This window comes from Arthrobacter sp. C9C5, from assembly GCF_013359735.1.
GTDB lineage: Bacteria > Actinomycetota > Actinomycetes > Actinomycetales > Micrococcaceae > Arthrobacter.
On record NZ_JABFMX010000005.1, the window covers coordinates 173,015 to 216,318 of the forward strand.

General features: G+C 68.2%; 45 protein-coding genes, 1 other RNA gene and 1 riboswitch (1 of these 47 cut by a window edge). Of the genes, 25 read left to right on the forward strand and 21 right to left on the reverse strand.

The annotated features are described in order from the left end of the window. From HNO80_RS05765 to ssrA, 13 genes are all read left to right on the forward strand, one after another. Window positions 1–1,092, forward strand: partial view of a TadA family conjugal transfer-associated ATPase gene (locus tag HNO80_RS05765; protein WP_175321872.1) — the 3' portion only. Its footprint begins 132 nt before the window's first position; 1,092 of the gene's 1,224 nt are visible here — the last part of the coding sequence; the start codon falls outside the window, past its left edge; the stop codon is at window positions 1,090–1,092. Beyond that, the gene (locus HNO80_RS05770) at window positions 1,092–1,946 is read left to right on the forward strand and encodes a type II secretion system F family protein (protein ID WP_175321873.1); all 855 of its coding nucleotides are present in this window, start codon (window positions 1,092–1,094) and stop codon (window positions 1,944–1,946) included. The genes HNO80_RS05765 and HNO80_RS05770 overlap by 1 nt, the downstream gene beginning before the upstream one ends. Window positions 1,947–1,951: 5 nt before the next feature. Continuing rightward, window positions 1,952–2,884, forward strand: coding sequence for a type II secretion system F family protein (locus HNO80_RS05775; protein ID WP_175321874.1), 933 nt, complete (start codon window positions 1,952–1,954; stop codon window positions 2,882–2,884). Between the two features lie 41 nt (window positions 2,885–2,925). After that, window positions 2,926–3,312 (forward strand): hypothetical protein, encoded by a 387-nt coding sequence (locus HNO80_RS05780; protein WP_502707825.1) that lies wholly within the window; start codon window positions 2,926–2,928, stop codon window positions 3,310–3,312. A gap of 3 nt (window positions 3,313–3,315) precedes the next feature. Then, window positions 3,316–3,774, forward strand: a complete 459-nt coding sequence (locus HNO80_RS05785) for a TadE family protein (protein ID WP_175321875.1) — start codon at window positions 3,316–3,318, stop codon at window positions 3,772–3,774. After that, window positions 3,755–4,195: a hypothetical protein gene (locus tag HNO80_RS05790; RefSeq protein WP_175321876.1), complete on the forward strand. Its 441-nt coding sequence runs from the start codon at window positions 3,755–3,757 to the stop codon at window positions 4,193–4,195. The genes HNO80_RS05785 and HNO80_RS05790 overlap by 20 nt, the downstream gene beginning before the upstream one ends. Before the next feature lie 56 nt (window positions 4,196–4,251). Beyond that, window positions 4,252–4,662 carry a pilus assembly protein TadG-related protein gene (locus tag HNO80_RS05795; protein WP_249777188.1) on the forward strand — a complete coding sequence of 137 codons (411 nt, stop codon included), beginning with the start codon at window positions 4,252–4,254 and terminating at the stop codon, window positions 4,660–4,662. A gap of 80 nt (window positions 4,663–4,742) precedes the next feature. Beyond that, window positions 4,743–5,858, forward strand: coding sequence for a peptide chain release factor 2 (prfB, locus tag HNO80_RS05800; protein WP_175321877.1), 1,116 nt, complete (start codon window positions 4,743–4,745; stop codon window positions 5,856–5,858). 196 nt (window positions 5,859–6,054) lie between these two features. Then, the gene (gene ftsE / locus HNO80_RS05805) at window positions 6,055–6,849 is read left to right on the forward strand and encodes a cell division ATP-binding protein FtsE (protein ID WP_175321878.1); all 795 of its coding nucleotides are present in this window, start codon (window positions 6,055–6,057) and stop codon (window positions 6,847–6,849) included. Further along, on the forward strand, window positions 6,846–7,760 hold the full coding sequence (ftsX, locus tag HNO80_RS05810; RefSeq protein WP_175321879.1) for a permease-like cell division protein FtsX: 915 nt from the start codon (window positions 6,846–6,848) through the stop codon (window positions 7,758–7,760). Before ftsE ends, ftsX begins: the two co-directional genes overlap by 4 nt. Before the next feature lie 25 nt (window positions 7,761–7,785). After that, window positions 7,786–9,192 (forward strand): M23 family metallopeptidase, encoded by a 1,407-nt coding sequence (locus HNO80_RS05815; protein ID WP_175321880.1) that lies wholly within the window; start codon window positions 7,786–7,788, stop codon window positions 9,190–9,192. A gap of 39 nt (window positions 9,193–9,231) precedes the next feature. After that, window positions 9,232–9,702 (forward strand): SsrA-binding protein SmpB, encoded by a 471-nt coding sequence (smpB, locus tag HNO80_RS05820; RefSeq protein WP_175321881.1) that lies wholly within the window; start codon window positions 9,232–9,234, stop codon window positions 9,700–9,702. Window positions 9,703–9,833: 131 nt separating this feature from the next. Beyond that, window positions 9,834–10,202: a transfer-messenger RNA gene (gene ssrA, locus HNO80_RS05825) on the forward strand. 100 nt (window positions 10,203–10,302) lie between these two features. Here the strand turns inward: ssrA and HNO80_RS18060 are convergent. Both HNO80_RS18060 and HNO80_RS05830 read right to left on the reverse strand, forming a co-directional pair. Beyond that, window positions 10,303–10,437 carry a hypothetical protein gene (locus HNO80_RS18060; protein WP_261375082.1) on the reverse strand — a complete coding sequence of 45 codons (135 nt, stop codon included), beginning with the start codon at window positions 10,435–10,437 and terminating at the stop codon, window positions 10,303–10,305. Between the two features lie 50 nt (window positions 10,438–10,487). Further along, a complete protein-coding gene (locus HNO80_RS05830; protein ID WP_175321882.1) occupies window positions 10,488–10,859 on the reverse strand; it encodes a hypothetical protein in 372 nt (123 codons plus the stop codon). Window positions 10,860–11,049: 190 nt separating this feature from the next. Here HNO80_RS05830 and HNO80_RS05835 point away from each other — a divergent pair, with 190 nt between their 5' ends. After that, window positions 11,050–12,453, forward strand: a complete 1,404-nt coding sequence (locus HNO80_RS05835; RefSeq protein WP_175321883.1) for an MFS transporter — start codon at window positions 11,050–11,052, stop codon at window positions 12,451–12,453. Here HNO80_RS05835 and HNO80_RS05840 read toward each other — a convergent pair. From HNO80_RS05840 to HNO80_RS05885, 10 genes are all read right to left on the reverse strand, one after another. Beyond that, complete coding sequence (locus tag HNO80_RS05840; RefSeq protein WP_175321884.1) at window positions 12,450–12,821, reverse strand: fluoride efflux transporter FluC; 372 nt, start codon at window positions 12,819–12,821, stop codon at window positions 12,450–12,452. The genes HNO80_RS05835 and HNO80_RS05840 overlap by 4 nt on opposite strands. After that, window positions 12,818–13,267, reverse strand: a complete 450-nt coding sequence (locus HNO80_RS05845; protein ID WP_249777174.1) for a fluoride efflux transporter FluC — start codon at window positions 13,265–13,267, stop codon at window positions 12,818–12,820. Before HNO80_RS05845 ends, HNO80_RS05840 begins: the two co-directional genes overlap by 4 nt. Beyond that, the gene (locus HNO80_RS05850) at window positions 13,268–13,981 is read right to left on the reverse strand and encodes a metal-dependent transcriptional regulator (protein WP_175321885.1); all 714 of its coding nucleotides are present in this window, start codon (window positions 13,979–13,981) and stop codon (window positions 13,268–13,270) included. 10 nt (window positions 13,982–13,991) lie between these two features. After that, window positions 13,992–15,287, reverse strand: coding sequence for an Nramp family divalent metal transporter (locus tag HNO80_RS05855; RefSeq protein ID WP_502707821.1), 1,296 nt, complete (start codon window positions 15,285–15,287; stop codon window positions 13,992–13,994). 96 nt (window positions 15,288–15,383) lie between these two features. Beyond that, window positions 15,384–16,175, reverse strand: coding sequence for a class I SAM-dependent methyltransferase (locus HNO80_RS05860; RefSeq protein ID WP_349627238.1), 792 nt, complete (start codon window positions 16,173–16,175; stop codon window positions 15,384–15,386). A 72-nt stretch (window positions 16,176–16,247) separates the two neighbouring features. Next, window positions 16,248–17,675: an aminotransferase class V-fold PLP-dependent enzyme gene (locus HNO80_RS05865; protein WP_175321886.1), complete on the reverse strand. Its 1,428-nt coding sequence runs from the start codon at window positions 17,673–17,675 to the stop codon at window positions 16,248–16,250. Between the two features lie 34 nt (window positions 17,676–17,709). Further along, a riboswitch (SAM riboswitch) is annotated at window positions 17,710–17,823 on the reverse strand. A gap of 88 nt (window positions 17,824–17,911) precedes the next feature. After that, the gene (hisN, locus tag HNO80_RS05870) at window positions 17,912–18,724 is read right to left on the reverse strand and encodes a histidinol-phosphatase (RefSeq protein WP_175321887.1); all 813 of its coding nucleotides are present in this window, start codon (window positions 18,722–18,724) and stop codon (window positions 17,912–17,914) included. Between the two features lie 69 nt (window positions 18,725–18,793). Next, on the reverse strand, window positions 18,794–19,909 hold the full coding sequence (gene rsgA / locus HNO80_RS05875; protein WP_175321888.1) for a ribosome small subunit-dependent GTPase A: 1,116 nt from the start codon (window positions 19,907–19,909) through the stop codon (window positions 18,794–18,796). After that, the gene (gene aroA / locus HNO80_RS05880) at window positions 19,893–21,281 is read right to left on the reverse strand and encodes a 3-phosphoshikimate 1-carboxyvinyltransferase (protein WP_175321889.1); all 1,389 of its coding nucleotides are present in this window, start codon (window positions 21,279–21,281) and stop codon (window positions 19,893–19,895) included. Before aroA ends, rsgA begins: the two co-directional genes overlap by 17 nt. A gap of 7 nt (window positions 21,282–21,288) precedes the next feature. Next, window positions 21,289–21,837: a DoxX family protein gene (locus HNO80_RS05885; RefSeq protein ID WP_175321890.1), complete on the reverse strand. Its 549-nt coding sequence runs from the start codon at window positions 21,835–21,837 to the stop codon at window positions 21,289–21,291. A gap of 190 nt (window positions 21,838–22,027) precedes the next feature. On the opposite strand from HNO80_RS05885, the gene HNO80_RS05890 reads away from it, so the two are divergent. Then, window positions 22,028–22,945 carry a sigma-70 family RNA polymerase sigma factor gene (locus HNO80_RS05890; RefSeq protein ID WP_502707822.1) on the forward strand — a complete coding sequence of 306 codons (918 nt, stop codon included), beginning with the start codon at window positions 22,028–22,030 and terminating at the stop codon, window positions 22,943–22,945. Then, complete coding sequence (rsrA, locus tag HNO80_RS05895; protein WP_175321891.1) at window positions 22,942–23,214, forward strand: mycothiol system anti-sigma-R factor; 273 nt, start codon at window positions 22,942–22,944, stop codon at window positions 23,212–23,214. Before HNO80_RS05890 ends, rsrA begins: the two co-directional genes overlap by 4 nt. Window positions 23,215–23,346: 132 nt before the next feature. On the opposite strand, the gene HNO80_RS18195 is transcribed toward rsrA, so the two are convergent. The 5 genes from HNO80_RS18195 to HNO80_RS05915 all read right to left on the reverse strand — a co-directional run bounded on the left by HNO80_RS18195 (window position 23,347) and on the right by HNO80_RS05915 (window position 29,625). After that, entirely contained in the window at window positions 23,347–23,421 is a 75-nt protein-coding gene (locus tag HNO80_RS18195) for a 50S ribosomal protein bL37 (protein WP_369299106.1), read from the reverse strand. Between the two features lie 95 nt (window positions 23,422–23,516). Beyond that, a complete protein-coding gene (locus HNO80_RS05900) occupies window positions 23,517–24,128 on the reverse strand; it encodes a PadR family transcriptional regulator (RefSeq protein WP_175321892.1) in 612 nt (203 codons plus the stop codon). Next, window positions 24,128–24,955, reverse strand: coding sequence for a DUF4097 family beta strand repeat-containing protein (locus HNO80_RS05905; protein WP_175321893.1), 828 nt, complete (start codon window positions 24,953–24,955; stop codon window positions 24,128–24,130). Before HNO80_RS05905 ends, HNO80_RS05900 begins: the two co-directional genes overlap by 1 nt. A gap of 163 nt (window positions 24,956–25,118) precedes the next feature. Further along, window positions 25,119–25,718, reverse strand: a complete 600-nt coding sequence (locus tag HNO80_RS05910; protein WP_175321894.1) for a GDSL-type esterase/lipase family protein — start codon at window positions 25,716–25,718, stop codon at window positions 25,119–25,121. Between the two features lie 94 nt (window positions 25,719–25,812). Continuing rightward, entirely contained in the window at window positions 25,813–29,625 is a 3,813-nt protein-coding gene (locus tag HNO80_RS05915; RefSeq protein ID WP_175321895.1) for a multifunctional oxoglutarate decarboxylase/oxoglutarate dehydrogenase thiamine pyrophosphate-binding subunit/dihydrolipoyllysine-residue succinyltransferase subunit, read from the reverse strand. 268 nt (window positions 29,626–29,893) lie between these two features. Here HNO80_RS05915 and HNO80_RS05920 point away from each other — a divergent pair, with 268 nt between their 5' ends. The 7 genes from HNO80_RS05920 to HNO80_RS05950 all read left to right on the forward strand — a co-directional run bounded on the left by HNO80_RS05920 (window position 29,894) and on the right by HNO80_RS05950 (window position 37,919). After that, the gene (locus HNO80_RS05920; protein WP_175321896.1) at window positions 29,894–31,366 is read left to right on the forward strand and encodes a GuaB1 family IMP dehydrogenase-related protein; all 1,473 of its coding nucleotides are present in this window, start codon (window positions 29,894–29,896) and stop codon (window positions 31,364–31,366) included. Between the two features lie 320 nt (window positions 31,367–31,686). Continuing rightward, window positions 31,687–33,048 carry a hemolysin family protein gene (locus HNO80_RS05925; protein WP_175321897.1) on the forward strand — a complete coding sequence of 454 codons (1,362 nt, stop codon included), beginning with the start codon at window positions 31,687–31,689 and terminating at the stop codon, window positions 33,046–33,048. Beyond that, window positions 33,045–34,106: a hemolysin family protein gene (locus tag HNO80_RS05930; protein ID WP_175321898.1), complete on the forward strand. Its 1,062-nt coding sequence runs from the start codon at window positions 33,045–33,047 to the stop codon at window positions 34,104–34,106. Before HNO80_RS05925 ends, HNO80_RS05930 begins: the two co-directional genes overlap by 4 nt. Before the next feature lie 105 nt (window positions 34,107–34,211). Further along, the gene (locus tag HNO80_RS05935; RefSeq protein WP_175321899.1) at window positions 34,212–35,129 is read left to right on the forward strand and encodes a metal ABC transporter solute-binding protein, Zn/Mn family; all 918 of its coding nucleotides are present in this window, start codon (window positions 34,212–34,214) and stop codon (window positions 35,127–35,129) included. A 64-nt stretch (window positions 35,130–35,193) separates the two neighbouring features. Next, complete coding sequence (locus tag HNO80_RS05940) at window positions 35,194–36,009, forward strand: metal ABC transporter ATP-binding protein (RefSeq protein WP_175321900.1); 816 nt, start codon at window positions 35,194–35,196, stop codon at window positions 36,007–36,009. Beyond that, the gene (locus HNO80_RS05945; RefSeq protein WP_175321901.1) at window positions 36,010–36,897 is read left to right on the forward strand and encodes a metal ABC transporter permease; all 888 of its coding nucleotides are present in this window, start codon (window positions 36,010–36,012) and stop codon (window positions 36,895–36,897) included. It abuts the gene before it with no gap. An 80-nt stretch (window positions 36,898–36,977) separates the two neighbouring features. Next, on the forward strand, window positions 36,978–37,919 hold the full coding sequence (locus tag HNO80_RS05950; RefSeq protein WP_175321902.1) for a hypothetical protein: 942 nt from the start codon (window positions 36,978–36,980) through the stop codon (window positions 37,917–37,919). A gap of 70 nt (window positions 37,920–37,989) precedes the next feature. Here HNO80_RS05950 and HNO80_RS05955 read toward each other — a convergent pair whose 3' ends face one another. Beyond that, window positions 37,990–38,865: a hypothetical protein gene (locus tag HNO80_RS05955; protein ID WP_175321903.1), complete on the reverse strand. Its 876-nt coding sequence runs from the start codon at window positions 38,863–38,865 to the stop codon at window positions 37,990–37,992. A gap of 78 nt (window positions 38,866–38,943) precedes the next feature. Further along, entirely contained in the window at window positions 38,944–39,438 is a 495-nt protein-coding gene (locus tag HNO80_RS05960) for a Fur family transcriptional regulator (protein ID WP_175321904.1), read from the reverse strand. Window positions 39,439–39,545: 107 nt separating this feature from the next. On the opposite strand from HNO80_RS05960, the gene HNO80_RS05965 reads away from it, so the two are divergent. After that, window positions 39,546–40,202 (forward strand): MBL fold metallo-hydrolase, encoded by a 657-nt coding sequence (locus HNO80_RS05965; RefSeq protein WP_175321905.1) that lies wholly within the window; start codon window positions 39,546–39,548, stop codon window positions 40,200–40,202. A gap of 13 nt (window positions 40,203–40,215) precedes the next feature. Here the strand turns inward: HNO80_RS05965 and cds1 are convergent, their stop codons facing one another. Further along, window positions 40,216–41,310, reverse strand: coding sequence for an L-cysteine desulfhydrase Cds1 (gene cds1, locus HNO80_RS05970; protein WP_175321906.1), 1,095 nt, complete (start codon window positions 41,308–41,310; stop codon window positions 40,216–40,218). Between the two features lie 48 nt (window positions 41,311–41,358). On the opposite strand from cds1, the gene HNO80_RS05975 reads away from it, so the two are divergent. After that, a complete protein-coding gene (locus HNO80_RS05975) occupies window positions 41,359–42,246 on the forward strand; it encodes a sulfurtransferase (RefSeq protein ID WP_175321907.1) in 888 nt (295 codons plus the stop codon). Window positions 42,247–42,251: 5 nt separating this feature from the next. On the opposite strand, the gene HNO80_RS05980 is transcribed toward HNO80_RS05975, so the two are convergent. Next, a partial coding sequence (locus HNO80_RS05980) for an HNH endonuclease (RefSeq protein WP_175321908.1) occupies window positions 42,252–43,304 on the reverse strand: 1,053 nt, incomplete at its 5' end.

Consider the following 43,304-nt stretch of genomic DNA (forward strand, 5'->3'; position numbering starts at 1 on the left):
CTGCTCGCACCGCTTCCGCCCATCGGCCCACTGGAGCAGGCCCGGAGGTTTGTCTTTGACGCCGTGGCGGGGTTCGGGGCGCTGCAGCCGTTGCTGGACGATCCGGCGATCGAGGAGATCTGGCTCAATGCGCCGGATGAAATTTTTGTCGCCCGGAACGGTGAATCCGAGCTGACCTCCATCGCCCTGACGGACCAGCAGGTGCGCAACCTGGTGGAGCGGATGCTGAAGAGCTCCGGGCGGCGGCTGGATATTTCCTCCCCGTTTGTGGACGCGGCCCTGCCGGACGGCTCGCGGCTGCACGTCGTCATCCCCGACGTGACGCGGCGGCACTGGGCGGTCAACATCCGCAAATTCGTGGTCAAGGCCAGCCGGCTCGAACACCTCGTGGAACTGGGCACCCTCACGCCGCAGGCGGCCCGCTTCCTCGGCGCCGCCGTGGCGAGTGGGCTCAACATCCTGGTCTCCGGTGCCACCCAGGCCGGAAAAACCACCATGCTCAATTGCCTGGCCGCGAGCATCGGCACGCGCGAGCGAGTGGTCACGGTGGAGGAAATCTTTGAACTCCAGTTCCCGCTGCGCGACGTCGTCGGACTGCAGTGCCGGCAGGCCAACCTTGAGGGCGAAGGCGAGATCCCCATGCGCCGGCTCGTCAAGGAGGCCCTGCGGATGAGGCCGGACCGGCTCGTGGTCGGCGAGGTCCGCGAGGCCGAAAGCCTCGACATGCTCATTGCCTTGAATTCGGGCATGCCGGGGATGTGCACGATCCACGCAAATTCGGCCCATGATGCGGTGACCAAGATCTGCACGCTGCCGTTGTTGGCCGGGGACAATATCTCGAGCGCCTTCGTCGTCCCGACCGTGGCGTCCTGCATCGACCTGGTGGTCCACTGCAGCCGGCAACCGGGTGGCCGGCGGCAAGTCACGGAAATCCTTTCGCTGGGGCGCAGGGTGGAGAACGGCATCATCGAGTCGTCCATGGTGTTCGCCATGCTCGACGGGAAGCTGCAACCGCAGGCCAATTCCATGCCGGCTGCCGAGAAGTTCGCGCGGTCCGGGTTCGACGTCGCGGCGCTGCTGGAGCCGCGCTGATGGCGCCGCTGCTGGGGGTGCTCGGGGGAGCCGGACTGCTGCTGGTCTGGTGGTCAGCCTGGGAACAACCCCACGCAGCCAGGCGCCGGCCCCGGGTCAGCCGGCTGGAGGACCTCCTGCGGTCCGCCGGCATCGAAAAGGTCAGCCGGCTGGGCCTGCTCGCGACGTGTTTCGGCGTCGGTGCTTTCGTGACCCTCGTGTTCTTTGCAGGCACCAGGTCATGGCCGATTTCCGGCTGCTTCGGGCTGTTCGGGGGCTGGCTCCCGCTGGGCACCGTCAAATGGCGCGCCCGCAAACGCACGGCCGTACTCCGCGAGCTGTGGCCCGACGTCGTCGACCACCTGCGCTCGGCCATCCGGGCGGGCTTGTCGTTGCCGGAGGCGCTTATCCAGCTGGGCGAGAAGGGGCCGTCCGAGCTGCGGCAGTTGTTCCGAGACTTCGGCGCGGACTACCGGTCCGGCGGCCAGTTCGACCCTGCCCTGGACCGGCTGAAGCAAAGACTCGCTGATCCCGTTGCTGACCGGATTGTTGAGGCACTGCGGTTGACGCGGGAGGTAGGCGGATCGGACCTCGGCCGCCTGCTGGGCACGCTCGCCGAATTCCTGCGGGAAAACGCCCGGACCCGCAGCGAGCTGGAGGCCCGGCAATCCTGGACGGTGAACGCCGCCCGCCTCGCCGTGGCCGCTCCATGGATTGTCCTGGTGCTGATGGCGAGCCGGCCCGAGGCCGTCGCGGCCTACAACTCGCCCGTCGGTACTGCGGTGCTGGTCGGCGGCCTGCTGGTCTCGCTGTTCTCCTACACCGTTATGCTGCGGATCGGTGCCCTCCCGCAGGACGAGCGGGTACTCCGGTGAACGGGATGATGGCAAGCGCGGTGGTCTGCGGCGCAGTCCTGGGTGGAGGCCTCTGGCTGTTCCTTGTGCGGCTTCCGTTCATGCGGCCCATGACCTTCGCGGAGCGCATCGGGCCGCAGCTGAGATCCCACAACCTGGAATCCCGGTTGCTGCACACGGCTCCCGGCAATGTCACGCCGTTTGGCCCGCTCGAGCGGATCCTGCGCCCGGTGATCCGGGACGGGGTCCGGGCGCTGGGCAGGCTGAACCCGGGCTCATCGGCGCTCAACCGCAGGCTCGCCCGCGCCGGCAGCAGCAAATCGTCGGTGGATTTCCGCGCGGAGCAGTTGCTGTGGGCCGCCGGCGGCTTCGTGGGGGCGGGGGGAATTGTGCTACTGGGAGGAGCCCTGGGCGGCTTCAATCCGCTGTTCGCCGTGCTGATCGTCCTGGGCGCCGGCCTGGCCGGGTTCCTTTTCCGCGACTATGTGCTGGGGGCGCAGGTCAAGAAGCGCGAGGCCCGGATGATGGCGGAGTTCCCCAGCGTGGCAGAACTTATGGCTCTGGCGGTCAGTGCCGGCGAGAGCGCCACCGGCGCCCTGGACCGGGTAGGCCGCCGAACGCAGGGCGAGCTGTCGAAGGAGTTCTCCCGGGTCCTGGCCGATACCCGGGCCGGGAAGCCGTTGGCCGATGCCCTGCAGGAGTTCTCGTCACGTACCGAGCTGGGCCCGCTGGTCCGGTTCGTGGACGGCCTGATCGTTGCGGTGGAACGCGGGACACCGCTGGCGGAAGTCTTGCGCGCCCAGGCCCAGGACGTGCGCGACACCGCCAAGCGCGAACTGATGGAGTCCGCCGGCCGGAAGGAGACCGGCATGATGGTTCCGCTCGTCTTCGGCGTGTTGCCGCTGACCGTGGTGTTTGCCGTCTTCCCGGGGCTGGCGGCCATCAGCCTGGGACTCTGACCAAGACATTGAGCACGTCGTACGCAGTAAGCAGAACACAGTTGGGCAGTAACAGCATCAGAACAGGGGCAGGCAGCGCAGCAATCGACTGCAATATTCAAAAACATAAAGGGGAAACGGTGAAGAGTATTGGTATCCGCACGTTGTTAGTGGCCCACATGGCGGCCATGCTGTTGTGGCTTTCCGCCGCCGCAGGCAAACAGCCAGGCAAACAGCCAGGAATCCAGCCAGGCCAGCAGTCAGGCAAACACCCCGGCTGGCAGGGCGGCCGGGCGCCCGGTAGTCCGGATCTCCGGGAGCGCGGGGATGTCCCGGGCTGGGTAATGATCACCCTGATGTCGGCCGTGCTGGTCGCCGCACTGCTGGCGCTCGCAGGCCCGGCGCTGGAGGGGCTCTTTAACCAGGCCATGCAAAAAGTCGGGCAGTAGGCGGTGTATGCAGCCGGCAGCCGCGGTCCCGCCAACCAGTGTGCCGGTCCAGCCGGCAGCCGCGGTCCCGCCAACCAATGTGCCGTTCCCGCCGGCCGGGAACGCGGCTCCGCCGTAGTCGACTTCGTCCTGGTCGGGGGACTGCTCGCGCTGTTCTTTTTGGGGATCATCCAGCTAGCCCTCGTCCTGCACGTCCGGAATACCCTGATCGACGCCGCGGCTTCGGGCGCCCGGTACGGCACCCTGGCGGACCGTGGCGCCGCCGACGCCGAGGATCGCACCACGCAGCTGATCGGGGTGGCGCTCACGCCGGAGTTCGCCCGTGACGTCAGTACCGCGGAGACCACGTACGCAGGCATCCGCACACTGGAGGTCACCGTCCGCGCACCGCTGCCGGTCATCGGCTTGATCGGACCCCGCGAACTGCTGGAGGTGAAGGGCCATGCCGCCATCCAGCCCTAGCGGCGACGATGCCGAGCGGGGGAGCGCCGTCGTCGAATTCACCTTCCTGTCCCTCCTGTTGATGGTGCCGGTGGTGTACTTCATCATCACGATCGGCCAGCTCCAGGGCGGCTCCTTTGCGGTGGTCGGCGCAGCGGACCAGGCAGCCAAGGTCTACGTGGCCCAGCCCGACGCCGCGAGCGGCCGGGCCGCCGCGGAACAAGCCGTGCAATTGGCGCTCGCCGACTACGGCCAGCCGGCGGGAAACGCGAGCCTGGAAACCAGCTGCGTCCCCGCCGACTGCACGGCTGCCGGATCCGCCGTCACCGTCACCGTGCGCCTCACGGTGCCGTTGCCGTTCGTGCCGTTCAGCGACGCACTAAGGCTCGACGCCGGCCGGCTCAGTGCCTCCGCCACGCAGATCGTTGGGCGGTTCCGGTGACCACCCGCCCGGCTGTCCGGCCGGCGGGACGCCAAGACGGTGAGGGCGGCCAGCTGATGGTGCTGATCATCGGCTATGTGCTGCTTGCCCTGCTGGTCACCACTGTGGTCGCGGCTGCGTCCAGCGTCTACATCGAACACAAGAAACTGCTGTCGCTGGCGGACGGGGCCTCCGTGGCGGCCGCGGACAGCTTCACCCTGGGGGAGCTGCACAGCTCCTCCGGAAGCCCCACCGCCGCCCTCAGCGCCGGCCGGGTGCGCAGCACCGCCGCCGACTACCTGAACCGCAACGGCGCCTTCGCCCGGTTCAGCGGCCTGGCAGTCGGCCCCGCGACGGGCAGTCCCGACGGGTCCACCGCCGTCGTGGTCCTCAGCGCCGCCGTCCACCCGCCAATCGTCAACTTCCTGGTCCCGGACGGCATCCGGATCGAGGCGACGTCGACGGCGCGGTCCCGGCTGACGCGGTGACCGGAACCCTCCCCGGGGGTCACCCGGGCGGGACCACCGGGCCGGGGCGCCCGCGGCGGATAGCGTAGGCTTGAAAAACCATGGCAAACATTGATTTTCCCGCAGAAATCCGCGCGTTGCGCGCCACCTACGCCTCGATCGAGAACGTTTCGAATGTCGATGCGCTGAAGGAAGACATCGCCGAACTGAGCGAGCGCGCCGGCGAGCCGAACCTTTGGGACGACCCCGCGGCCGCGCAGGTCATCACCTCCAAGCTCTCGCACAAGCAGTCCGAACTGGAGCGGCTGAACAAGCTGGCCGCCCGGATCGACGACCTGGAAGTCCTCGTGGAACTGGGTCAGGATGAGGACGACGCCGCCTCGATGGGGGAGGCCGCCGCGGAACTCGAATCGATCCGCAAGGCCCTCAAGGACCTTGAGGTGGTCACGCTGCTCTCCGGCGAGTTCGACGAACGCGAAGCCGTGGTCACCATCCGCGCCGGTGCCGGCGGCGTGGACGCCGCGGACTTTGCCGAGATGCTGCTGCGGATGTACCTGCGCTGGGCCGAGCGCCACGGCTACCCGACCACCATTATGGACACCTCTTACGCCGAGGAAGCCGGGCTGAAGTCCGCCACCTTCGAGGTCAAGGCGCCCTACGCCTACGGCACGCTGAGCGTCGAGGCGGGCACCCACCGGCTGGTCCGGATCAGCCCCTTCGACAACCAGGGCCGGCGCCAGACGTCCTTTGCCGCCGTCGAAGTCATCCCGCTGATCGAGCAGACGGACTCCATCGACATCCCGGACAACGAGATCCGCGTCGACGTCTTCCGCTCCTCCGGCCCGGGCGGCCAGTCGGTCAACACCACGGACTCGGCCGTCCGCCTGACCCACATCCCCACCGGCACCGTGGTGTCCATGCAGAACGAGAAGTCACAGCTGCAGAACCGCGCTGCTGCGCTGCGCGTGCTGCAGTCCCGCCTGCTGCTGCTCAAGAAGGAGCAGGAAGACGCCGAGAAGAAGGCGTTCGCCGGCGATGTGAAGGCCTCCTGGGGCGACCAGATGCGCTCCTACGTGCTCAACCCGTACCAGATGGTCAAGGACCTCCGCACCGAACACGAGGTGGGCAACACCTCGGCGGTGTTCGACGGCGAGATCGACGACTTCATCGACGCCGGCATCCGCTGGCGGACCGACAACCGCAACGCCGAGAACTAGCAAGGGGCCCGGCGGCCCCTTCCATAACCGGCCCGCCGGGTCCAAATCCCGCGACACGCCCCCGTGCTCCGGCCGCCGCGCTGTTACCCGTGCGTATAGTCGAGGGGCCGGTGCCCTACTTCCCCCAAAAGAAAGCCCGCGCCCCGGCAGCAGAACTGGTCTGAAAGATGCCCGGCTCCTGCAGGGTATTAGGGCCATGATCCGTTTCGAAAATGTCACCAAGGTCTACGACCAGAACGCGCGACCGGCGCTGGATTCGATCAACCTTGAGATCGACCGTGGCGAGTTCGCCTTCCTCGTGGGGGCCTCCGGCTCCGGCAAATCGACCTTCCTGCGCCTGGTGCTGAAAGAGGACCGCGCCTCCTCGGGGGCCGTCTACGTCGCCGGCCAGAACGTGGCGAAGATTTCCAGCTGGCGGGTGCCGCGGCTGCGCCGGGGGATCGGCGTCGTCTTCCAGGACTTCCGCCTGCTGCCGCAGAAAACCGTGTTCGCCAATGTCGCCTTCGCCATGCAGGTCATTGGCCGGAGCCGCAGCGTCATCCGCGAAACCGTACCCGAAGTCCTCAAGACCGTCGGCCTCGAAGGCAAGGAAAACCGGCTGCCGCACGAACTGTCCGGCGGTGAGCAGCAGCGCGTGGCGATCGCCCGCGCCGTCGTCAACCGTCCGGGCATCCTGCTGGCCGACGAGCCCACCGGTAACCTCGACCCGACGACCTCCATGGGCATCATGGGCGTCCTCGACAAGATTAACCAGAACGGCACCACCGTGGTGATGGCCACCCACGACGACGACATCGTCAACGAGATGCGCAAACGCGTGGTGGAACTTCGCAACGGGGTCGTGATCCGTGATGAGGCCCGGGCCCTGTACACCTCGATGATCCCTGTGGTGGGGCAATCCCGCCGGCTGCGGGACGCGAGCGGCCGCGAGCCGTCCGACTTCGGCGCCGCCAACGGCGAGGCCCAGCACGCAGGGGAGGGCAAGCTGTGAGGCTCGCCTTTGTCCTCGCCGAGATCGGCAGCGGCCTGCGCCGGAATCTGTCCATGGTGGTCTCCGTCATCCTGGTGACCTTCGTGTCCCTGACCTTCGTGGGTGCCGCCGGCATGCTGCAGCTGCAGATCAACCAGATGAAGGGCTACTGGTACGACAAGGTCCAGGTCGCCGTCTTCCTCTGCAGCGACGGTTCGACGGCGCCAGGCTGCGCCTCCGGCCCGGCGACGCCGGAGCAGCAGGCCAACCTGCGCAAGCTGCTGCAGTCCCCGGCCGTGGCCCAGTACGTCAACGATTTCCAGTTCGAATCGAAGGACGAGGCCTACAAGCACTTCAAGGAGCAGTTCTCCAACTCGCCGATCGTTGACTCGGTCACCCCGGACCAACTGCCGGCCTCCTTCCGGATCAACCTGAAGGATCCGGAAAAGTATGAGGTCATCAGCGAGAACTTCTCCTCGCAGGCCGGCGTGGAGTCCGTCATCGACCAGCGGCAGCTGCTGGAACGGCTCTTCTCCGCGATGAACGCCGCCTCCCTGGTGGCGGTCAGCGTGGCCGGTGTGATGATTGTCTGCGCCATCCTGCTGATTGCCACCACCATCCGGCTCTCCGCCTTCAGCCGCCGCCGGGAAACCGGGATCATGCGCCTCGTGGGCGCGTCAAAGATGGTGATCCAGCTGCCCTTCATCCTGGAGGGCGTGATCGCGGCCGTGATTGGCGCGGCCCTCGCCTCCGGCACGCTGTGGGCCGTCGCCCACTTCTTCCTGGGCGGGGTCCTGTCCAAGCAGTACCCGGACACGGCCTTTATTTCCCCGGCCCAGACGCTGCTCCTGGCGCCAGCACTGATCGGCCTAGGTGTGCTGCTGGCCGGCACCTCATCTCTCCTGACCCTCCGTCGCTACCTGAGGGTCTAGCTTTGCGCAACGAAGAGGAATGCTCATGAAACCGATGGTCCGACGCACCGATCCGGCCCGCCGTACCCTCCGCCGCGGCCGCCTGATCAGCGCCGCCGTGGTGCTCGTCCTCGCGGCCAACCTGGGCGCTTCGACGCCGGTGGCGTTCGCCGACACCCTTGAGGACCAGCAGGCTGCCCTCAGGGCTGAGGCCGAGCGGGTCCAGCATTCGTTGGAGTTCGTGGACGCACGCATCGCCAAGGCGGCAGGCGACCTGGTGCTCTACCAGGGCCAGCTGCCCGGCGCCCAGCAGGCGTTGCTTGACGCCCAGGGCCGTGTGGCCGGTGCCGTCAAGGAGGTTGAAGCCCTCGCTGCCCGCGTGGACCTGGCCCAGCAGAACAAGGCCAAAATCACCCAGCAGCTGGCGAATGACCAGAAGAAGATCACCGACACCCGCAAGCTGATCGGGCAGATTGCCACCCAGGCTTACAAGTCCGGCGGCGTGCCCTCCAACCTCTCGCTCTTCTTCGGCTCGAACAACGGCAGCCTGACCGACACCATCGACCTGGCGGACCAGGCGCTGCGCAGCCAGAACTCCGCGATGGACAAGTTGACCCAGCAGAACGCCACGAACGTCAACTCCCAGGCGCGCCTGCAGGCGGTGGAGGCCGAAATCGCGGACCTCAAGGCCAAGGCTGACGCCGCGTTGGTCCGGGAGCAGGCAGCCCGCGACGAGGCGGCGGCCAAAAAGGCCACGGTGGACAAGCTGATCGCCGACACCACCCGGCTCAACAGCCAGCTGCAGGCAGCCAAGCCCGCCATCCAAGGCCAGCTCGCGCAGGTCAAAGCCCGGCAGGACGCCGTCGCAGCCGAAATCGTCGAACGCGACCGGAAGCTGCGCGAGGCCTGGGAAGCTGAGCAGCGCCGGATCGCGGCGGCCCGCGCCGCTGCGGCCGCCGCGGCGGCCCGGGCCCAGGGCCAGGTTGCGCCCCGGCCGGCGCCTTACGTCCCGGCCCCGCCGGGCCCGGTGTCTGCCTTCGGCCTGCGCAGCCCGTTCAACGGCGTCCCGATCACCTCGGGCTTCGGCTGGCGTGCGACGCCGCCGGGCACCATCGATTTCTACGGCCAGGGCGGCTACATGCACACCGGCATCGACTTCGGCGCCGCTTGCGGCACCCCGGTCTACGCCCCGGCGGCCGGCACGGTCTTCTCGGCGGGGTGGGGGAACGACGGCGGCGGCAACCACGTAAAGATCTCGCACGGCGTTGTGCAGGGCAACTCGCTGACCACGATCTTCTACCACAACACCTCCGTGGTGGTCTCTGCCGGCCAGCAGGTCAGCCAGGGGCAGCTGATCGCCTACTCCGGGACCACCGGCAACTCCACCGGCTGCCACTCGCACTTCGAGACCTGGGTCAACGGCCAGGCAGTCGACCCGATGGGCCTGCTCTAAACTGGAACTGACCCGATCTATCGACTAAGGAGTATTACCGTGCCTAAAGAAAGTGGCCGGAAGGTAGTGGCCACCAACCGCAAGGCCCGGCACGACTACCACATCATGGATACCTATGAGGCGGGCATCGCACTCATGGGCACTGAAGTGAAGTCCCTCCGCGAGGGCCATGCTTCCATGGTTGACGGCTTCTGCACCTTCTACAACGACGAGTTGTGGATGGAGGGCATCCACATCCCCGAGTACCACCAGGGGAGCTGGACCAATCACGCCGCGCGCCGGCGTCGCAAGCTGCTGCTGCACCGCGAGGAGCTGACCAAGATCTCGCACAAGATCCGCGAATCGGGCTTCACGATCGTGCCGCTGCAGCTGTACTTCGTGGACGGCCGCGCGAAGGTGGAGATCGGCGTCGCACGCGGCAAGAAGGAATACGACAAGCGCCAGACGCTGCGCGAGCAGCAGGACAAGCGCGAGGCCCTGCGCGTGATGCGCGAGCGGAACCGGCGCTAGGCAGGGGTGCACCGGAACCCGCGGGAATGAATCCTGTGGGCCTTGCGTTATGATTGGTAGTCCGGGAAGGATCCGGCCGAACCCGCGAAAGCGGATCGGCGGGGAACCTGATCGGTTTGATAAAAAAATACGGGGATGATCGGTTTCGACGATGTTAGTCGCGACAGGTGAAGCGGGCCGAGGATGCAGAATTATCTCGTAAACGCTGTCTGCAAACCAATAAGTGCCGAATCAAAACGCACTGACTTCGCTCTCGCTGCCTAAGCAGTAAGACAGTCCGTCAGCCCGAGGTTGCTATTGCCCCGGATCCTGGCGTCATTTAGATAGCCACTGCTGTTTACCTCCGTCATCGGGGTGAACGGGACTCTTTGATGACTGGGCCCGGATCAGCCACCTGTTTGCAGGATGGCTGGGGCCGAGAAAATCCGACGCAAACTGCGCCCGGAGAAGCCCTGACAACACGACATCGGACGGGGGTTCAATTCCCCCCATCTCCACATAGGGAGCGCCGGCAACGGAGCTCCACCCCGTAGCAAAAGGCCGGAAGCATCAGCTTCCGGCCTTTTTGTTGTGCTGGACTTGGTTGTGCTGGACGGCGGATTAGCGCTTCTTGATGTGCGCCACTGGATCGGTGTGCTCGTCCACGATGTGCTTGGCCTTCTTCTCGGCCCGTTTTTCCTTGATGGTTTTGACCGGCTTCTTGGTGAGGTGCCGGTGCGGCGACTTGTCAGGCATTTGCGCGCTCCCTAAAGGTGGGGGCCCGGGATGAGCCCGTGCTTTTAAGGTTACGCCTCGGGTACCGCGACGTCCACGATGCCGATGAAGCGGCTGCCGACGCCCTCGTATTCGCTGCGGACCAGCCCGGCCTCGAGGGCGGGCAGTTCGTGCGGGGCGTGGTGGGCGCAGCAGACGAGGCTGAACTCCGGCCACCACTTCTTGGGCCGGGCGGTTTCGGAGAACCCGCACACGGCGCAGGTCAGCTGGACCCAGACCGGGCGTTTGCCTGTCCGGTTGGCCCTCGACTGGAGGAGCCAGGCCGGCGGGCTGTCCAGCAGCGCGCCGAGTTCGGCGTCGGACAGGCGGGACGGAATGCCGTGACGGTGCGCCATTTCCAGCGGAATATCAAGGATCTGGGCAGCTTCACGTCTCGTAACCATCCTTCAACTTTACGGGATCCGGGCACGCCGGCAGTCACCCGGCAGTCACCCGGCAGTGGCCCCGGAAGTCGCCGGGCGGTGGCCCAGGAGGCGGGGGAGAGGCGCCCCCTCTGAGCCGCAGGCCGCCGGTGCTAGGCTCATCCCAAACCCGGTACCCGCCGTCCGGCAGGCAGTGAGGAAGGCAGCAGCCATGTCCGGCACCCCCGCCGCAGCCCTGTCCAGCCTTGAGAGGCGCGTGCTGTACGTGGCGATCGTCGCGTCCTTCATCGCCTTCCTGGACGGCTCGGTGGTCAACCTTGCCCTCCCGGCGATCAGCCGTGAACTCGGCGGCGGCCTGTTGGTCCAGCAATGGGTGGTGGATGCCTACCTGCTCACGCTGGGGGCGCTGATCCTGGTCGCCGGCTCCCTCTCGGACCAGTTCGGCCGGGTCCGGGTGCTGCAATGGGGCCTCGCCGGCTTCACCGCCACCTCCGTGCTTTGCGGCCTCGCGTGGAGCGGGGAGTCGCTGATTGTGGCCCGCGGCCTGCAGGGCGTCGCCGGAGCACTGCTGGTGCCCAGCTCGCTGGCCCTGATCGTGACGGTGTTCAGCGGCCCGGCCCAGTCCGCCGCGATCGGCAAGTGGTCCGCGTGGACCTCCGGGGCCATCGTGGCGGCCCCGGTGCTTGGCGGCATCTCCGTGGATGTGTTCACCTGGCGGGTCATTTTCTTCCTCAACATCGTCCCGGCGGTTGCCGTGTGGCCGGCCCTGCGCAGGCTGCGCGAACTGGACCTGGGGCGCGCGCCCGGCAGCACGATTGACGTCACGGGCACCTTTCTGGCGATCATCGGCCTGGGCGGCGTCGTGTACGCCTTTATCGAACGCGGGAGCCTCGGCTGGGGCGCCCCGCAGGTCTGGCTGCCGCTGGCCGTCGGCATTGCCGGGCTGGCCGGGTTCCTGCTCCACGAGCGGCGGACCCCGGCGCCGATGATGCCGCTGCGGCTTTTCGCCATCCGCAACTTCGGCTGGGGCAACATCGCCACCACGGTGATCTACGGGGCGTTAAACCTCGGCTTCTTCGTCCTGGGGCTTTTCCTGCAGCAGGTCGCCGGCCTGGGGGCCACCGCAGCCGGCGTCGCCCTGCTGCCCTCCACCCTGATCCTGCTCCTGCTCTCCGCCAAGATCGGGGCGCTCTCCGGCCGCTTCGGTCCGCGCTGGTTCATGACGGCCGGGCCGCTGCTGTGCGCAGCGGGCTTCCTGATGATGCTGGGCATCGGCCTGCCGCTGGATTACTTCGGACAGGTCTTTCCCGGGCTGGTGGTCTTCGGACTCGGCTTGGCCGTGACCGTGGCGCCGCTGACCTCCGCGATCCTGGGAGCCGTAGATCCTGAAGAAGCAGGGATCGGCTCGGCCGTGAACAACGCCGTCGCCCGCATCGCAGGCCTGGTGACCATCGCCTTTGCCGGGCTCATCACCGGACCGGTGATCACGACGTCGGGCCTGCACGGCACGGCGGCGGTCACTGCCGCGCTCTTCATCGCGGGCGCTGCGGCGTCCGCCGTCGGGATCAGGAACCCGCCGCGTGAGGCCGCGGAAAGTGGGGAAGCGGACGCCTAGCCGGCCAGTGCGACGCCGGCGGCGGCCGCTGCCAGTCCCGCTGCCAGGTTGGTGGCCACGTTGAGAGCGGCGGCCCGGTAGCGCGCTTCGCTGACCAGCCGGATGGTGGCCGTGGTCCAGGAACTGAAGGTGGTCAGGCCGCCGGCCAGGCCGCTGGCGACCGCCGTCTGCCACTCGGGGCCGAGCCCAAGGTGCGGCGTCACCCCGAGGGACAGCCCGATGATGAAGGATCCGGCCACGTTGACGGCCAGGGTGGCCCAGGGCCAGTGCGGGTGGGGTCCCGGCCGGTGGGCGAACCAGGAGTCGACGGCGAACCTGGCCAGGGCGCCGGCCACTCCGAAGACCCCCACCAGCAACGCGGCGGTCACTGGGCCCTGCCGCTCAGATCGGCCAGCGCTTTGCCCGATTTCCAGCCGGCCGCCGCCGCGCCGAGCCCCAGGACCAGCGACAAGCCAAGGTAGGCGAGCCACACGGCGTGGAAGCCGCCGCGAATCTGCTGGTCGACGGCGAGGGCCAGCGCCGAAAAGGTGGTGAAGGAACCGAGCAGCCCCGGGCCGAGGCCCGCCCGGAGCCAGAAAGCGGTCCGCGGCCGGGCAATCCAGATGGTGGTCAGGGCGGCCAGGACGAAGCTCCCTAGGACGTTGATCGCCAGCGTGGTCCACGGCACGGCGCCTGCCGCCTCGGGGAAGACCAGCCCCGCGCCGTAGCGCAGCTCGGTTCCGATCAGGCCGCCGACGGCGACTGCCGCCCACGCCCGCCAGCCGGGAACCGCCGCGACCGCTGCCGGGCGGCGCTCCGCATCCAGCGCTTCCAATCAGCGCCCCTCGACGCTGCAGCCGGAATGGGCCGCGTCGCTGTGCACCCAGAGCGCGGAGGCCACCTCGTCGGCGAGGTCGATTTCGCGCAGCTCGCCGCGGGCGCCGATGCGGACCACGAGCGGGCCGCCGAACGGCTTCCGGCCCAGGACCTCGACGTCGGAGTCCAGGTCGATCTGCTCGGCGGCGAGGTAGCGCAGCAGCTCGGGGTTTTCGTCGCTGATCCGGGTGATCCGGCCGGTGTGGCCGTCGTCGAGCTCGCTCATCCGGTAGGCCGGCGGCATCAGCACCGAGCCGTCCGCGGCCGGAATAGGGTCGCCGTGCGGATCGCGGACCGGGTTGCCCAGCTTGGCGGACATCCGCTCGATGAAGGTGTCCGAGACGGCGTGTTCAAGCAGCTCGGCCTCGTCGTGGACCTCGTCCCAGCGGTAGCCGAGCTCCTGGACCAGGAAGGTCTCAATCAGCCGGTGCCGCCGGACCATGGAGAGGGCCAGCCGCACGCCGTCCTCGGTCAGGGTGACGGCACTGTACGGCTTGTGGTCCACCAGGCCCTGGTCCTTGAGCTTGCGGACCATTTCGGAGACCGAGGAGTTCGCGACGCCCAGGCGCTGAGCCAGCTGCGTGGAGGTGATGGGCTTGTCCTGCCACTCCGTGAAGGAGTAGATGACCTTGACGTAGTCCTCAATTGAGGAGGAGGGCGGACTGGTCTTCACAGCCCCAAGCCTACCGTCCGGCGGCACCGGTGAAAGTGAGCCACAGCAGGACCAGGTTCAGCGCCACCACCAGGACCACGCTGACGACGGCTGCCACCCGCAGGGTCATACCGTCCGCAAACCGGCCCATCAGGGGCTTGCTGCTGGTCAGCACCACGAGCGGGACCAGCACGAACGGAATCCCGAAGCTGAGCACAACCTGGCTGAGCACCAGCCCCCAGGTGGGGTCGAAGCCGACGGCCAGCAGGACGACGGCGGGGATCAGGGTCAGCACCCGTCGCGTCATCAGCGGAATCCGGATCTTGAGCAGGCCCTGCATGATGGTGCCGCCGGCATAGCAGCCCACCGAGGTGGAGGCCAGACCGGAGGCAAGCAGACCGACGGCGAAGACCACACCGACCACCGGGCCGAGATTGGCCGTGATGGCGGCGTGGGCGCCCTCGATGGTGTCCGTGCCGCCTTCACCGCCCAGCGTGGACGCGGCCAGCAGCAGCATTCCGATGTTGACGATGCCGGCGACGGCCAGCGCCGCGACGACGTCCCAGCGCGTGGCCTTGATCAGCCGGGCAACGGCGTGCGGCGGGACATGCAGGTGCGGATCCGGGCGGTGCCGGTCCCGGGAGAGCGCCGAGTGGACGTAGATGGCGTGCGGCATCACGGTGGCGCCGAGCATGCTTGCGGCCAGCAGCACCGTGTCCGGGCCCTGGAAGCCGGGCACCAGCCCGGCCACGACTCCGCCCGGGTCGGGTGGGCTGATGAACAGTCCGGCCAGGAACCCGACGGTGATGATGCCCAGCAGGAACATGATGACGAACTCGAAGGGGCGCTGCTGGTTGCGGCTCTGCACGGCGAGCAGGGCCATCGAAATGCCGCCCACAATGACGGCGCCGAGGGGCAGCGGGAGGCCGAAGAGCAGGTACAAAGCCACTGCGCCGCCCACCACCTCGGCGAGGTCGGTGGCTGCGGCCACAATTTCGGCCTGGACCCAGAAGGCGCGGCGCCAGGCCGGTCGGAGCCGTTCGCCGAGGATCTCCGGGAGGCTCTTGCCGGTGACGATGCCGAGCTTGGCGGACTGGTACTGGACCAGCACCGCCATGACGTTGGCGGCGACGAGGACCCAGACGAGCAGATAACCGTATTGGGCCCCGGCCGTAAGGTTGGCGGCGACGTTGCCGGGGTCCACATAGGCGATGGCAGCCACGAAGGCCGGCCCGAGCAGGCCCAGCAAGGCCCGGCGGCTACCCCTGATCCTGCGGCCAGGCGGTTGCCCCGCGGGCAGCGGTTCGTGTCCGGCTACGTCCAGCACTGCGGGCTCCCATGAAAGTTCCTGAGTGCCTACATATAAAAGTTAGGCACACCGAAATAATAGGCGCCCCGGCGTGATCAGTGCAATGCGGGAACCTCAGGCCTTGGCGGCGCGCCAGCTTTGCGTCAGGTAGGGAAGCGGCAGGACCTGCCCGGCACTGTGCCCGAGGTGCTCATGCAGGTACCAGTCGAGGTTGCCGAGCACCTTGGCCCGGGTGCTCTCGCCTGCCCGCAGGTAGTAGCTGCGGGACTTGGCCAGTTCCATGACGTCCTGCGTGGTTACCCGATCCTCCCAGCGGGTGAGATGGCTCTCCAGCCCGGTGAACTCCGGTCCCAGCGGCGGTGTGAAGTGGGGCTTGTGGACGTCCCCCGCATGCATGATCCGGGACAGCCGGTGCACCCAGGGGACCGAGGTGTCGAGCTGGTTCCAGATCAGGCCGAGAACGCCGTGCGGCCGCAGGATCCGGGCCGCCTCGGTGCTGGCCAGCAGGGGATCGCACCAGTGCCAGGCCTGGGCCACCGTGACCAGGTCGAAGGCCCCCGAAGCCAGCCCGGTGTGTTCGGCGGTACCCTCGACGGCGGTGACTCCCGTGAGGGTGCGGCGCAGCTGGTCGAGCATGTCCGGGGACGGATCGACGGCCACGGTCCTGAGCCCGCGTTGGACCAGGAGCGCCGTGAACTTACCGGTCCCGGCGCCCAGGTCGGCGGCGTCGTGGGCCCCGGCCGGGATCAACCAGTCGGCTGAATCCGCCGGATAGCCGGGCCGGACCCGGTCGTAGTGCTCGCCGCCGTCCTGGAAGCTCTGCCCGAGCTCCTGCCGCCGCTGGTGCTGCAGTTTTGGGCCACCCTGCAGTCTGGGGTGGTGCAGTTTTGGGCCGCCGCGTGACACGTGCGATCTCCTTCGGCAGCTCTGGTGCGTACCTGTCGAATTTACCGCACGCGGCCCCGCCTGCGCTGCCGGTTAGTCGACGGAGCAGGGCGCTGCGCCGGCGGTGCCCGGCGTGTTGGGCGCCCAGTGCGGGTAGCTGCGCGTGTCGTTGGCCGGCACCCACCGTCCGGCGTCCACGACGTAGTCCCAGCCCAGGCCGTTCCGCCGCAGCTCCTGGAGCCCGGCGAGCAGCCGCTGGGCGTCGTCGAGCCGTGAGCCGAGGCCGAAGCTGGCCCGGAGCGAACCGGCGGGCAGGCCGAGGCGTTTCAGCAGCGGGTGGGCGCAAAACCGGCCGTCGCGCAGGCCGATGCCGTGCTCCGCGGACAGGTACGCGGCGACCAGGCCGGCGTCGTACCCGGCGACCGAGAAGTTGACCACGCCGATTGTCCCGGGGCCGCCTTCCCGGCCGGTGTCCTCGAAGATGTGGTGGACCGTTACGCCGTCGATCCGCTCCAGCCCCTCGACCAGGAAGGAACGGATGGCGTCCTCGTGGGCGTGCCACTGCTGCTCGTCCAGCGCCTCGATGACCTGGCTGGCGCGGGCCAGCGCGGCCGCGCCCAGGACATTGGGGGAGCCGCCCTCGTGGCGGGCCGGCCCGGTGGTCCAGCTGACGGCGTCGAGCCGCGCGTCCCGTACCGCGCCGCCGCCAGCCAGGTGCGGGGTGCCGGCGTCCAGCCAGTCCGGCCGGCCCACCAGTACGCCGGCGCCGAACGGGGCGTAGAGCTTGTGGCCCGAGAAGGCGAGGTAGTCGACGTCGTCCGCGGCGATGTTGATGCGGCGGTGCGGGGCCAGCTGGGCCGCGTCGACGGCGATCCGGGCGCCGAATTCGTGCGCCAGCGCTGCCAGCTCGCGGATCGGCAGGATTTCACCGGTGACGTTGGACGCGCCGGTCACGGCGAGCAGGCTTACGCCGCCGAGGGCGAGTTCGGCCCGGAGCCGCTCCACGGTGCCGGCCAGAGTGGGGGCCGCGACGACGCTGCGGTGCGGGACGTTTTGCCAGGGCAGCAGGTTGGCGTGGTGCTCGATGTCGAGGTAGAGCACCTCGCCGGTGTGCCGGCCGTCGGCGACGGGCAGGCAGCCGGCCAGCAGGTTCAGTGCGTCGGTGGTGTTCCGGGTGAAGATCACGGAGTCGTCCGGACGACCGCTAACGAAGCCGCGGACGATGTTCCGGGCGTTTTCGTACACCGAGGTGCTCAGCTGGGAGGCGTAGCCGGCGCCGCGGTGCACGCTGGCGTAGTACGGCAGGATCTCGTTCAGGTAGGCGGACACCACGGACAGCGCCGGGGCGGAGGCTCCGTAGTCCAGGTTCGCGTACCGGACCTGGCCGCCCTGGATCAGCGGGGCCTGGATTTCGGCACCGGAAACCGCCGACAGCGGCCGGCGGGCGGCGTCGAAGCGTGCATCGGTGAACTCCGGGCCGCCGGCGGGGGTGGTGTGGGTGGGGATGGTGGCAGTCGTCATGGGACCTCGCTCGAAAAGGACCCCGCTCACAGGGGATCCGCGCTTGCCGGGTCCGCTCCGGACCGGCCAGGTCGTCACCCGGGGCACCCCGCCGCGAATGGAGGGTTGCCGGCCAGCAAACCGGGGTTTCGCGCTGGCACTCGTGACCTGCTTCGAGCCTAGGACATGGCCGGTCGCGCGGAAAAGGGAGGGCGGATATGAGGCGTTGTGTTACGGACTGCTTGGGGCGTGGCCGGCTAGAGCAGGTCGTCGAGGCCCGGGTTCAGGCGCTTGAGGACTTCGGAGTGCAGGATCGAGTTGGTCGCCAGCGCGTTGCCGCCGAAGGGGCCGTCCTCGCCCTCGAGCGAGGTGAAGCGGCCGCCCGCCTCCGTCACGATCGGGACCAGCGCCGCCATGTCGTAGAGGTTGAGTTCGGGTTCGCAGGCGATGTCGACGGCGCCTTCGGCCACGAGGCAGTAGGACCAGAAATCTCCGTAGGCGCGGGTGCGCCAGACCTCCTCGGTGAGGCCGAGGAACTCGTCGAGGTTGCCGCGCTGCTTCCAGCCGCCGAGGCTCGAATACGACAGTGACGCATCGGCGAGCCGGGAGACGTTGGAGACCCTCAGCCGGGTCGCGGCGGCCAGCGAGCGGCCCATGTAGGCGCCGGCGCCCTTGGCCGCCCACCAGCGCTTGCCCAGTGCGGGGGCGCTGACGACGCCCACCACGGGTTCGCCTTCGTCGACGAGGGCGATCAGGGTGGCCCAGACCGGGACGCCGCGGACGAAGTTCTTGGTGCCGTCGATCGGGTCGATGATCCAGCGGCGCGAACCGTGGCCGGAGCTGCCGAACTCCTCGCCCAGGACGGCGTCGCGCGGGCGGGAGCGGGACAGCTGCCCGCGGATGGCCTCCTCGGCGGACTTGTCCGCGTCGGTGACGGGGGTCAGGTCCGGCTTCGTCTCGATCCGAAGGTCGAGCGCCTTGAAGCGGCTCATGGTCTGGGAATCTACGGAATCTGCCAGTACATGGGCAAGGCGCAGGTCATCGTTGTAGCTCGAAGCTGGTTGGCTCATGCTTCCAAACTACCGTCAAAACGCGCCGCGGACAGGGAGGCCACGTCGCTGCCTGCCAAGTAGACGCGGCTATGAGACGCTGCCGAGTTCCTTGGTGTCCTGCGCTTCCAGCCGCGGATCGGTGCCCAGCAGCCGGCGCAGCGAGGCGAGCCGGGCCGGGCCGGACGGGCCTGCGTGGCCGCCCTGCACCCAGGCGTCCACTCCGCAATTGACGGCGGTGGCGTCGTGCTTGCAGCCCCGCTCGCAGTCGTCGGTGCCAGGCGCCAGGTCCGGGAAGGAACGCAGGATCCGGTCCGGGTCCACATGGGCCAGGCCGAAGGAGCGGATGCCGGGGGTGTCGATGATCCAGCTGCCCGCAGGCGCATCGCTGACCTTCAGCGCCAGCGCGGAGGAGGAGGTGTGGCGGCCGCGGCCGGTGACCGCGTTGACGCCGCCGGTGGCCCGTTCAGCCCCGGTGAGCGCGTTCACCATGGTGGATTTGCCGACGCCGGAGTGGCCCAGCATGACGGTGACCTTCCCGTCGAGGTAGTCCCGCAGCTGCGACACCGCGGCCTTGTCCAGCCGGGCGGACAGGCCGTCATCGGAGCGGGCGTCGATGCCCGAGGCGGCCGAATCCGCGGTCTTGGAGATGATCACCGGGAAGTCGAGGTGCTGGTAATTGGCCAGCAGCTCGGCGGGGTCCTTGACGTCGGCCTTGGTGACGAGCAGCAGCGGTTCAATGCCGGCGTCGTAGGCGGCCACCAGTGCGCGGTCGATGAAACCGGTGCGGGGTTCCGGGTTGGCTGCGGCCACGACGACGACGAGCTGGTCGGCGTTGGCGACGACGGCGCGTTCGATCGGGTCCGTGTCGTCCGCGCTGCGGCGCAACAGCGTCCGGCGCTCCTGGATCTTGACCAGCCGGGCCAGGGTGTCGGGTTCGCCGCTGACGTCCCCGACGAGCGAGACGAAGTCACCGGCAACTACGGGATTGCGGCGCAGCTCCCTGGCCCGCGCCGCGATGATCTTGCGTTCGTCGGCGGTGCCCTCGCCGACGACGGCGGTGTAACGTCCGCGGTCCACGGTGACGATCCGGCCGGTGACGGCGTCGTCGTAGCTGGGCCGGTCCTTGGTGCGGGGGCGGGAGCCCTTCTTGTTGGGGCGGATCCGGACGTCGGATTCGTCCCAGGAATCAGTGCTGCGTGCCACCGGCGGCTTCCTTGTCTGCGGTGCTTGCCTGGCCGAGCATGGTTGCCCACAATTGCGGGAAGCCGGGCATGGTCTTGGCCGTGGTGGCGATGTCCTCGACCTCCACGCCCGGCACGGCGAGTCCGAGGATCGCGCCGGCGGTGGCCATGCGGTGGTCCGCGTAGCTGTGCACGACGCCGCCGTGCAGCTTCGCCGGCCTGATGATGAGTCCGTCGGCCGTTTCTTCGGCGTCACCGCCGAGGCGGTTGATTTCCGCGACGAGGGCAGCGAGGCGGTCGGTTTCGTGGCCCCGGAGGTGGGCGATGCCGCTCAGCCGGGAGGGGCCGGTGGCCAGGGCACAGAGGGCTGCCACGGTTGGCGCGAGCTCGCTGGTTTCGTCAAAGTCGCCGCCCTTGATCTCCGGGCCGCCGCTCACGGTCAGGGTGCCGTCCTCCAGCGTCACGGTGGCGCCCATGGTGGCCAGGATGCCGCGCCAGAGATCGCCGACCTGGGTGGTCCCGGCCGGCCAGTTGGGGATCCGCACGGTTCCGCGGGTGGCGAGGGCCGCCGCGAGGAACGGCCCGGCGTTGGAGAGGTCTTGTTCGATCCGCTGGTCGAAGGCGCGGATCGGGCCGGGGGAGACAACCCAGTGGTTCGGCGCCGAGTCATCGACTGCCACGCCCACGCCGCGCAGCACGGCGACGGTCATGTTGATGTGGTCCAGGCTTGGCACCGGTTTTCCCACATGTTCCAGATGGAGTCCCTCGGTGAAGCGGGCCCCGGCCAGCAGCAGCGCGGAGACAAACTGGGACGAGGCGCTGGCGTCGATGACGAGGTGGCCGCCGCGGACTTCTCCCGTGCCCTGGACGGAGAACGGCAACGACGACGCCGGCCCGCCGTCGGGGGCGCTGACCGCGACGCCGAGACCGGTCAGGGCCTCGATGATGGTGCCCATCGGCCGTTGGCGGGCGTGCGGATCGCCGTCGAACGCTGAACGGCCGCGGTGCAGCGCGGCCACCGGCGGCACAAAGCGCATCACCGTGCCGGCCAGGCCGCAGTCGATCGCGGTGTCCGCCGCAGCGGCGTCCGGGGCGATGGGGGTGATGTCCAGGTCCGGGCCGTAGGCGCCGTCGCCGGGCACCTCGGTAATGGTGGCCCCTAGCTGCCGCAGGGCTTCGATCATCAGGGCCGAGTCCCGGGAGTGCAGCGGAGCGCGGAGCCTGGACGGACCGTCCGCGAGGGCGGCCAGGACCAGGTACCGGTTGGTCAGGGACTTGGAGCCGGGAACGGTGACGGTGGCGTCGACGGGACGTTCCGCGAAGGGCGCACGCCAGTGCGGACCGCCGCCGGCCGGAAGGGAAGGGGCTGCTGCGGTGGGGGTGGTGCCAGTCATTGCCGTCTTAGGCCCCGACAGCGTGGTCGACGGCCTTGCGGACCGCCTTGTCAGCCTTCTTCAGCTTCTTGCCGGTGGTCTTCCGGGCGTCGGCGGCGAGGTGTGCGGTGGTCTTCCGGGCGTCGGCGGCGAGGTGCTCCGCACGCCAGGCCAGGCTGGGCTTGCCCGCGGTGTCCACGGACGCCAGCAGCACACCGCCGGTCAGCGAGACGTTCTTCAGCAGCTGCTTGCGCCGGGCGTCGCGGCCTTCCTTGGACGAGATGTCCGCGCTGCGCCATTCGACGTAGCCATTGAGCGCCGAGATCACAGCGAGAACGGTGGCGGCCAGGCGGGAGGCCTTACCGAGCGCCAGGCAGACTCCGGCACCCACCTGGGTGCCGCCGATCACGCGGGCCAGGACCTTCTCGTTGGTCTGGAAGGGGAGGGATTCGGCGGCGCGGCGCAGCAGGGGAGACAGCTGCGTCGCAGTGTCGTCCGCATTCTTTAGCTTGTCCATGCCTGCGAGCACGAAACTGGAGGCGAGCATGGGGCGGGCGAGAAAGCGGACAAAGGACATGAATTTCCTCCTGGATGGACGAACCGCGGACGCTGTGCGGGAGAACCGGTTCTAGTCTTGCACTTTTGCGGAATATTTGCCCGTTGTGCGGGGTTGTGCATGACAGGTTCCAGCCGAAATGGGGGCGGGAAAACCAGCGCAATAACTAGGGGCACAGCCGGTCGTCCGGCCAGTGCAGGAAGGCGGAGGTTTGGTTCTGGTTAAGGAATCCGGACTGCTGGATGAAGCCGCCGCGGACCCGTGGGCCGCGGCCCTGGCGGGAGCTTCGAGCACCCGCCGGAAGGTGACAGTAGACTTGAACGCAATGAGCACCATGGATCCGGCCGTTGCGGCCATGCACGAGGTTGCCGGAAACGACGACGCCAAGCCCACCAAGGCAGCCGCCGCCAGTAGTACTGCGGAAACGACAGCCGTGGACGTGGCAATCGCGGAACGAACAGCCGTGGAAACCGTAGCGGCGGACGGCACCGGCAAGCCGCTGGACACGTCTGCCGAGACCACCGACGAGCGCCGCATCCGCTTCGAGCGCGACGCGATGCAGTACGTCGACCAGCTCTACTCCGCGGCCATGCGGATGGCGCGGAATCCCGCCGACGCCGAGGACCTCGTTCAGGAGGCGTACACGAAGGCGTTCTCCGCCTTCCACCAGTACAAGCCCGGAACGAACCTCAAGGCATGGCTGTACCGGATCCTGACGAACACGTACATCAACCTGTACCGGAAGCGCCAGCGTGAACCGCTGCAGTCCAACTCGGACACCATCGAGGACTGGCAGTTGGCCCGCGCGGAGTCGCACACCTCGACCGGGCTGCGCTCGGCGGAGGCTGAAGCGCTGGACCATCTGCCGGACTCAGACGTGAAGCGGGCCCTGCAGTCGATCCCGGAGGAGTTCCGGCTCGCCGTCTATTTCGCCGACGTCGAGGGCTTCGCGTACAAGGAAATTTCAGACATCATGAACACCCCGATCGGGACCGTCATGTCCCGGCTGCACCGCGGCCGGAGAATGCTGCGGGACATGCTGGCCGACTACGCGGCCGAGCGGGGATTCAAAGCCGCGGGCGATACCGCCGCAGCGGCCGAAAGCAACAATCAGGAGAACAGGAAATGAGCGACTGCCAGGGACTGGGCGACTGCGATGACACCCGGATGCAGCGCATCTACGAGTACCTCGACGGGGCCCTGACACACGACGACATCGCCGAGATCAAGAACCACCTCGACGAGTGCCCCGAGTGCCACGAGCAGTATGACCTCGAGTGCGTCATCCGCGTGATGGTGAAGCGCTCCTGCACGGAGGCCGCGCCCGAGAATCTCAAGAATTCCATCCTCGACCGGATCCACTCGATCCGCGCGGTTGAGGCCGACGCGGAGGCCTGAGCGTCGCCGGCCCAGCGAAAGACCCACAGCGAAAGACCCAAAAACAGCGAAAGACCCAAAAACAGCGAAAGACCCCGGGAACCGTGAGGTTCCCGGGGTCTTTCACTTAAAGCTGTCAATCCAAGCCGTGGCTTAGGTGTTGGGGCGCTTACCGTGGTTCGCGCCGCCACGCTTACGGTCACGACGTTTACGTGCACGCTTGCTCATAGCTGGCCTCCTTAATCTTGGTACTCAAAAGAGCTGCCCTCAAGTCTCCCACATCGGCGGACCCGCCGCGAACCGGGCGGCCGCCGTCTGGGGACTCAGCCCTCCAGTGAGTTCCGGATGGAGATCCGGGCCTGGTCCAGGACCGTCTTGACGGTCTCAAGGGTGACCGGGGTGACGGGCCTGGCCCCGGCGTGCCGGCGCAGCTCGACCCGGATGTCGTCCCGGAAGGACTGCACCAGCATTTCGGCCTCCCGCAGCCTGCGGTCGCTTTCCTTGGAGTAGCGCGCCCCGGCGGGGGAGGCGGCACTGCGGGCCGTGGAGCGGGCCGCCTCGGCCGTGGCGGCAAGGTCCGCGCGCAGCCCCTGCATGTTCACCCGGATGTCCTGCCGCAGCTTGTCGGCCAGCCGCCGGACGGAGGCGGAAATGTCGTCCTCCACGTCGGCTAGCTCCCCGCGCCGCCTGTTGAGCTCCACCAAACCGGCCGGTGTGATGCTGTAGTTGGTGCGCCGGCCCTCGGTGTGGGTGGCGACGAGCCCCTCTTCCTCAAGCTTGGCCAGCCGCGGATAGATGGTGCCGGCGCTGGGGGAGTAGGTGCCCCCGAAGCGGTCGCTGAGCGCCTTGATCAGCTCGTAGCCGTGCTTGGGGCCGGACTCCAGCAGGGCCAGCAGGTACAGCCGCAGAGCGCCGTGGGCAAAGACCGGAGGCATCAGAGGCCTGCTTCAGTATCCGGGCTCGGCTGGCCGTGGAAGATCGAGGTCTTTCCCGAGACTGAGTTGGTCCGGACCAGCATCAGCTTGGCGTCGGGTCCGGCGATGGTCTGCACCGTCCCGCCGGGCTGCGCGTACCGCTGGTCGTCGATCACCACCGCACCGCTGGCCGACTTCGCGATGATGTCCACGCCCACGTCGTGCGGTAGCCGGATGGTGACATCGCCGGAGACCGAGTTGGCGCCGAAGTCCTGGGTGAAACCGTGCAGGTCGAAGCTCAGGTCTCCGCTGACGGTGTTGGCGCGGATGTTGCTGAACTCGCCCGAGGCCGTGACTTCGCCGGAAACGCTCTTGGCCGTCAGGACACCGTGGTGGTTGCGGGCGATCACCTCGCCGCTGACGGTGCTCACGGCGAGTTCTCCCGCGGTGCCGTCGGCCAGGACCGAGCCGGAGACGGTATTGAGCCTCGTGTGGCCGGTGACGCCGGAAACCATGCCGTCTCCGCTGACGGTACCGGCCTCGACGTCGACGCCGGCCGGCAGGGCAATGCTGATGACCACCGAATTGCTGGAGTTGTTGTTGACCGTGCCCATCAGGTTCTTGAACCAGCCTTGCGGGCCGTGCAGCTGGTGCCGCACCTCGAGCCGGCCGTCGGTGAGGCTAACCGCCAGCGGATCGCCGTCGATCTCGGAAACCTCGATGCGGGCGACGTCCTCGTCGTGGGTGACGATGTCGAAGCGGCCGCGGACAATGCCGAGCTTTAGCGAGCGGACGCCGTCGACGTCGATTGTCTGGGGACCGGTAACGGTCCACGAGTTCTGTTCCATGGTTCCTCCGGGGGCGGGGCGGTGCGATCGGGCCAGCGTCTCCGCTTGCGATATATCGCGACTATGGAAACACGCTATCCCGCAGTGCGGGTGCGGTCAAGATATATCGCGACAGGATTGGCAGCGGCAGGCGCCGGCCCAACCCGAAGGTCCGCCGGGCGGCCTACTCCGGCGCGTCGATCCCCAGCCACTGGAACCAGCCCCGGTGCAGCACGAGCCACGCCATCAGGCCGTAACCGGCCTGGCCCGGCGTTCCGCCGTTGGCTGCGAGGTCCTGGCGCCATTGTTCATGGTTCAGCAGTGGCGAGAAGGTGTCCACGTACAGGTGCTTGCGGCGTGTGGTGACATCGGCGAAGGCGGTATTGAGCTCGCCCAGCCGGCGGTTCTGGGCGGGGTCCAGGGTCGGCGGCGGCCCGACGACGAAGACCTCGATCTTGTTCTGCGAAGCGGAGTCCAGGATGTTGGCGAGATTGAGTCGGCTGCGGGCCGTGGAAAGGCCGAACTCGATGTCGCGCCCGGACAAGCCGATGACGAGGCGGTTCTCATGCTGCGGGCCGAACCGCCGGCCGGCTTCCTCGCGCCAGCGCTCGGCCAAGCCTTCGGTGCCTTCCTGCGGGCAGGGCAGCGCGTAGCTTTCGAGGCTGAGTCCGTCGTGGGGAGTGCGGGCGAGCACCCGTCCCAGCCAGCCCAGCGCCCGGGGGTCGCCTAGGCCGGCCAGCAACTCATCTCCAACGGCTGCGATCCGCAGCTTCCGATCTTCCACGACTACCTCTTCATTCCCAATGCCGGTTCAAAGCCTTAAACGAAGCTGCCCGGCCGGAGTCGTGGTGTTCCACCTCCGGCCGGGCAGCCTGGTCTTACTTACGTGCGAATGCCTGCTTGAGCAGGGAATCCTGCTCGGCTGCGTGGCGCTTCATCGAACCTGCCGCGGTCGAAGCCGAGGCCGGCCGGGAGACGAGGCGCACGCGCCGGTCCAACGCATCCGGCAGGTTCAGGCCGATGAACGGCCACGGTCCCTGGTTGGCGGGCTCGTCCTGGGCCCAGACAACTTCGGCGTTCGGGTACTTGGCCAGCTCGGCGGCGATTTCCGCGGCGGGCAGCGGGTAGAGCTGCTCGACCCGGATGATCGCCGTCGTCGTGTCGCCGGTCTTCTGCCGGGTGGACAGCAGGTCGTAGTACAGGCGGCCGGAGACCAGCAGGACGCGTTCGACGGCGTCCGCCTGCAGCTGCTCGTGCTCGGGGATGACCGGGCGGAAGGTGCCCGTGGTGAAGTCTTCCACCGAGGACGCGGCGGCCTTGAGGCGCAGGAGCTGCTTCGGGGTGAAAATGATCAGCGGCTTGCGCGGCCTGCTGTACGCCTGGCGGCGGAGCAGGTGGAAGTGCGAGGCCGGCGTCGTGGGGTTGGCCACGATCATGTTCTCCTCCGCGCAGAGCTGCAGGAAACGCTCGATCCGTGCCGAGGAGTGGTCCGGGCCCTGGCCCTCGTAGCCGTGCGGCAGCATGAGCACCAGCGAGGAGCGCTGGCCCCACTTCTGCTCGGCCGAGGAGATGAACTCGTCGATGATGGTCTGCGCGCCGTTGACGAAGTCACCGAACTGCGCCTCCCAGAGCACCAGCGCGTCCGGGCGCTCGACGGAGTAGCCGTATTCGAAGCCCATGGCCGCGTATTCGGACAAAAGCGAGTCATAGATCCACAGCTTGGCCTGGTCGTCGGAGAGGTGGGCCAGCGGCATCCACTCGTCGCCGTTGGCGCGGTCGTGGAAGACGGCGTGGCGCTGCACAAAGGTGCCGCGGCGCGAGTCCTGGCCGGCAAGCCGGACCGGGACGCCCTCCATGCTGAGCGAGCCGAAGGCCGCGAGTTCGCCGAAGCCCCAGTCGATGCCGCCTTCGCGGGACATCTGCTCACGCTTCTCGAGCAGCTGCTTGAGCTTGGCGTGGACCGTGAAGCCCTCGGGGAATTCGACGTGCGCCTTGCCGATCCGGGCCAGCGTCTCGGTGGAGATCGCGGTGGATTCCGGGGCGCTGATGCCCGAGTCGGACTGCTGGGCGGAGGGCCGTTCCAGATCGGACACCGCCGCGGAATCTGCGGTGATGATCGGGATCGGGGAGGTCTGCGCGGCGTGGGTCTCGGCGAAGACGCGCTCGAGGCGTTCCTGGTAGTCGCGGAGCAGCTGCTCGGCTTCTTCCTCGGTGATGTCGCCGCGGCCGATCAGCGACTCGGTGTAGAGCTTGCGGACCGAACGCTTGGCCTCGATCAGGTTGTACATCAGCGGCTGCGTCATCGAGGGGTCGTCGCCCTCGTTGTGGCCGCGCCGGCGGTAGCAGACCATGTCGATGACAACGTCCTTGTGGAACCGCTGGCGGAACTCGTAGGCGAGTTGGCCGATGCGGACCACTGCCTCCGGGTCGTCGCCGTTCACGTGGAACACCGGTGCCTGGATCATCTTGGCGACGTCCGTGGAGTAGGTGGAGGAACGCGAGGAGGACGGCGCCGTGGTGAAGCCGACCTGGTTGTTGACCACCACGTGGATGGTGCCGCCGGTGCGGTAGCCGCGCAGCTGCGAGAGGTTGAGGGTTTCCGCCACAACGCCCTGGCCGGCAAAGGCCGCATCACCGTGAACCATGATCGGCAGCACGGGGAAGGCCTCGCCCTGGTCCAGGCGGTCCTGCTTGGCGCGGACGATGCCTTCGAGGACGGAGTCCACGGCCTCGAGGTGCGAGGGGTTGGCGGCGAGGTAGACCTTGGTCTCCTTGCCGTTGTCCGAGGTGAAGGTGCCCTCGGTGCCGAGGTGGTACTTCACGTCGCCGGAGCCCTGCACGGAGCGCGGATCCTGGGTGCCCTCAAATTCGCGGAAGACTTGGGCGTAGGTCTTGCCGGCGATGTTGGTGAGTACGTTGAGGCGGCCGCGGTGGGCCATGCCGATGGCTACTTCGTCGAGTTCGTCGTCGGCAGCGTCGGAGATGATGGCGTCCAGCAGAGGGATCAGCGACTCGCCGCCCTCGAGCGAGAAGCGCTTCTGGCCGACGAACTTGGTCTGCAGGAAGGTCTCGAAAGCCTCCGCCGCGTTGAGCTTGGAGACGATCCGGAGCTGTTCGTCACGGCTCGGCTTGGAGTAGGGGTGCTCCAGCTGGTCCTGGAACCACTTGCGCTCTTCCGGATCCTGGATGTGCATGTACTCGATACCTGTGGTGCGGCAGTACGCATCGCGAAGCACACCGAGGATGTCGCGGAACTTCAGCATCGGCTTGCCGCCGAAGCCGCCGGTGGGCCATTCGCGGTCCAGGTCCCACAGGGTCAGGCCGTAGGTCAGGACGTCGAGGTCCGGGTGCTTGCGCTGCACGTACTCGAGCGGATCGGTGTCCGCCATGAGGTGGCCGCGGACGCGGTAGGAGTGGATGAGCTGCTGGATCCGGGCGACCTTGTTGATCTGGTCCGCCGGGTCCACCTGTAGGTCCGGGCTCCAGCGCACGGGCTCGTACGGGATGCGCAGGGACTCGAAGATCTCGTCGTAGAAGTTCTGCGCGCCGAGCAGGAGCTGGTGCACGAGCTTGAGGAACTCGCCGCTGCCGGCACCCTGGATGACGCGGTGGTCATAGGTGGAGGTCAGCGTGAGGACCTTGCTGATGGCGTTCTGCGCGATGATCTTCTCGCTGGCGCCCTGGAACTCGGCCGGGTAGTCAAGGGCGCCGACGCCGATGATGGCCGCCTGGCCCTTGGAGAGGCGGGGGACCGAGTGCACGGTGCCGATGCCGCCGGGGTTGGTCAGCGAGACCGTGGTGCCCGAGTGGTCGTCCGCGGTCAGTTTGCCGTTGCGGGCGCGCTTGATCAGGTCCTCGTAGGTGTGCCAGAACTCGGAGAAGTTGAGGGTCTCAGCCTTCTTGATGTTCGGGACCATGAGCAGCCGGGTGCCGTCGGGCTTGGGCATGTCGATGGCGATGCCGAAGTTCACGTGCGCGGGCTGCACGGCCACGGGCTTGCCGTCGACGACGTCGTAGTAGACGTTCATCGAGGGGAACTGGGCCAGCGCCCGGATGACGGCGTAGCCGATCAGGTGCGTGAAGGAGACCTTGCCGCCGCGGGCGCGGGCGAGGTTGGAGTTGATGACCACGCGGTTGTCGATCAGCAGCTTGGCGGGGATGGCCCGGACGCTCGTCGCGGTGGGGACCTCCAGGCTGGTGACCATGTTGGCGGCAATGGCTTTCGCCGGGCCGCGCAGCACGGAGACGACGTCTTCTTCTGGCGCGGTGGGGGCCTTGACGTTCTTGGGCAGCTGGGCCGGGATGGGGGTGCCGGCGCCGGGCTCGGCGGTCTTCGAACCGTCGCGGGCGACGGTGGCCGGTGCCTTCTGGGCTGCGGCGGGAGCGGGCGCAGCGGCGGGAGCCGGGGTGGCGGCCGGGGCAGCAGGGGCTGCCGGCGCCGGGGCTGCGGGAGCAGACGCAGCAGCGGGCGGCGCTACGACCGGAAGCTCACGGGTGGAAGGGTGCGCGGCGGCCGTTGCCGAGGCGCCGTTGGTCGAGGAACCGTCGCTGGCATCGAAGGACTCGAAGAGCGGCCACCACTTGGCGTCTACCGTGTTCTTGTCCTGCTGGTACCGCTCGTACAGTTCGTCAACGAGCCACTCGTTTCCGCCAAATTCCTCGGGTAGACGGTGGCTAGGCTGCTCTGGCACTTGAAATACGCCTCTTCCATGAGTTTGATTCCCGCTGGTTTCCACGGTGCCGCAGCACGTCAATCGAACCAGTTCTCCGCGTCCAGTGAACCCAGACCTTTGCCAGTCTAGTGACGATTCCGGCCAAACCGCCAATAAGGGTGACTCAAATCATCCACGAGCCGCAACGCCGTCCGATCCGGCCCGGGGGACCGCCCCCGGGCCGGAACCGCCCCGCCGCCCGAGTGCCTCTAGAATCACAACCGAGACCCTCTACGAAGGAGCAGCCGTGCGTTTTTTGAGTGAGCCGACCACCGACCTAACCTATTCGGACATCTTCCTGGTGCCGTCCCGCTCCGACGTCACCTCGCGGCTGGACGTGGACCTCTCGGCGGACGACGGGACCGGTTCCACCATCCCGCTGGTGGTCGCGAACATGACCGCCGTGACCGGGAAGCGGATGGCCGAGACGATGGCACGCCGCGGTGGCCTGGCGGTCCTGCCGCAGGACGTGCCGCTGGACGTGCTTCGGAGCGTCACGGCCTGGGTCAAGGCCCGGCACGCGGTCTTTGAGACGCCGGTCAGCCTGCGCGCCTCGAACACCGTGATCGATGCCCTGCACCTGATGGGCAAGCGTCCGCACGGCGCGGTGGTGGTCGTGGACGACGACGGCGCCGTCGCCGGCGTCGTCCGGGCCGCCGACTTCGAGGGCCAGGACCGTTTCGCTTCCCTTGCCTCCGTGATGCGCCACCAGCCGCTCGTGCTGGACGCCGCGGAGTTCGACGCCGACGGCGCAACTGATTCCGGCGCCATGGCGCTGTCCCTGCGCCGCGCCTTCGACGCCATGGACGCCGCCGGTACCGACTTCGCGCCCGTCCAGCAGGACGGTGTGCTGGCCGGCGTCCTGACCCGCAAGGGCGCTCTGCGCTCCACCTTGTACCGGCCCTCCCTCGACGACGGCGGTGCGCTCAAGGTGGCCGCCGCCGTCGGCATCAACGGCGACGTCGCCGGCCGGGCGTCCGAATTGCTCGCCGCCGGAGTTAACGTGCTGGTGCTGGACACCGCCCACGGCCACCAGCAGAAGATGTTCGACGCCCTGGCGGCGGTCCGGAGCCTGGACCCCGGAGTGCCGGTCGTGGCCGGCAACGTGGTCACCGCGGACGCCACCCGCGAGCTGATCCAGGCCGGTGCGGACATCGTCAAGGTCGGCGTAGGGCCGGGCGCCATGTGCACCACCCGGATGATGACGGCGGTCGGCCGTCCGCAGTTCTCCGCCGTGCTGGAGTGCTCGGCCGCTGCGCGCGATGCCGGCGGCAGGGTCTGGGCCGACGGCGGGGTCCGTTACCCCCGCGACGTGGCGCTGGCCCTCGCGGCCGGCGCGAGCCAGGTCATGATCGGCTCCTGGTTCGCCGGGACGCACGAGAGCCCGGGGGATCTGCAACTGGACGCCAACGGCCGCCAGTTCAAGGAGAGCTTCGGGATGGCCTCGGCGCGGGCGGTGCAGAACCGCAACCAGCGCGAGGGCGCCTTTGAAAAGGACCGTAAAGCCTTGTTCGAGGAAGGCATTTCCACCTCACGGATGTACCTGGACTCCGCCCGCCCGGGCGTGGAGGACCTGCTCGACATGATCACCGCGGGGCTGCGCAGTTCGATGAGCTACGCCGGGGCCGCCGATCTCGCGGCGTTCCGGGAGCGGGCCGTGGCCGGCATCCAGTCGGCGGCGGGATATGAGGAAGGCCGCCCGGTGCCGCAAAGCTGGTGACCGGAGCCGCCGCGGCAACGGCCGCCGTCGGGCGTCACGACGGCGGCCGGCGGCAGCCGCTCCTGTAGACTGAAATTCTTATGGACAGTAAATCTAGGTGCCGGCCTGGGGGCTGTCAGCGCGGAACGGAATCCGTTCCCGCCCAGTCCACCCGCAGAGCCGGCAAACCCCGTTCACGCGCCCATCACTCTTCCGCTGCACGAAAGCGGACGCTGTCCGGACGCAGCGCGTTCCAGGAAACAGGGTCGGCCGCGGCTGACCATCCTCCGCCGGGACGTCTACCCTGGCCGGCTCTCCGGCACTCCGAAGCGGGCCGCTAAATGGAGTGGCTACTGCTCGGAGCTGGACTGCTCCTCATCCTCGGCACCGGCTTCTTCGTCGCCGTTGAATTCTCACTGGTCGCTCTCGACCAGGCCACCGTGCAGCGCGCCGTGGACAACGGCGACGCCGCCGCCGCCCCGCTGCTGAAGTGCCTGAAATCCCTGTCCACGCAGCTCTCCAGCTGCCAGCTCGGCATCACCCTGACCACGCTGCTCACCGGCTACGTGATGGAACCCTCGGTGGGCAAGCTGCTCGAGGGCCCGCTGGGCGCCCTCGGACTCCCGGAGGCCGCGGCGACGTCGGTTTCGCTGGTCCTCGCGATGGCTCTGGCGACCCTGCTGTCGATGCTGATCGGCGAACTGGTCCCGAAGAACATGGCGATCGCACTCTCGTTCCCGGTCGGCAAGGCCCTCGCCCGGCCGCAGCTGGTCTTCACCGCGATCTTCAAGCCGGCCATCGTCGTGCTCAACGGCTTCTCCAACAAGGTCCTGAATGTCTTCGGCCTCGAGGCCAAGGAGGAAATCTCGGGCGCCCGCACCCCGGCCGAGCTCGCCTCGCTGGTGCGCCGCTCGGCCGCGATGGGAACCCTGGACGAACGGACCGCCAACTTCATCTCCCGCACCCTGAAGTTCTCCGGACGGACGGCCGCGGACGTGATGACGCCCCGGATCCGGGTGGAGACCATTGACGGCCACCAGCCGGTCTCGGACATTGTGGAGGCCGCCAAGCGCACCGGTTACTCACGCTTTCCCGTGATCGGCGAGTCCTCGGACGACATCCGCGGCGTGGTGCATGTCAAGAAGGCAATCGCCGTTCCGGTGGACCGGCGCGCCAACCTCGAAGCCGGAGCGATCATGACCGAGGTGCTCCGCGTGCCCGAAACCATCCACCTGGACGGACTGCTCGCCGAACTGCGCGAAGGCAATTTGCAGCTCGCCGTGGTGCTGGACGAGTACGGCGGAACCGCCGGGATCGCCACCCTGGAAGACCTCGTGGAAGAAATTGTCGGGGAAGTGGCCGACGAACATGACAAGGTCCGCCCCGGGCTGCTGCAGAGCGCCTCGGGGGACTGGTACTTCCCGGGCCTGTTGCGCCCGGACGAACTCTCGGAACAGATTCCGGGCCTCACCGTCCCGGATGAGGCGGCCTACGAGACGGTCGGCGGTTACGTTATGAGCCAGCTCGGACGCATCGCGGCCGTGGGCGATATTGTCGACGTCGGCGGCGGAAAGCTGAGCGTCACCCGTATGGACGGACGCCGGATCGACCGCATCTGCTTCAAGCCCGCACCGCCGGAGCACGAGCCGCACGGCGGCAACAACGGGCGCATTGACGCTGCCGGAAAGGCCGGTGCCGCATGAGCGACTGGCTGGGAATACTCTGGCTCGCGATACTGCTGTTGGGCAACGCGTTCTTCGTCGCGGCGGAATTCGCCGTCATGTCCGCCCGCCGCAGCCAAATCGAGCCCCTCGCCGAGTCCGGGTCCAAGCGGGCCCAGACCACGCTGCGGGCCATGGAAAACGTCTCGCTCATGCTGGCCTGCGCCCAGCTCGGGATCACGGTCTGCTCGCTGCTGATCCTGCAGGTGGCCGAGCCGGCCATCCACCACCTCATGGCCGTTCCGCTGGAGGCGCTCGGGGTCCCGATGGAGATGGCCGACGTCGTGGCGTTCGCCATCGCGCTGCTGGCGGTCACCTTCCTGCACGTGACTTTCGGCGAGATGGTGCCGAAGAACATCTCCGTCTCGGTGGCGGACAAGGCGGCCCTGCTGCTGGCCCCGCCGCTGATGTTCATTGCCCGGGCGGTCAAGCCGGCGATCGTGGCCCTCAACTGGTCCGCGAACCACATCCTGAAGCTGATGCGGATCGAGCCGAAGGACGAGGTGACCTCCTCCTTCACGCTTGAGGAAGTCCAGTCCATCGTGCAGGAGTCCACCCGGCACGGCCTGGTGGACGACGACGCGGGACTGATCACGGGTGCGCTGGAGTTCTCCGAACATACTGCGTCCCAGGTCATGGTTCCGTTGGACAAACTCGTGATGCTCAAGGCCGCCACGACGCCGGAGGAGTTCGAGAAGGCCGTCAGCCGCACCGGTTTCTCCCGCTTCCCGATGCTCGACGACGAGGGCATGCTCTCGGGCTACCTCCACATCAAGGACGTGCTGTCGATCCCGGAGGCCGGCTACCAGCACCCGATCGCGGAAAGCCGCATCCGCTCGCTGGCCAACCTGGCCATGGAAGACGAGATCGAAAAGGCGATGTCCGTCATGCAGCGCACCGGTTCACACCTTGCCCGTGTGATTGGTCCGGACGGGCACACCCAGGGCGTGCTGTTCCTGGAAGACGTGATTGAGCAGCTGGTCGGGGAGATCCGGGACGCCACGCAGGCAACCGGCTACCGCAGGCTCGGACAGGACTAGCGGAGACGGGCAACACGAGTCTGACCCTAAATAGGAATGATTCCCATTTAGGGTTAGACTCGTTGTGTTGCTAATGCTTCTCAATAACAGATCCGAGGTATTTCCGTGCGCCGTTCTGCCGCCGCTCTTCTCCTTGCCGGCCTCAGCAGCCTTCTGCTGACGGCCTGCGGCCCGACGTCGGCCGGCGACCGGCCCGGCGCGGGCGACGGCGTCGTTGAGGTGGTGGCCTCGACCAGCGTGTACGGCGACATCGTCCGCAGCGTCGGCGGCGACAAGGTGCGGGTCACCTCGATCATCAGCCGGACCAGCCAGGATCCGCACTCCTACGAGGCCACCACGCAGGACAAGCTGGCCATCTCCAAGGCCGAACTGGTGGTGGAGAACGGCGGCGGCTACGACGATTTCCTGGACAAGCTGGCCGGGGATACCGGGTTGGACGGGAAGAACCTGCTCAACGCCGTCAAGGTCTCCGGGCTGGCCTCCGGGAGCCCAGTCACGTTCAACGAACACGTCTGGTACAGCCCCGCCGCGATGAGCCGGCTGGCGGACGCGCTGGCGGAGAAGCTGGGCGCCCTCGAGCCTTCTTCGGCCGGGGACTTCCGGAACAACGCCACGGCGCTGAAGAAGGAGCTCGGCGGACTGGAAACCCGGCTGTCGGGACTCAAGGCCTCGGCGGCCCACGGCGGCGTCGCCGTCACGGAACCCGTGCCGCTCTACCTGTTGGAAGCTGCGGGCCTGCAGAACCGGACGCCGGCCGAATACAGCGCCGCCATCGAAGCCGGCTCGGATGTTCCACCCGCCGTGCTCCGCTCCGCCATCGACGTCGTGAAGTCCGGCGGGATCCGTCTGCTGGCCTACAACCCGCAGACGGAAGGGCCACAGACCCGCGCGCTCAAGGACGCCGCCGTCGCCGCCGGCGTTCCCGTCGTGGACTTCAGTGAGACCCTGCCGGAGGGTCAGGCGTACCTGCAGTGGATGACCGGCAACGTGGACAACCTGGCCAAGGCCCTCGTCCGGGGCTAGCCCGGCCTAAGATAATCGCAACGGCGTGGGCACCTGGCCTAAGCAGAAATCGAGGAAAACCCAGTTGACACCCGTAGTGAGCCTGCGCGGAGCCTCCCTCACGTTCGGCAACCGGACCTTATGGAAGGACCTGGACCTGGACATCCACCCCGGTGAATTCTTCGCCGTGTTGGGACCCAACGGCAGCGGCAAGACCACCCTCCTCAAGGTCCTGCTCGGCCTGCAGGAACTGAGCTCCGGGACCGCCGTCCTGGACGGCCAGCCCATCACCCGGGGCAGCCGGCGGATCGGCTACGTCCCGCAGCAGGAATCGTTCGACCCGGACACCCCGCTGCGCGCCAGGGACCTGGTGGGCCTCGGCGTCGACGGTCACCGCTGGGGGATCCGCCTCGGCGGGGCCAGCGTGAACCGCAGGATCGACGGGCTGCTCGCCGAGGTGGGTGCGCAGGACTACGCCAAGGTCCCGGTCGGAAAGCTCTCCGGCGGTGAGCAGCAGCGGCTGCGGGTGGCCCAGGCCCTCGCCACGGAGCCCAAGGTGCTGCTGTGCGATGAACCGCTGCTCTCGCTGGACCTGCACCACCAGCAGGCGGTCAGCGCGCTGATCAACAAACAGTGCCACGAGCAGGACAGCGCGGTGATCTTTGTGACCCACGAGATCAACCCGATCATGGATTACGTGGACCGCGTGCTCTACCTGGCCGGCGGCCGTTTCCGGGTGGGCACGCCCGAGGAAGTCATGACCACGGAGGTCCTGTCGGATCTGTACGGCAGCCATGTGGAAGTGATCCGCGCCAACGGCCGGCTGATCGTGGTGGGCCTGCCGGACGCGACGACGCACCACCACGAGGACGCCCACTCGATCGCAGGGGAGGTGGGCTAGATGGATCTGGACAGCGTGCTCCATGCGATCTTCAACTTCGAGAACTACGGCGAACTGCTGGTGCTGGTGCAGAACTCCATCTGGGCCGGCGCGGTGCTGGGCCTGCTCGGCGGCCTGGTGGGCACCTTCGTGATGAAGCGTGACCTCGCCTTCGCGGTGCACGGCATCTCCGAACTCTCCTTCGCCGGCGCGGCCTTCGCCCTGCTGGTCGGCGCCGACGTGGTGCTCGGCTCGCTCGCCGGATCGGTGGTGGCGGCGCTGCTGCTGGGCCTGATGGGGGTCCGGGCCAGGGACAAGAACTCGACCATCGGGGTGCTCATGCCGTTCGGCCTGGGTCTGGGCATTCTCTTCCTCTCGCTCTACGAGGGCCGGGCCGCGAACAAGTTCGGCCTGCTCACCGGCCAGATTGTGTCCGTCGGCACCGTGCAGCTGCAGGTCCTGGCGGTTGCCGCCGTCGTCGTTATGCTGGCGCTGATCGCCATCTGGCGGCCGCTGACCTTCGCGAGCGTGGACCCCCGGGTGGCCGCGGCGCGGGGTGTCCCGGTGCGCGGGCTGGCGCTGGGCTTCATGCTGCTGCTGGGCGTGAGCGTGGCCCTGTCCATCCAGATCGTCGGCGCGCTGCTGGTGCTGGCGCTGCTGATCACTCCGGCCGCCGCGGCCCTGCGAGTGACCTCGTCGCCGCGGCTGGTGGTGCTCCTCAGCGTGGTCTTCGCGGTGACGGCAACCGTGGGCGGGATCCTGCTGGCGCTCGGCGGCCGGCTCCCGATCAGCCCCTACGTGACCACGCTGTCCTTTCTGATCTACGTGGTGTGCCGGGTGATCGGCGGCATCCGGGAGCGGCGCGGCTACAACGGCCGGATCGTCCCGCCGGCGCCGGCGCAGGGATAGGTCCAGGGACCCGTTCCTTCCCCGCCGTGCCGTTCGTCCGGATGGTCGCTTCGGGCAGCGGCCGGAAGTACAGTGCAGGCATGGGGGATAAACAGAGAAGAACGCTGCGGCCGTTTCTGCGCCTAGTGGTGCTCATGCTGCTGCTCTCGACGGCGGCTTCCGGATGCCTTGCGGAGCCGCGGCAGCCGGACCTGTCCGGCCGGGAGGACTTCGCCCGGAGTGTCATGTCCGCAGCTGTGTCCGGCTCCGTAGAAAGCGTCGAAGCTCTGGTCGACCCGGTCTTCAGCAACACCCGGCCCGAAGCCCAACAGCTGGTCGACTCCGCCCGGGGCTGGACTCCGGGCTCTTGGCAGCTCGGGATCAGCAACGATTTCCCGGAGGTAGCCAACGTCACCGCCTCGCGGAACGGACACGCCTCCGCCGTCCGCTTCGCGATCTCGTGGAGCGATGACCGCTGGGTCCTGGTGATGGGGGAGTCAACGGGCGGCCCGAGCGGCGGTGCAAGCGTCGGAGCGAAGCCCGTCGGCCCCGGCGCCGATCCCAAGATCCTGTCCGAAGGGGCCGCTCCGACTACGGGCGCTTCAAGCCAGCCGACGGAGCCGACGCAGCCGGCCGGCCCGCGCGCGGCATGCCCCGCCAGCACAGCCGGAACTGGCTCCGGTACTGGCACCGACGCACTGACCTGCCGGACGTTCACCTCGACGTCGGGCTACGCCCGCGGCCACAACATGCAATGGCTGACATCGTCGCCGCTGCACGTGAGCTTTGACCGGATGGACGGGGTTACCATGGTGGTCCGGATGCCGTGCGGCGTACTGAACGTCCCTGTTTCAGTGGACAATTTCGGGCTGGTTCCCGACACGGCCCGCATGGCGGAGTCGGCCGACGGCTGCGCCGGCCCGGATACGGAACACCGGGCCTGGACAAGTGCCTTTTTCAAGGCGCCGCTGGTCTACCAGCTGGATTCCGCAGAGCTCGTGCTTACCAGTGAGCTCGGCCAGGTCCGGTTCAAGCAGAACTGAGGTGCGGGACGCAATTTCACGCTTCGCCCCGCCGCTGCTGGAACTCAGGATGTCCGCGCCGCTGGGCTGACTAGCATTTTCGGCGTCCGCGGTAGTGGTGGAGAACCCGGAGGAATTCGTCGGCTGACAGTCCTTCAAGGGTGAGTCCAAAGACGTGTCCGCGTCCTACGAAGAGCTTCTGGACGAGTGTTTCATCCGACGGCGATTTAGTGAGGATCCAGCGGGCGAAGTGAGGCGTGAGGTGCTGGAGATGCTTGCATCGCTCATGCATCTCGTCCCCTGCGCTGTACCCGGTGCCGATCACCAGACCCCGCTGCCGGCGGCGCTGGACCCGCCGGAGAGCCTCTCCGATGAGCAGGACTTCCTCGACCGCGTGCAGGGAATACTCCTGCGCGGCAAAATCCGTGAGGCCGACGGGCGCGGTGAGTCCGAGTGCCGCGTAGGCGTCCAGGACAATTTCGAAGTTGTAGGGCTGAAACGTGAGGAAGTCCCGGATAAAGCGCTCACCCGAGAACTTGGATTGGATGCTGCGCACAAGGCTTTCGGTCTTCCCATGCCTATGCCAGCGGCTTGGGTGCGGGGTGCCGTCGTGCAGGCTGATCTCCATCGCCACGGCAAATGGTCCGTCGGACCGCAGGTCCCGGTCGAAGGCAGTAAGGGTTTCCGTTGTGAACGTGCCGAAACACTTGAGCCCGTCCGCTATCTGGGCCCTTCGATGGCTGCGCTCCGTCTCCCGTAGCCACGCTGAAAACAGGGCGGCTTCGCGGCGGTGTTCCTTGGTCAATCCGCGGGCCAAGAGTGTTTCCTCGGAGACAGCGGCCGACCGCTCGGCCGACCGCTCGGCCGCTGTCCGGTCCTCGTCCTCCGTTTTCAGCCGGTACTCCGCCCACACCCGTTCCGCCAACTCCGACAGGATCCGGGCCCGCTCGCTATCCAGCTCGTTCATGGACCTGATCCTAAGGGCCGGTCTCCTAGATGTGCTCGTAACCGGTCTTATAGGACCGACAGGACCAGCCGGGGTTCTCTAGCGTCCGGCCTGCAGGGCCGCGCAGTCGGGGCACAGCCCGAAGATTTCCACGGTGTGTTCGACGGCGGTGAAGCCGTGCTCGCTCGCGATCCGCGCGGCCCAGGCCTCGACGGCGGGTGCTTCGACCTCGACGGCCTTGCCGCAATTGCGGCACAGCAGGTGGTGGTGGTGCCCGGTGACGGCGCAACGTCGGTAGACCACCTCGCCGTCGGCGTTCCGCAGCACGTCCACCAGGCCGTCGTCGGCGAGGGACTGCAGGATCCGGTAGGAGGTGGCGAGCGAAACCGAGGTGCCCCGCTCCTGCAGGATGCGGTGCAGTTCCTGGGTGCTGACGAAGTCGGCCAGCTCGTCCAGGGCGGCGCTGACGGCCAGCCGCTGCTTCGTGACGCGTTGTTCCTTACCCGGTTCCTTGCCAGCTGGCTGATCCTTCGGGCCGGCGACGGCGGCCTCGGCCGGCGCCTGGCTGCCGCCGGTGGTGGCGCCGTGGGACATGGGGGGAACTCGCTTCGCTGGGGGTCATGCTGCGGGTAGTGGCAGGTTCCCAGATTACCAGCCGGGCCACGTGGACACCGCTTCGCAGGGCACCATAGGCTGGCCGGATGAAGCTGACGAAATTCACCCACGCCTGCGTCCGTCTCGAAAAGGAAGGCCGCGTGCTGGTGCTGGACCCGGGTACCTTCTCCGAGGCTGAGCAGGCCCTCGCCGGTGCGGACGCCGTCCTGATCACCCATGAGCACGCGGATCACGTCGACGTCGACGCAGTCACCGATGCCCTGCTGGCGAACAAGGAGCTGCAGCTCTTTGCTCCCGACGGCGTGGCGTCCCAGTTGCGAGGCAAGGCGCCCGGGGCGGCGGAACGGATCAACACGGTGGCAGCGGGCAGCAGCTTCGACGCGGCCGGTTTTGCCATCCGGAGCTTCGGCGGCCAGCACGCCCTCATCCATCCGCAGATCCCGGTGGTCGCCAACGTCGGCTATCTGGTGGACTCCAACGTCTACCACCCGGGGGATTCCTTTGCGATCCCGGACGGCATCGACGTGCAGACCCTGCTGGTGCCGATCCACGCCCCGTGGAACAAAGTGGGTGAAGTGGTGGACTTCGTGATCGGCGTGCGTGCGCCGCGGGCGTTCCCGATCCACGACGCCCTGCTGAACGACACGGGACGCGGCCTGGTGGAGGGGCATGTCACGCGGATCGGCGCCAGGTACGGCACCGAATACCGGCACCTTTCCAGCGGCGAATCGGTGGAGGTCTAGTTTCCGCTACTGGTCACACAGGCCAGGCCCCGCTGGCAAAGAACTCGCGGAGCGTGGCCTCGTGTGGTGCCGGATCCAGGCCCTGGGACTGCAGCCACTCCGAGCTGTAGTAGTTGCCGGAGTAGCGGTCGCCGGCGTCGCACATCAATGACACCACGCTGCCGCGGCGCCCCTCGGCGACCATCTCGGCGATCAGCTGCCAGACGCCCCAGAGGTTCGTGCCGGTGGACGGGCCGGCGTGCAGCCCGGCGTAATCGCGCAGGTGCCGCATGGCCGCCACCGAGGCGGCATCCGGCACCTGGATCATGTGGTCGATCACGGCCGGCACGAAGCTCGGCTCCAGCCGGGGCCGGCCGATGCCCTCGATCCGGGACGGCAAGCCGGTCGCACCAGCCGTAGCGCCGCCGTCGCGGCTGGCCACCCAGCCGGGGAAGAACGCCGAATTCTCCGGGTCGACGACGGCGAGTCCGGTGTCATGCCGCTGGTAGCGCAGGTAGCGGCCGATCGTGGCGCTTGTCCCGCCGGTGCCGGCGCCCACGACGATCCAGCGGGGGACCGGGTGCTCCTCGAGCGCCAGCTGGCCAAAGATTGACTCGGCGATGTTGTTGTTGCCCCGCCAGTCGGTGGCGCGCTCGGCGTAGGTGAACTGGTCCATGTAATGGCCGCCGGTGCTGCGGGCCAGGTCCTCGGCCGCCGCGTAGACCTCGGAGGCGTGGTCCACCAAGTGGCACGAGCCGCCAAACTGTTCGATCAGAGCGATCTTCTCGCGGCTAGTGGTCCGGGTCATTACGGCAATGAACGGCAGCCCCAGCAATTGCGCAAAATAGGCCTCTGAGACGGCCGTGCTGCCGCTGGAGGCTTCCACGATGGTGGTCCCTTCGCGGATCCAGCCATTGACCAGCCCGAACAGGAACAGCGAACGGGCCAGCCGGTGCTTGAGGCTTCCGGTGCGGTGGGTGGATTCGTCTTTGAGATACAGCTGGACACCCCAGTGCTCCGGCAGGGGCACCGAATAAAGGTGGGTGTCGGCTGATCTGTTGTTCTCGGCATTGATCCGGCGGATGGCTTCGTCAGCCCAAATCCGGTCCTGCTGGCGCACTCTTGTCACCGCACCAGCCTACCCGCGGCGGTGCCGGTCCAGCGTTAGAGTGGGCGGATGGAGACCCTGATGACTGTGGCCCAACTCAAGGAGCGGATGGACTCCGGCGCGCGGACCGTGCTGCTGGACGTCCGGTGGGCGCTGGGCGACCCGCACGGCCGGGCGCATTACCTGGAGGCGCACCTGCCCGGCGCGGTGTTTGTGGACCTCGCAACCGAGCTCGCCGGCCCGGCCGATCCCAGCCGGGGACGCCATCCCTTGCCGCCGCTGGAGCAGTTCCAGCAGTCCGCGCGCGGTTGGGGTGTCCGGGACGGCGACGTGGTGGTGGCCTACGACGACACCGGCAATCTTGCTGCGGCCAGACTCTGGTGGATGCTGCGCAACGCAGGCTTCCCCACGGTCTGCTTGCTCGACGGCGGCCTGGCCGCCTGGCGCGCGGAGGGACTCGACGTCGAAAGCGGCGAACCCCGCGTGGAGGCGGGCGACGTCGTGCTCTCCGACGGTGCCATGCCGGTGATCGGCGCGGCTGAGGCAGCCGCATGGTCCGGCAGGGGCCTCTTGCTGGATGCCCGTGCCGGGGAGCGGTACCGCGGCGAGATAGAACCCGTGGACCCCCGCGCCGGACACATTCCCGGCGCCGTGAGTGCACCCACCACCGGGAACCTGGCGGCGGACGGCCGATTCCTCCCGGCAGCCACGCTTCGCGAACGCTTCACCGGCCTTGGCGTGCAGGCGGGGCTGCCGACCGCCGTGTACTGCGGCTCAGGGGTGACCGCGGCCCACGAGATCGCGGCGCTAGAGATCGCGGGCTTCACCGCGGCCCTGTACCCGGGTTCGTTCTCGGAATGGTCCAACAATCCATCAAACGACGTCGTGACCGGCGCTGCTCCTGAGGGCGACGCGTCCCAGGCAGACCAGGCAACCAGCCCCGCGCAGGGCGGCTGATTCAGCTAGGCGGCTGACTGCGCAGCCGGGCAGGCGCCCACCATTACATTCGCCCGGTGCCCCAGTTTGGCCCGGTGCCGGAGTTTGGCGCGGTGCCGGAGCTCTCTGCTCTGGAGGGGCGGCTTTGGCGGGTCCGCGGTGATCTTGTCGTCTTCGGAGCGCGGTTGTCTCCGCGCGGTGACGCTGGTTCCGGGCAGCGGCGGTGCGGTGGAGTCGTAGCTGTGGCCGGTCGGCGTAGTCAATTGGAGGGTGTGGCGGGGGCCGGGGCGGGGCTGGGCGCTCCAGCCGGGGCTTTCTTTGGTGTGGTTGCAGGCTTCGCAGAGTCCGGCGCCGTTGCTGAGGCTGGTGGTTCCACCGTCGTGCCAGGGGACGATGTGGTCCAAGTGGCGGATCGGGGCGTCGCAGTAGGGGGTCCTGCAGGTGTCGTCCCGGGCCTGGATGAACCGGCGGAGCCCTGCGGGGAAGAGCCTGGCGCGGGAGTCCATGGCCACGAGTTCGCCGGAGCCGGGAGCAGTGTAGAGCCGGCGGAGCCAGGTCGTGAATGCGCGTTCGTCCGCCGAACTGGCATCCGTGCTGCCGGCCTTGGGCCCGGAAGTGCTGTCGCCGCTCCCGCCGTCGGCGCTGGTGTCAGGGGCTGCGCCACCGAAGTCTTTGAGCAAACTTCTGGTCCACCCGGCGGGGACGGTGCCGTAGCCGGGGAGGCGGGCAGGCTCGCTGTCGGCCTGGAAGAGGGTGCGGTCGGTCATGATCAGCTGGATTTCGATGCCGCTGATCCCGCCGGCTTTCCCGGTGATGCGTTCGACCAGGGTGTCGGCCTTCAGTTGGTCCCGGCTCCGGGTGTCCCCGCCGGCGCGGGCGGCGTCGGCGTGCCGGGTGAGGGCCGCGTGCACGGCGACGCCCTGGCTGACCGGCAATATCGCGGTCAGATAGCACATGGTGTCCGGAGCCGGGCGGAGGCTGACGTGGCGTTCGGTTTCGGCGTGGGCGGCGCGCTGGGTGACGGAGCGCGGGTCGCGCCGGTACGCGGCGGTGCGTGCCGCGGCCACTACCGCGCGATC

What these genes read in the sequence shown, in the direction of transcription:
- rsrA (WP_175321891.1), top strand. Translation starts at nt 22,942, where the DNA reads ATGAGCGACTGCCAGGGACTGGGCGACTGCGATGACACCCGGATGCAG.
- HNO80_RS05955 (WP_175321903.1), bottom strand. Translation starts at nt 38,865, where the DNA reads ATGAACGAGCTGGATAGCGAGCGGGCCCGGATCCTGTCGGAGTTGGCG.
- prfB (WP_175321877.1), top strand. Translation starts at nt 4,743, where the DNA reads ATGGCAAACATTGATTTTCCCGCAGAAATCCGCGCGTTGCGCGCCACC.
- HNO80_RS18060 (WP_261375082.1), bottom strand. Translation starts at nt 10,437, where the DNA reads ATGCCTGACAAGTCGCCGCACCGGCACCTCACCAAGAAGCCGGTCAAA.
- ftsE (WP_175321878.1), top strand. Translation starts at nt 6,055, where the DNA reads ATGATCCGTTTCGAAAATGTCACCAAGGTCTACGACCAGAACGCGCGA.
- HNO80_RS05865 (WP_175321886.1), bottom strand. Translation starts at nt 17,675, where the DNA reads ATGACGACTGCCACCATCCCCACCCACACCACCCCCGCCGGCGGCCCG.
- HNO80_RS05930 (WP_175321898.1), top strand. Translation starts at nt 33,045, where the DNA reads ATGAGCGACTGGCTGGGAATACTCTGGCTCGCGATACTGCTGTTGGGC.
- aroA (WP_175321889.1), bottom strand. Translation starts at nt 21,281, where the DNA reads ATGACTGGCACCACCCCCACCGCAGCAGCCCCTTCCCTTCCGGCCGGC.
- HNO80_RS05835 (WP_175321883.1), top strand. Translation starts at nt 11,050, where the DNA reads ATGTCCGGCACCCCCGCCGCAGCCCTGTCCAGCCTTGAGAGGCGCGTG.
- HNO80_RS05770 (WP_175321873.1), top strand. Translation starts at nt 1,092, where the DNA reads ATGGCGCCGCTGCTGGGGGTGCTCGGGGGAGCCGGACTGCTGCTGGTC.
- HNO80_RS05965 (WP_175321905.1), top strand. Translation starts at nt 39,546, where the DNA reads ATGAAGCTGACGAAATTCACCCACGCCTGCGTCCGTCTCGAAAAGGAA.
- HNO80_RS05815 (WP_175321880.1), top strand. Translation starts at nt 7,786, where the DNA reads ATGAAACCGATGGTCCGACGCACCGATCCGGCCCGCCGTACCCTCCGC.
- HNO80_RS05945 (WP_175321901.1), top strand. Translation starts at nt 36,010, where the DNA reads ATGGATCTGGACAGCGTGCTCCATGCGATCTTCAACTTCGAGAACTAC.
- HNO80_RS05795 (WP_249777188.1), top strand. Translation starts at nt 4,252, where the DNA reads ATGGTGCTGATCATCGGCTATGTGCTGCTTGCCCTGCTGGTCACCACT.
- HNO80_RS05885 (WP_175321890.1), bottom strand. Translation starts at nt 21,837, where the DNA reads ATGTCCTTTGTCCGCTTTCTCGCCCGCCCCATGCTCGCCTCCAGTTTC.
- hisN (WP_175321887.1), bottom strand. Translation starts at nt 18,724, where the DNA reads ATGAGCCAACCAGCTTCGAGCTACAACGATGACCTGCGCCTTGCCCAT.
- HNO80_RS05925 (WP_175321897.1), top strand. Translation starts at nt 31,687, where the DNA reads ATGGAGTGGCTACTGCTCGGAGCTGGACTGCTCCTCATCCTCGGCACC.
- HNO80_RS05775 (WP_175321874.1), top strand. Translation starts at nt 1,952, where the DNA reads ATGATGGCAAGCGCGGTGGTCTGCGGCGCAGTCCTGGGTGGAGGCCTC.
- HNO80_RS05960 (WP_175321904.1), bottom strand. Translation starts at nt 39,438, where the DNA reads ATGTCCCACGGCGCCACCACCGGCGGCAGCCAGGCGCCGGCCGAGGCC.
- HNO80_RS05790 (WP_175321876.1), top strand. Translation starts at nt 3,755, where the DNA reads ATGCCGCCATCCAGCCCTAGCGGCGACGATGCCGAGCGGGGGAGCGCC.
- HNO80_RS05950 (WP_175321902.1), top strand. Translation starts at nt 36,978, where the DNA reads ATGGGGGATAAACAGAGAAGAACGCTGCGGCCGTTTCTGCGCCTAGTG.
- HNO80_RS05900 (WP_175321892.1), bottom strand. Translation starts at nt 24,128, where the DNA reads ATGCCTCCGGTCTTTGCCCACGGCGCTCTGCGGCTGTACCTGCTGGCC.
- HNO80_RS05905 (WP_175321893.1), bottom strand. Translation starts at nt 24,955, where the DNA reads ATGGAACAGAACTCGTGGACCGTTACCGGTCCCCAGACAATCGACGTC.
- HNO80_RS05975 (WP_175321907.1), top strand. Translation starts at nt 41,359, where the DNA reads ATGGAGACCCTGATGACTGTGGCCCAACTCAAGGAGCGGATGGACTCC.
- HNO80_RS05830 (WP_175321882.1), bottom strand. Translation starts at nt 10,859, where the DNA reads ATGGTTACGAGACGTGAAGCTGCCCAGATCCTTGATATTCCGCTGGAA.